The sequence below is a fragment of the Pseudarthrobacter sp. NPDC092419 genome, assembly GCF_044755045.1.
Classification (GTDB): Bacteria; Actinomycetota; Actinomycetes; order Actinomycetales; family Micrococcaceae; genus Arthrobacter.
Genome location: NZ_JBIVQF010000011.1, coordinates 1 through 56,689, shown reverse-complemented (window position 1 = coordinate 56,689; position 56,689 = coordinate 1). Strand labels below are relative to the sequence as shown.

The 56,689-nt window shown below is 66.3% G+C and carries 55 protein-coding genes, 1 tRNA gene and 1 riboswitch (1 of these 57 cut by a window edge); of the genes, 25 read left to right on the top strand and 31 right to left on the bottom strand.

Annotated features, from left to right (window positions below):
• From atpA to ACIQC0_RS15370, 8 genes are all read right to left on the bottom strand, one after another.
• Positions 1-9, bottom strand: the 5' end (the start) of a protein-coding gene (gene atpA, locus ACIQC0_RS15405) for a F0F1 ATP synthase subunit alpha (protein ID WP_377216929.1). It extends 1,629 nt beyond the left edge of the window; the window shows 9 of its 1,638 coding nt (coding positions 1-9); its start codon is at positions 7-9; the stop codon falls past the left edge of the window.
• A gap of 82 nt (positions 10-91) precedes the next feature.
• Positions 92-919, bottom strand: a complete 828-nt coding sequence (locus ACIQC0_RS15400) for a F0F1 ATP synthase subunit delta (RefSeq protein ID WP_377216930.1) — start codon at positions 917-919, stop codon at positions 92-94.
• Positions 919-1,470, bottom strand: a complete 552-nt coding sequence (locus ACIQC0_RS15395) for a F0F1 ATP synthase subunit B (RefSeq protein WP_377216931.1) — start codon at positions 1,468-1,470, stop codon at positions 919-921. Before ACIQC0_RS15395 ends, ACIQC0_RS15400 begins: the two co-directional genes overlap by 1 nt.
• Before the next feature lie 52 nt (positions 1,471-1,522).
• Positions 1,523-1,726 carry an ATP synthase F0 subunit C gene (gene atpE, locus ACIQC0_RS15390; RefSeq protein ID WP_009356484.1) on the bottom strand — a complete coding sequence of 68 codons (204 nt, stop codon included), beginning with the start codon at positions 1,724-1,726 and terminating at the stop codon, positions 1,523-1,525.
• 79 nt (positions 1,727-1,805) lie between these two features.
• Positions 1,806-2,606: a F0F1 ATP synthase subunit A gene (gene atpB, locus ACIQC0_RS15385; RefSeq protein ID WP_377216932.1), complete on the bottom strand. Its 801-nt coding sequence runs from the start codon at positions 2,604-2,606 to the stop codon at positions 1,806-1,808.
• A gap of 81 nt (positions 2,607-2,687) precedes the next feature.
• Positions 2,688-3,026: a hypothetical protein gene (locus ACIQC0_RS15380; RefSeq protein ID WP_377216933.1), complete on the bottom strand. Its 339-nt coding sequence runs from the start codon at positions 3,024-3,026 to the stop codon at positions 2,688-2,690.
• Complete coding sequence (locus tag ACIQC0_RS15375; RefSeq protein WP_377216934.1) at positions 3,019-3,501, bottom strand: hypothetical protein; 483 nt, start codon at positions 3,499-3,501, stop codon at positions 3,019-3,021. The genes ACIQC0_RS15380 and ACIQC0_RS15375 overlap by 8 nt, the downstream gene beginning before the upstream one ends.
• A gap of 112 nt (positions 3,502-3,613) precedes the next feature.
• Entirely contained in the window at positions 3,614-4,726 is a 1,113-nt protein-coding gene (locus ACIQC0_RS15370) for an MraY family glycosyltransferase (RefSeq protein WP_377216935.1), read from the bottom strand.
• 290 nt (positions 4,727-5,016) lie between these two features.
• Between ACIQC0_RS15370 and ACIQC0_RS15365 the strand changes: the two genes are divergently transcribed.
• A complete protein-coding gene (locus tag ACIQC0_RS15365) occupies positions 5,017-5,913 on the top strand; it encodes a glycosyltransferase (RefSeq protein WP_377216936.1) in 897 nt (298 codons plus the stop codon).
• Between the two features lie 39 nt (positions 5,914-5,952).
• On the opposite strand, the gene ACIQC0_RS15360 is transcribed toward ACIQC0_RS15365, so the two are convergent.
• The 10 genes from ACIQC0_RS15360 to argS form a co-directional block, all read right to left on the bottom strand.
• Positions 5,953-6,708, bottom strand: coding sequence for a WecB/TagA/CpsF family glycosyltransferase (locus tag ACIQC0_RS15360; protein ID WP_400536210.1), 756 nt, complete (start codon positions 6,706-6,708; stop codon positions 5,953-5,955).
• Positions 6,708-7,535, bottom strand: coding sequence for an L-threonylcarbamoyladenylate synthase (locus tag ACIQC0_RS15355; RefSeq protein ID WP_377216938.1), 828 nt, complete (start codon positions 7,533-7,535; stop codon positions 6,708-6,710). The genes ACIQC0_RS15360 and ACIQC0_RS15355 overlap by 1 nt, the downstream gene beginning before the upstream one ends.
• Before the next feature lie 12 nt (positions 7,536-7,547).
• Positions 7,548-8,429: a peptide chain release factor N(5)-glutamine methyltransferase gene (prmC, locus tag ACIQC0_RS15350; RefSeq protein ID WP_400536207.1), complete on the bottom strand. Its 882-nt coding sequence runs from the start codon at positions 8,427-8,429 to the stop codon at positions 7,548-7,550.
• A gap of 10 nt (positions 8,430-8,439) precedes the next feature.
• Positions 8,440-9,513, bottom strand: coding sequence for a peptide chain release factor 1 (gene prfA / locus ACIQC0_RS15345; protein ID WP_377216940.1), 1,074 nt, complete (start codon positions 9,511-9,513; stop codon positions 8,440-8,442).
• A 111-nt stretch (positions 9,514-9,624) separates the two neighbouring features.
• Positions 9,625-11,715, bottom strand: a complete 2,091-nt coding sequence (gene rho, locus ACIQC0_RS15340) for a transcription termination factor Rho (protein WP_377216941.1) — start codon at positions 11,713-11,715, stop codon at positions 9,625-9,627.
• Between the two features lie 293 nt (positions 11,716-12,008).
• A complete protein-coding gene (thrB, locus tag ACIQC0_RS15335) occupies positions 12,009-12,983 on the bottom strand; it encodes a homoserine kinase (protein WP_400536204.1) in 975 nt (324 codons plus the stop codon).
• A 2-nt stretch (positions 12,984-12,985) separates the two neighbouring features.
• A complete protein-coding gene (gene thrC / locus ACIQC0_RS15330; protein ID WP_377216943.1) occupies positions 12,986-14,092 on the bottom strand; it encodes a threonine synthase in 1,107 nt (368 codons plus the stop codon).
• Positions 14,093-15,409, bottom strand: coding sequence for a homoserine dehydrogenase (locus tag ACIQC0_RS15325; protein ID WP_377216944.1), 1,317 nt, complete (start codon positions 15,407-15,409; stop codon positions 14,093-14,095).
• Positions 15,410-16,885, bottom strand: a complete 1,476-nt coding sequence (gene lysA / locus ACIQC0_RS15320; protein ID WP_377216945.1) for a diaminopimelate decarboxylase — start codon at positions 16,883-16,885, stop codon at positions 15,410-15,412.
• Between the two features lie 5 nt (positions 16,886-16,890).
• Positions 16,891-18,555: an arginine--tRNA ligase gene (gene argS, locus ACIQC0_RS15315; protein WP_377216946.1), complete on the bottom strand. Its 1,665-nt coding sequence runs from the start codon at positions 18,553-18,555 to the stop codon at positions 16,891-16,893.
• Positions 18,556-18,710: 155 nt separating this feature from the next.
• On the opposite strand from argS, the gene ACIQC0_RS15310 reads away from it, so the two are divergent.
• The 4 genes from ACIQC0_RS15310 to ACIQC0_RS15295 all read left to right on the top strand — a co-directional run bounded on the left by ACIQC0_RS15310 (position 18,711) and on the right by ACIQC0_RS15295 (position 21,887).
• Positions 18,711-19,166: an FMN-binding protein gene (locus ACIQC0_RS15310; protein ID WP_400536198.1), complete on the top strand. Its 456-nt coding sequence runs from the start codon at positions 18,711-18,713 to the stop codon at positions 19,164-19,166.
• A gap of 22 nt (positions 19,167-19,188) precedes the next feature.
• Positions 19,189-20,064, top strand: a complete 876-nt coding sequence (locus ACIQC0_RS15305; RefSeq protein ID WP_400536195.1) for an FAD:protein FMN transferase — start codon at positions 19,189-19,191, stop codon at positions 20,062-20,064.
• Between the two features lie 68 nt (positions 20,065-20,132).
• Positions 20,133-21,713 (top strand): FAD-dependent oxidoreductase, encoded by a 1,581-nt coding sequence (locus ACIQC0_RS15300; protein ID WP_400536325.1) that lies wholly within the window; start codon positions 20,133-20,135, stop codon positions 21,711-21,713.
• Between the two features lie 98 nt (positions 21,714-21,811).
• A tRNA-Arg gene (locus tag ACIQC0_RS15295) sits at positions 21,812-21,887 on the top strand.
• Between the two features lie 92 nt (positions 21,888-21,979).
• On the opposite strand, the gene ACIQC0_RS15290 is transcribed toward ACIQC0_RS15295, so the two are convergent.
• The gene (locus ACIQC0_RS15290) at positions 21,980-23,830 is read right to left on the bottom strand and encodes a DUF222 domain-containing protein (RefSeq protein WP_400536192.1); all 1,851 of its coding nucleotides are present in this window, start codon (positions 23,828-23,830) and stop codon (positions 21,980-21,982) included.
• A 182-nt stretch (positions 23,831-24,012) separates the two neighbouring features.
• Here ACIQC0_RS15290 and ACIQC0_RS15285 point away from each other — a divergent pair, with 182 nt between their 5' ends.
• Both ACIQC0_RS15285 and ACIQC0_RS15280 read left to right on the top strand, forming a co-directional pair.
• Positions 24,013-25,068 carry a M4 family metallopeptidase gene (locus ACIQC0_RS15285; protein ID WP_400536189.1) on the top strand — a complete coding sequence of 352 codons (1,056 nt, stop codon included), beginning with the start codon at positions 24,013-24,015 and terminating at the stop codon, positions 25,066-25,068.
• A 72-nt stretch (positions 25,069-25,140) separates the two neighbouring features.
• Complete coding sequence (locus tag ACIQC0_RS15280) at positions 25,141-25,521, top strand: protealysin inhibitor emfourin (protein ID WP_400536187.1); 381 nt, start codon at positions 25,141-25,143, stop codon at positions 25,519-25,521.
• A 27-nt stretch (positions 25,522-25,548) separates the two neighbouring features.
• Here the strand turns inward: ACIQC0_RS15280 and ACIQC0_RS15275 are convergent, their stop codons facing one another.
• On the bottom strand, positions 25,549-26,514 hold the full coding sequence (locus ACIQC0_RS15275) for a GlxA family transcriptional regulator (RefSeq protein ID WP_377216952.1): 966 nt from the start codon (positions 26,512-26,514) through the stop codon (positions 25,549-25,551).
• Between the two features lie 81 nt (positions 26,515-26,595).
• Here ACIQC0_RS15275 and ACIQC0_RS15270 point away from each other — a divergent pair, with 81 nt between their 5' ends.
• Complete coding sequence (locus ACIQC0_RS15270; protein ID WP_377216953.1) at positions 26,596-26,763, top strand: hypothetical protein; 168 nt, start codon at positions 26,596-26,598, stop codon at positions 26,761-26,763.
• Positions 26,764-26,855: 92 nt separating this feature from the next.
• Entirely contained in the window at positions 26,856-30,854 is a 3,999-nt protein-coding gene (gene hrpA, locus ACIQC0_RS15265) for an ATP-dependent RNA helicase HrpA (protein WP_400536183.1), read from the top strand.
• Between the two features lie 65 nt (positions 30,855-30,919).
• Here hrpA and ACIQC0_RS15260 read toward each other — a convergent pair whose 3' ends face one another.
• From ACIQC0_RS15260 to ACIQC0_RS15245, 4 genes are read right to left on the bottom strand one after another with little or no spacing between them, the layout of a single operon-like run.
• A complete protein-coding gene (locus ACIQC0_RS15260) occupies positions 30,920-31,348 on the bottom strand; it encodes an HIT family protein (RefSeq protein WP_377216955.1) in 429 nt (142 codons plus the stop codon).
• Positions 31,345-32,505, bottom strand: coding sequence for an NAD(P)-dependent alcohol dehydrogenase (locus ACIQC0_RS15255; protein WP_377216956.1), 1,161 nt, complete (start codon positions 32,503-32,505; stop codon positions 31,345-31,347). Before ACIQC0_RS15255 ends, ACIQC0_RS15260 begins: the two co-directional genes overlap by 4 nt.
• Entirely contained in the window at positions 32,502-33,395 is an 894-nt protein-coding gene (locus ACIQC0_RS15250) for a sulfurtransferase (protein ID WP_377216957.1), read from the bottom strand. Before ACIQC0_RS15250 ends, ACIQC0_RS15255 begins: the two co-directional genes overlap by 4 nt.
• Positions 33,395-34,051: an MBL fold metallo-hydrolase gene (locus ACIQC0_RS15245; RefSeq protein WP_377216958.1), complete on the bottom strand. Its 657-nt coding sequence runs from the start codon at positions 34,049-34,051 to the stop codon at positions 33,395-33,397. The genes ACIQC0_RS15250 and ACIQC0_RS15245 overlap by 1 nt, the downstream gene beginning before the upstream one ends.
• 95 nt (positions 34,052-34,146) lie before the next feature.
• Between ACIQC0_RS15245 and ACIQC0_RS15240 the strand changes: the two genes are divergently transcribed.
• Positions 34,147-34,617, top strand: a complete 471-nt coding sequence (locus ACIQC0_RS15240; protein WP_377216959.1) for a Fur family transcriptional regulator — start codon at positions 34,147-34,149, stop codon at positions 34,615-34,617.
• Positions 34,618-34,636: 19 nt separating this feature from the next.
• On the opposite strand, the gene ACIQC0_RS15235 is transcribed toward ACIQC0_RS15240, so the two are convergent.
• From ACIQC0_RS15235 to ACIQC0_RS15215, 5 genes are all read right to left on the bottom strand, one after another.
• Positions 34,637-35,512, bottom strand: coding sequence for a metal ABC transporter permease (locus ACIQC0_RS15235; protein WP_400536177.1), 876 nt, complete (start codon positions 35,510-35,512; stop codon positions 34,637-34,639).
• Positions 35,512-36,327 carry a metal ABC transporter ATP-binding protein gene (locus ACIQC0_RS15230; protein WP_377216961.1) on the bottom strand — a complete coding sequence of 272 codons (816 nt, stop codon included), beginning with the start codon at positions 36,325-36,327 and terminating at the stop codon, positions 35,512-35,514. The genes ACIQC0_RS15235 and ACIQC0_RS15230 overlap by 1 nt, the downstream gene beginning before the upstream one ends.
• A complete protein-coding gene (locus tag ACIQC0_RS15225; protein WP_377216962.1) occupies positions 36,328-37,323 on the bottom strand; it encodes a metal ABC transporter solute-binding protein, Zn/Mn family in 996 nt (331 codons plus the stop codon).
• A gap of 83 nt (positions 37,324-37,406) precedes the next feature.
• Positions 37,407-38,477, bottom strand: coding sequence for a hemolysin family protein (locus tag ACIQC0_RS15220; RefSeq protein WP_377216963.1), 1,071 nt, complete (start codon positions 38,475-38,477; stop codon positions 37,407-37,409).
• The gene (locus tag ACIQC0_RS15215) at positions 38,474-39,811 is read right to left on the bottom strand and encodes a hemolysin family protein (protein ID WP_377216964.1); all 1,338 of its coding nucleotides are present in this window, start codon (positions 39,809-39,811) and stop codon (positions 38,474-38,476) included. Before ACIQC0_RS15215 ends, ACIQC0_RS15220 begins: the two co-directional genes overlap by 4 nt.
• A 530-nt stretch (positions 39,812-40,341) precedes the next feature.
• On the opposite strand from ACIQC0_RS15215, the gene ACIQC0_RS15210 reads away from it, so the two are divergent.
• The 5 genes from ACIQC0_RS15210 to ACIQC0_RS15190 all read left to right on the top strand — a co-directional run bounded on the left by ACIQC0_RS15210 (position 40,342) and on the right by ACIQC0_RS15190 (position 46,553).
• On the top strand, positions 40,342-44,148 hold the full coding sequence (locus ACIQC0_RS15210) for a multifunctional oxoglutarate decarboxylase/oxoglutarate dehydrogenase thiamine pyrophosphate-binding subunit/dihydrolipoyllysine-residue succinyltransferase subunit (RefSeq protein ID WP_400536172.1): 3,807 nt from the start codon (positions 40,342-40,344) through the stop codon (positions 44,146-44,148).
• 102 nt (positions 44,149-44,250) lie between these two features.
• On the top strand, positions 44,251-44,850 hold the full coding sequence (locus ACIQC0_RS15205) for a GDSL-type esterase/lipase family protein (protein ID WP_377216966.1): 600 nt from the start codon (positions 44,251-44,253) through the stop codon (positions 44,848-44,850).
• 84 nt (positions 44,851-44,934) lie between these two features.
• The gene (locus ACIQC0_RS15200) at positions 44,935-45,762 is read left to right on the top strand and encodes a DUF4097 domain-containing protein (protein WP_377216967.1); all 828 of its coding nucleotides are present in this window, start codon (positions 44,935-44,937) and stop codon (positions 45,760-45,762) included.
• A complete protein-coding gene (locus ACIQC0_RS15195) occupies positions 45,762-46,388 on the top strand; it encodes a PadR family transcriptional regulator (RefSeq protein ID WP_377216968.1) in 627 nt (208 codons plus the stop codon). Before ACIQC0_RS15200 ends, ACIQC0_RS15195 begins: the two co-directional genes overlap by 1 nt.
• A 90-nt stretch (positions 46,389-46,478) precedes the next feature.
• Entirely contained in the window at positions 46,479-46,553 is a 75-nt protein-coding gene (locus ACIQC0_RS15190; protein ID WP_369299106.1) for a 50S ribosomal protein bL37, read from the top strand.
• A 112-nt stretch (positions 46,554-46,665) separates the two neighbouring features.
• Here ACIQC0_RS15190 and rsrA read toward each other — a convergent pair whose 3' ends face one another.
• Positions 46,666-46,926 (bottom strand): mycothiol system anti-sigma-R factor, encoded by a 261-nt coding sequence (gene rsrA / locus ACIQC0_RS15185; protein ID WP_377216969.1) that lies wholly within the window; start codon positions 46,924-46,926, stop codon positions 46,666-46,668.
• On the bottom strand, positions 46,923-47,651 hold the full coding sequence (locus ACIQC0_RS15180; protein ID WP_377216970.1) for a sigma-70 family RNA polymerase sigma factor: 729 nt from the start codon (positions 47,649-47,651) through the stop codon (positions 46,923-46,925). Before ACIQC0_RS15180 ends, rsrA begins: the two co-directional genes overlap by 4 nt.
• A gap of 349 nt (positions 47,652-48,000) precedes the next feature.
• Between ACIQC0_RS15180 and ACIQC0_RS15175 the strand changes: the two genes are divergently transcribed.
• From ACIQC0_RS15175 to ACIQC0_RS15130, 10 genes are all read left to right on the top strand, one after another.
• Positions 48,001-48,516 carry a DoxX family protein gene (locus tag ACIQC0_RS15175; RefSeq protein WP_400536166.1) on the top strand — a complete coding sequence of 172 codons (516 nt, stop codon included), beginning with the start codon at positions 48,001-48,003 and terminating at the stop codon, positions 48,514-48,516.
• Positions 48,517-48,522: 6 nt separating this feature from the next.
• Positions 48,523-49,890, top strand: a complete 1,368-nt coding sequence (gene aroA / locus ACIQC0_RS15170; RefSeq protein WP_400536164.1) for a 3-phosphoshikimate 1-carboxyvinyltransferase — start codon at positions 48,523-48,525, stop codon at positions 49,888-49,890.
• Positions 49,874-50,989: a ribosome small subunit-dependent GTPase A gene (gene rsgA, locus ACIQC0_RS15165; RefSeq protein WP_377216973.1), complete on the top strand. Its 1,116-nt coding sequence runs from the start codon at positions 49,874-49,876 to the stop codon at positions 50,987-50,989. Before aroA ends, rsgA begins: the two co-directional genes overlap by 17 nt.
• 46 nt (positions 50,990-51,035) lie before the next feature.
• Positions 51,036-51,848, top strand: coding sequence for a histidinol-phosphatase (gene hisN / locus ACIQC0_RS15160; protein ID WP_377216974.1), 813 nt, complete (start codon positions 51,036-51,038; stop codon positions 51,846-51,848).
• A gap of 168 nt (positions 51,849-52,016) precedes the next feature.
• A riboswitch (SAM riboswitch) is annotated at positions 52,017-52,130 on the top strand.
• Between the two features lie 35 nt (positions 52,131-52,165).
• The gene (locus tag ACIQC0_RS15155; RefSeq protein WP_400536160.1) at positions 52,166-53,575 is read left to right on the top strand and encodes an aminotransferase class V-fold PLP-dependent enzyme; all 1,410 of its coding nucleotides are present in this window, start codon (positions 52,166-52,168) and stop codon (positions 53,573-53,575) included.
• 86 nt (positions 53,576-53,661) lie between these two features.
• Complete coding sequence (locus tag ACIQC0_RS15150) at positions 53,662-54,420, top strand: class I SAM-dependent methyltransferase (protein WP_377216976.1); 759 nt, start codon at positions 53,662-53,664, stop codon at positions 54,418-54,420.
• A gap of 42 nt (positions 54,421-54,462) precedes the next feature.
• A complete protein-coding gene (locus ACIQC0_RS15145; protein WP_377216977.1) occupies positions 54,463-55,176 on the top strand; it encodes a metal-dependent transcriptional regulator in 714 nt (237 codons plus the stop codon).
• Entirely contained in the window at positions 55,166-55,576 is a 411-nt protein-coding gene (locus ACIQC0_RS15140; protein ID WP_377216978.1) for a fluoride efflux transporter FluC, read from the top strand. Before ACIQC0_RS15145 ends, ACIQC0_RS15140 begins: the two co-directional genes overlap by 11 nt.
• Positions 55,573-55,971 carry a fluoride efflux transporter FluC gene (locus ACIQC0_RS15135; RefSeq protein ID WP_400536156.1) on the top strand — a complete coding sequence of 133 codons (399 nt, stop codon included), beginning with the start codon at positions 55,573-55,575 and terminating at the stop codon, positions 55,969-55,971. The genes ACIQC0_RS15140 and ACIQC0_RS15135 overlap by 4 nt, the downstream gene beginning before the upstream one ends.
• Before the next feature lie 77 nt (positions 55,972-56,048).
• Complete coding sequence (locus ACIQC0_RS15130; protein ID WP_377216980.1) at positions 56,049-56,414, top strand: hypothetical protein; 366 nt, start codon at positions 56,049-56,051, stop codon at positions 56,412-56,414.
• Positions 56,415-56,689 lie beyond the last annotated feature (275 nt).

Genomic DNA, 56,689 nt, shown 5'->3' with positions numbered 1-56,689 from the left:
TTCGGCCATCTGCAGTCCCTGCTCTCCTGTTTTGTGATCATCGTTGTCCACGATGACCGGGGTTTCTATCAGTTAGGTTGTGCTTGTCCGGCTAGCCGGCCAGCTGGCGTTGCAGCTCGCCCAGGCGGTTCAGCACCGAAGCGTCGAGCACTTCGTCACCGACCTGGACGCGGATGCCGCCAATAAGTGACGGATCAACGTTCATGTTGACCTTCAGTTCCCGGCCGTACATCGCATTGAGGGCCGCCTGGAGACGTTCCAGCTGCACCGGCGTCAAGGGACGCGTCACGCTGACCGTCGCAATCCAGCGCTGCTGGCGCTTGGCTGCAAGCTCGGCGAACCGCTCCACAAGCCGCGTGGGTTTGATGCCGCGGGGCTGCGTCACAGCCTGGACGATGAGGACCTTGGCCTCTTCGCTGGCCCCGGGTACCAACTTCTCGGCGAGCGATGCCTTGGCTGCAGCACTTGCCTGCGGCTCGGACAGAGCACGTTGTACCTCGTGGCTGGAGGCAACTGCCTGGTTGAAGGAGAACAGATCGTTCTCCAGCTCTTCCAGGCCGGAGATTCCGGAGGCAGAAACGGCCGACTTGTTTTCAGCAACGGAAATGACCACCGTTGCGGCAAGAGTCTCGAGTGCATCGCCGATATCCCGCGCCGATGCCCAGCGTGAACTGGCCAGTCCGCCCGCGATCTCTGCAGCATCAGCGGAGACTTTCCCGCCCACCAGCTGCTTGACCAGTGCCGACTTCTCGTCACCGTTGCGGGACGGGTCAGTCAGGGCACGGCGCAAGCCAGCCGAGCTGTCCACCATTCCCAGAATTCCGAAGAGTTCCTTTGCCAGCTGCAGCGACGCCGTCGGAAGTTTTGCTTCCAGCGCGGCCAGGGCTGTTGCCAGCGATTCGCTCGATACGCCTGCCATTACTTAGCTGCACCTGCGTTCTGGGACTCCAGATCTGCCAGGAAGCGGTCCACTACCCGCGCTGCGCGCTCATCGTCGGTGAGTGCTTCGCCAACGATGCGGCCGGCCAGGGTGGTAGCCAGCGTGCCCACCTCGGAACGCAGCGAGACAACTGCTGCCTGGCGCTCCGATTCGATCTGCGCGTGGGCCTGTGCCGTGATGCGGGCAGACTCTGCGGCTGCCTTTTCCTTGAGATCCGCGAGGATCTGTGCACCTTCGGCGCGGGCTTCCTCACGGATGCGGTTGGCTTCGGTGCGGGCGTCGGTCAGCTGCTGCTTGTACTCTTCGAGTGCAGCAGACGCCTCAGCCTGGGCCTTTTCAGCCTTCGCGATGCCGCCTTCGATAGCCTCGGCGCGCTCTGCGAAGGTCTTCTCAAACATCGGGACAACGAACTTGACCACGATGAACATGAGGATGGCGAAGCCCACGAGGGTAACGCCCATTTCCCAGAGGTTGGGCATCAGGGGGTTAACTTCGCCCTCAGCGGCGGCTGAGATGATCAGCTGATTCATATTTCACCCGTCCTTTTCTACTCGGTTTTGAAAGTTCGCTTCGCTCTAAGGACTAGAGAACGAAAGCGAAGACCAGACCGAGGATGGCGAGTGCTTCGGTCAGTGCAAGGCCGAGGAATGCGATCGGCTGCAGGACACGCTGTGCCTCAGGCTGGCGGGCGACGCCGTTGATGTAGGCAGCGAATACCAGACCAACACCGATACCACCGCCGATTGCGGAGAGACCGTAACCTACGAGGTTGAGATTGCCTTCCATTTTTCTTCCTTTCAAGATGCCACCTGTGTGGCAGGTTGTTTGGGTTGCTCTATCCCCGTGAGGGGAAGCTTAGGGGTGCCTAGTGGCTGTCGGCGTGGAGTGCGCCTTCGATGTAGATCGCGGTCAGCAGCGTAAAGACGTAGGCCTGCAGGACCATGATCAGGGCTTCAAGCATGTACATGGCGATGGCACCGGCGAGGACCAGGAGCGAGGTGCCCTTGAGCAGGAGGTTCTCCTGCATGACAAGGAACTCGATACCGGAGCCGGCGATCATCACGATCAGGTGGCCGGCCAGCATGGTGGCGAACAGACGGAGGCTGTGCGTCACGGGCCGGACCAGGAAGTTGGAGATGATCTCGATCGGGATAACGATCGGCAGGATGAACCACGGGACACCGGAGGGAACGGTGGCCAGCTTGAAGTAGCGCAGGCCGTTCTTCTTGACGCCGATGGCGATCCAGGTGAAGTAGACCAGGCCGGCCAGGACGTACGCGCCGCCCACGTGGGAGAACGTGGGGAGCTGGAACAGCGGAATGGCGCCGTAGATGTTGTTCACCAGGATGAAGAAGAACAGGCTGAACAGCAGCGGGACGTACTTGATGAAGTCCCTTCCGCCGATGATGTCCTTGGCGATGCCGTTGCGGACGAAGCCGTAGGCGGCTTCGCCGGCGAACTGGAGCTTGCCGGGTACCAGCTGCTGCTTGCGTGCGGCGAGCACGAAGAAGACGGCGATAAAGACGACAGAAAGGAGGACCAGCAGCATCTGCTTGGAGAATCCCTCTGCGGCACCCCACGGCAGGATTGCCGGCAAATGCATTTCGTTAATACCAGGAGGAGTGAACTCTCCTGAATCTTGGGCCGGGAGCGCAAGCGCGATCAACGCGTTTCCTCTCTGCAGTGTCCATCATTGGGCGTTGGGCGGGGTCCGGCAGCCTGATGGCCTGCTGTTCCCCCTGTGAAATTATTTGGCATTAGTGTCGCCGTCCGTGGACGGCCCGCTGGCAGCAGGGCGTTCGCCAGCTTTTTGTCGAGAACTGGTGAGGCCATGCATGTGGGAAAGGTAAAAACCTCCGACGGCTCCAAGCAGAGCGCCTGCGAGCACAATCCAGCGCGTTCCCCACAGATAATCCAGCCCCCACCCTATCAAACTCCAGACGATGATTCCGCCAATGATGTAGCTGAAGACGGCCATTCCGGCGTTGTATCCGCCGTCGGAGCCATCGCCTGATACACCCGGGGCGGAGGGCCCGGTTCCACGGGCGGCGGGGCCGCCGTCGCGGTGGTTCTTTCGGTCACGCATCGGAGCTGTCCTTGGTCTGCGGGTCGTTGTAGATCTGGAGGCGGGCCTTGCTGAAACCGTACATCTCCGCCGTCTGCCACAACACGACGGCAGTGACGGCACCGGCGACAAACCAGGTGCTTTCCAGCCAGGCAGGCTGGCCGACGGTGAACAGCACCGCGGCGAAACCCACCACCTTGATGAAATACATGGCGACGAAGACGCCGATGGCACCGGACGGGTTGTTGCGTCCCACCACGTGGCCGGCCAGCAGGCTGATGCCGAAAAACACCATGACCAGGAGTCCGCCCGCCACCATGGACAGGATCGCCGCAGGTCCGGCCAGCAGCCAGGCAACAACGGCGCCCACCAGCAGTCCTGCGGCCGAGGCCACGGTACTGAGCTTGAGGAGGTGCAGCCAGAGCGAAGCCGTGGGGCCGGATGCGCCGACGCGTCCGCTGCCGGAGGCAGGTCCGGGGTCGGCGTTGGCGGTCATGAGATCCCAATCGTCGGCGTCTGGTGGCAGGAAGCCATCAGGCTGGTAAGGAGGGGGCAGCTTTGGGGCTGCCCCTAAATTCTACACGAGATAGAAATTATTGCGGAACCAGTCAGGTACGGGCGTCATCGGCCCGCCGCGCCACGTAGGGCCAGGCGGTCACGAGGCCCATGACAATGGTTGCCAAGATGTCCACCACCAGCACAACCTGCCAGGGGAAAACGGCGAACGCGAGGCCGCCGAAGGACAGGATCGCAGTCCACAGATACATGAGTACGACGGCGGTGCGGTGCGAGTAACCGATGTCCAGCAGCTTGTGGTGGAGGTGCCCGCGGTCCGCGGACCACGGGGACCGGCCGCGGGCCGTTCGCCGGACCACCGCGAGTCCAAGGTCCAGCAGTGGCAGGAACAGGACTGCGAACGGGAGCAGGATGGGAATGATGGTGGAGATACCGTTGGCCCGGTCATAGAGCCCGGAGGTGATTTGGCCGGTGGACACCACACCTGCGGAGGCCATCAGCAGGCCGATCAGCATGGCCCCGGAGTCCCCCATGAAGATCTTCGAAGGGAACCAGTTATGCGGCAGGAAGCCCAGGCAGGCGCCCACCAGGACGGCGGTCAGCAGAGTGGCGAGGTCCGAATAGTCCAGCAGGACAGCATTACGGTGGACCCAGTATGCGGTGAAGAAGAAGGCTGTACCGCCGATGATGGCCACCCCCGCCGCCAGCCCGTCCAGGCCGTCGATGAAGTTGAAGGCGTTCATGGTGACCACGATCAGGCCCGCCGTCAGCACCACCCGCAAGGTCTCGTTCTCGAGATAGATCGGCTCGGGCACCCAGGGGACGATGGTCATCTGGACGCCCCACAGCGCCACAGTGAAGCCCGCGATGCTTTGGCCGATGAGTTTCACCCACCAGCGGATGTCCAGGAGGTCGTCGGCAACACCGACCAGGACGATCACGGCTGCGCCGGCCAGGACGCCCCACGGCGAGAAATTGTTGCGGTAGATGTCCTTGACGAAAAACGACTGGCTGGCGACCACCAGCGCCACCATCACGCCCAGGAACATGGCCACCCCGCCCAGCCGGGATACCGGCGTGGAGTGCATGTCGCGGCTGCGGATGGGCAGGTGGAGCTCCATTCGCCGCCCCACCACGCGGGCACCCCAGGTAGCGGCATAGGACACGACCGCAGCGGTCAGCCCCATGAGGAGGTACATGATCATGGCGTGGAGACCGTTCCAGCCGGAGCTTCGCTGCGGAAAGGCTGCAGCCGGACGGTTAACCGGTCATCGACGGAGGGGCTCACTGGCAGGGAATCTGTTCTTTGGTAAATGAAACTTCTCCGTCGCCGAGCGCGCAGCAGGCCCGCGGTCTTTCCTATACGCGCGGCCTTACAGGGCTGTATTACAGTGGACTCTAGTCAAAGATACTAGCGCCAACGGCTCCATGGCTTCGCGCAACACGGGCGCACTCCCACCGGGGACATCCCTGACAGCCATGCTGAAAGGACCCCATGACACCCCGCGTAGCAGTCGCCGCCGTCACGTTCGACCGCCCCACCGAACTGGCAGTTCTGCTGCGCGGCATCAACGCCCAGACGGCGCCGGTGGAAACCATCTGCCTGGTGGACAGCGGCACCAACCCCGCCCGCGAGGTGGCCGGCCAGCATGCCAACGTCGACTACATCCGTTCGGAGGCAAACCTCGGGGGTGCCGGGGGCTTCGCCCTGGCGGCGCTGAAGGCGGTCGCCAGCGGGGCGCGCTGGATCTGGATGATGGACGACGACGCCGAACCGGGCGACGCCGAATGCCTCGCCACATTGATCCGCGAGGCCGAGGCGCGCGACCTGGAGGCGGTGGTCCCCCTGGTCACCGCGCCGGGGCGTCCGGACCGGCTTTCCTTCTTCTTCCGCCTCGACGGCAAGGTCACGCACAGCCGCGCGGACGTGGAGAAGCTCGGATTCCTCCCTGACAATGGACATTTCTTCAACGGCGCCCTGATTCGCTCGGACGTGTTCTTCAAAGTGGGATTGCCGGACATGCGGCTGTTCATCCGCGGCGACGAAGTGGACTTCACCATCCGGTTGCGGCGGGCCGGCATCCGGTTCGGCACGGTCACCACCACGGCCATCACCCATCCCCACGCCTTCACCGAAACCCAGCACGTCTACGGAGCGCGGTGGCACGTCATCGTGCCGGACTCGGCGTTCAAGCGCCACTACTACTACCGCAACCGCGGGTACCTGATCCGGCGTTACTTCCGGGTGAAGTCCTTCGTCGCGGACGTGGGAGGTTACCTGGGCTACTTCCTGCAGCGCCGCGACCTGGCCGGGCTCGCCGCGTGGGCCAAGTCCTTCAGCGCCGGCCTCCGCGGCAAGGGTTTCGGACCCCTCGAGGACCAGAAGTTCTAGAGGTTCCAGACGCCTCCGGATGCGCAGTCCTGCTTGGGATTACCCGCCGTTGAGCCGGCGGCGCGCCAGCAGCCAGAGCAGGACCCAAGGCTCACCAAAGACCCGGTAGGCCACACGGCGCGGGTGGAGCAGCAGCCGCCAGGCCCACTCCAGCCCCAGCCGGCCCAGCCAGCGCGGTGCCAGCTTCTGGACACCTGCGAGCTGTTCAATGGCTCCGCCCACGGCGCAATACACCGCTGGCGGCAACGAACCGAGCCTTCTCTGCAGCACCTCTTCCTGCAGCGGCATGCCCAGGCCCAGGAGCACGAGTTGGGGCTGTTCACGCTGGAGCCACTCCACCGCTTCCTCTTCCACGGCTGCGTTCCACCCTGCGCCCGGAAAGCCCGAAACGCGGGCACCGGGAACGGTGGCCCGCAGCCGCTGGACCGCACCGGCATTCGCTTCCGCCCCGGCGCCCACCACCGCGATCCGCTCCAGGCCGGCCACCTGTCCGAGGGCCGGCAGCCAGTCGTTGGTTCCCAGCCGGTAGTCCATCACCGGGCCTGCGGCGTTGCCCGTCCGGCCCCACAGCCAGAGCAGGGGCGCTCCATCCAAGAGGACCACATCGCTCCGGTCATAGAAACTGCGGAACGCCGGATTCGAATGTGCCAAGGTCACGCTGTGCAGGTTATGTCCCAGGACGGTGCGGGTGCCGCCTTCGCGGAGAAACCGGCCCAGTTCGGCCATCAGCTCCGGCACCCTGAGAGGAGTGGCGTCGACGTCCAGCAGCGGGACCTGCTGGCGCTGTGGGACCATCAGTCTTCTGTGGCCCTGGCGGAGTCTCCCCCGCCGACGGAACCGGCGTCCGAAACCGGCGTGCCGGCGTCGTGCGCGGGAAGCTCTTCGGCAGCCTCAACGGCGGGCTCCCCAGTGGCAGCCCTTCCAGGAGCAGCCTCTTCAGGAGCCGCCTCTTCAGCCGTAACCTCGCCCAGTCCGAGAACGCCGGGAACGTGCTCGCGCAACTGCTCCAGGCTGACTGCGCCCTGGCGTACTACGCGGAGCACGGGACCGGTGGCATCCACGATGGTGGACGGAACGGCGTCGCTGCCTTCAACCGGCCGGAAGCCGCCTTCCAGGTAAACCTCCACGGATTCGGCGAGCTGTTCGCGGGCCTCGGCGCCGGTCTGCGCCGCGGGCCGGCCTGTGCGGTTGGCTGACGAGACCGCCAGCGGGCCGGTCAGGGTGAGCAGTTCCTGGGCGATCTCGTCTGCGGGCATGCGCAGGGCAACCGTGCCCTTCGTTTCGCCGAGGTCCCAGTCCAGGGAGGGCTGCGCATGCAGGATCAGGGTCAGCCCGCCCGGCCAGAAGGCTTCGGCGAGCTTGCGGGCGTCAGCGGAGACGTCCGTCGCCAGGCCGTCGAGGGCGTTGATGCGCGGAATCAGGACGGGCGGCGGCATCGCGCGGCTGCGGCCCTTCGAGGCCAGGAGCAGGGTGACCGCCTGGGGCGAGAAGGCGTCGGCGGCGATCCCGTACACCGTATCCGTGGGGAACACGACGCATTTTTGTTCGCTGATGGCGCGCTGGGCGTGTTCCAGGCCCTCGGCGCGCTGTTCGGTGCTGGTGCAGTTATACGTTGTGGTCACTGGCCTATTCTTTCACTCCGTGCGGCCCGGCATGGCCAGCCGGGCGCTGGTGGCACGTTCCTTGCCGTTGAGGTCCAGATGTGTCGTGATGCCCTGCCATATCCCGGCGCTCTCCATCATTGCCGCGATCCAGCCGGCCTGGACTTCCGCGTGCTCCATCACGAAGTAGCCGCCGGGGCGGAGCAGCCTGGCCGCGGAGGCCGCTGCCGCCGTCGGAAGCTCCATGCCGTCCGCTCCCCCGCCGTACAACGCCTCGGCGGGATCGTGAAGCGCCACTTCCGGTTCGTTCGGAACCGCCTCGGCAGGGATGTAGGGAGGGTTGGAAACCACGACGTCGACAGTTCCGTTCAGTTCCTGCAGTGCGTCGCGCAGGTCCCCCAGCACCAGGTGGACGCCCAGCGGCGCCAGGTTCTTCTCAGCCCAGGCGTGTGCAAAAGCACTGAATTCCACTGCGTGGACCTTTGCGCCGGGCACTTCGGAGGCGATGGAGGCGGCAATCGCACCCGAGCCCGTGCCCAGGTCCACGACACAGGGCCCAACCGTTTCCCTGGGGCGGCTGGCCCTGAGGTGGTCGATGACCAACTGCACCACGGATTCGGTTTCCGGCCGCGGGATGAAGACCCCAGGACCCACCGCCAGTTCGAGGTAGCGGAAATGCGCCACTCCGGTGATGTGCTGCAGTGGCACCCGGCCGGCGCGTTCGGCAACCAGCTCCGCGTAACCCTCCGGCGCGGGGGTGTCCCCCAGCATCATGGCGCGGAGGCGGCCCAGCCCCACATTGAGGAGATGGTCCGCCAGCAGTTCAGCGTCGACGCGCGGGCTGGGGACGCCGGCGTCGCGCAGGACGGCTGTTGCTTCGGTGACCGCTTCCGCCAGGGTCTTGCCTGCACTCATACCTGCGGTACTAGTCGCCGAGGGCGTCCAGGCGGGCCTGTTCGTCCATTTCGATGGCCGACTGGATGACCGGTTCCAGGTCGCCGTTCATGACCTGGTCCAGGTTGTAGGCCTTGTAGCCGGTGCGGTGGTCCGCGATGCGGTTTTCCGGGTAGTTGTAGGTGCGGATGCGCTCCGAACGGTCCATAGTGCGGATCTGGGACTTCCGCTGCTCCGAGTTGGCGGCGTCGATCTGTTCCTGCTGGTGGGCCAGGATGCGTGCCCGGAGCACGCGCATGCCGGCTTCGCGGTTCTGCAGCTGCGACTTTTCGTTCTGCATGGCGACCACAATGCCTGTGGGCAGGTGGGTAATGCGGACCGCGGAGTCCGTGGTGTTCACCGACTGGCCGCCCGGACCGGAGGACCGGTAGACGTCGATCTTGAGGTCGTTCTGGTTGATTTCCAGCTCTTCAGGCTCATCGACCTCCGGGAGGACCAGCACGCCGGCCGCGGAGGTGTGGATACGGCCCTGCGATTCCGTGACGGGCACGCGCTGCACGCGGTGGACGCCGCCTTCGAACTTGAGCCGGGCATAGACACCTTCGGCGGGATCGTTGGAGCTGCCCTTGACGGCCATCTGAACGTCCTTGTAGCCGCCAAGGTCCGACTCGGTGGCCGAGATGATTTCGGTCTTCCAGCCGCGGGACTCCGCGTAGCGGGTGTACATGCGCAGCAGGTCGCCGGCGAAGAGGGCTGCTTCGTCGCCGCCTTCACCGCCCTTGACCTCGAGGATCACATTGCGGGCATCATCGGGGTCCCGCGGGATCAGCAGGCGGCGCAGCTTGGCGGCCGCAGCCTCCAGCTTCTCCTCAAGCTCGGGGACCTCGGCTGCGAACTCGGGATCCTCCGCAGCCATCTCCTTGGCAGCGGCCAGGTCGTCGCGCAGCCCCTCCCAGCGGTGGTAAGCCTCAACAATGCCGTTCAGCTGAGCCGACCGCCGGCCCAGCTTCCGGGCAAGCCGCTGGTCGGCATAAACAGCGGGATCCCCCAGCTGCGCCTGGATGGAGTCATGCTCATCAAGCAGGCCCTGTACGGACTCAAACATCAATAAACCTCTTTCGACTTGTACAAGTCTAGTTTCGCGGGGGCGGCAAAACCGAACGACGAAGGGGCGGGGCCGGCAAGAATATGCGACGGCCCCACCCCTGTAACTCAGCTACTTGTCGTTGTCCGACTTCGCGCCAAGCGTCGTCTTCTGGACCTGCATGAGGAACTCGACGTTGCTCTGGGTTTCCCGGATCTTGTTGGTCAGCAGTTCAAGGCTCTGCTGCGTTTCGAGCCCGGAGAGGACACGGCGCAGCTTCCACATGATCTTGACTTCCTCGGGGGAAAGCAGGTTCTCTTCGCGGCGGGTGCCGGATGCGTTGACATCGACTGCCGGGAAGATGCGCTTGTCGGCCAGCTGGCGGGACAGGCGGAGCTCCATGTTGCCGGTGCCCTTGAACTCTTCGAAGATGACCTCATCCATCTTGGAGCCGGTCTCAACGAGCGCGGTTGCCAGGATGGTGAGCGAGCCGCCGTTTTCGATGTTGCGGGCGGCACCGAAGAAGCGCTTGGGCGGGTACAGCGCGGCTGAGTCCACGCCACCGGACAGGATGCGGCCGGAGGCCGGTGCTGCCAGGTTGTAGGCGCGGCCCAGGCGGGTCATGGAGTCCAGCAGGACGACCACGTCCATGCCCATTTCCACCAGTCGCTTGGCGCGCTCGATGGACAGTTCGGCCACGGTGGTGTGGTCATCGGCGGGGCGGTCGAAGGTGGAGGCAATGACCTCGCCCTTGACGGTGCGCTGCATGTCCGTGACTTCTTCGGGACGTTCATCCACCAGGACCATCATGAGGTGGACCTCAGGGTTGTTGGTGGTGATGGCGTTCGCGATGGACTGCAGGATGAGCGTCTTGCCTGCCTTGGGCGGGGAGACGATCAGGCCGCGCTGGCCCTTGCCGATGGGGGCAACGAGGTCGATGACGCGGGGGCCGATCTTCTTGGGATCGGTCTCCAGGCGCAGGCGCTCGGACGGGTACAGGGGAACCAGCTTGGCGAATTCAACGCGGTCCTTGAGTTCCTCGGCGGTCTTGCCGTTCACGGAGGTGACGCGGACGAGGGCGTTGAACTTCTGGCGGTTGGACTGCTGGTTGCGGTCCTCGCCTTCGCGGGGCGCACGGATGGCGCCGACCACGGCGTCGCCCTTGCGCAGGTTGTACTTCTTGACCTGGGCCAGGGAGACGTAGACGTCGTTGGGGCCGGGGAGGTAGCCGGACGTACGGATGAAGGCGTAGTTCTCGAGGACGTCCAGGATGCCGGCCACCGGCAGCAGGACGTCATCCTCGGTGACCTCGACGTCGTCCACGTCCGGACCCTGGTTGCGGCCGCGGCGGCGGTCGTTGCGGTCACGGAAGCGGTCATTGCGCGAGTTCTCGCGGTCCTGGCCTCCCGAACGGTCGCTGCGGTCGCGGCGGTTACGGCGGTTGCGGCGGCTTCCGCCGTCGGAGTCGTCATTGTCGCGGCTGTCATCACGGCGGTTCTCGCGCTGGCCCGAGTCACGCTGGCCGGAGTCACGGCCGCCCTCGGAGCCCTCGCGCCCTGAGCCGTCGCGGCCGCCGCGGTTGCGGCCGCCGTCGCGGCGTTCGCGCTGGCCTTCGCCCTCGCCGGAACCTTCGGTGCGGGTTTCGGCGGGACGCTCGGCGCCGGTCTGCTCGGCCGGAGCCTCGCCTGCTTCAACGGCCTGCGGTGCTGCAGCGGCAGCCTCGCCGCGGCGGCGGTTGCGGGTACGGGGCTGGCGGCGCTCGGCACCACCTTCTGCGGCCTCGGGGGCGGCAGTCGCTTCGGCCGGCGCCGGTGCGGCTGCCTCGGCTGCAGGAGATTCGACAGCGGCAGGTGCCACGACGCCGTCGCTCACGGCACGACGGCTGCGGCCGCGTCCACGGGTGCGGGGAGCATCGGCGGCAGGAGCCTCTGCCGTTTCAGGCGCAGCAGCGGCAGCGGTAGTCGGAGCAGCCGCGCTCTCGACGGCCTTCTCGGTGCGGACCGGAGCCTTGGCGGGCGTACCGGCACGGTGGGCCGAGATCGCTGCGACCAGGTCCCCCTTGCGCATGCGGGAGCCGCCGGAGATCCCAAGCTGGCTGGCGAGGGCCTGCAGCTGGGCAAGCTTGAGGCCGGCCAGGCCGCTGCTCTTGGCGGATGCTGCCGGCGATTCGGCAGCAGAAGATGATAGTTCCACAGCTGGCGACAGCTCAGTGGTTTCGGTCACGAAGGATCCTTCCCCCTCGACGGCGTCCAGACCGGGAGCTGGACGCGATGATTTGATCTGGGCTGCAGTTCAGATCTGCAGCCGGGATTTCGGCCTTGCCGGATGGATTTCGGCCAGCAGGGCCGGATACTTCTCACCTTGCGTCCCGCCCGTGGCGGAACGCTTGACTGACGCTTGAGGGGCAGTTTGATGCTGCAGGTTCCTGCGACAGGCCAAGCAGGCGGCACCGGAATAGATTGCGCAGTAGAAGGCCGATGAGCAGCTAGGTGCAACAGCAGATCAGATAGGCGGAATTACCGCCGGTGCACGTCCACCTTAGCACCTTCAACGTCCACCGACAGCTTCAGCACGCGCCAGCCCACGTCCGGCGTGTTGGCGGCGGTGAAGTCGGCAATGAAGTCGAGTGCTTCGGCGGCGTTCGCTTCGCCGTTTGCCAGCACCAGCACCGTCGGTCCTGCACCGGAAACGACGGCTGCGTAGCCCTCGGCGCGGAGCGCCGCGATAAGTGCCGCGCTGGGCCGCATGGCCTCCGCGCGATAGCTCTGGTGAAGGTAGTCCTCTGTGCCGGCCAGCAGGAACTCCGGGCTGTGCGTCAGCGCGTGGATCAGCAGCGCGGCGCGACCGGCGTTCATGGCGGCTGCGTGGTGGCCCACCGACGCGGGCAGCAGGGCCCGCGCCGCCTCCGTCGAAAGCTCGAAGTCCGGGACGGCCACGATGGGAACCACCTGCTCCACGACGGTTGCCGTGGTGCTCCTGTACTGGTCACTGTCCTGCCAGGACAGCGCCAGCCCGCCAGAAATGGCGGGTGCCACGTTGTCCGGATGTCCTTCCATTTCGCTGGTCAGCTGCAGGATCCAGTCTCGTCCCCTGCGGCTCTCCGCCGGTACGAGCTCATTGGCGGCAGTCACCGCGGCCACCACGGCAGAGGCGGACGAACCCAGACCACGGCCGTGCGGGTTCACATTCTCGGCCGTGATCTTCAGTCCACCGTGCCGGAACCCAAGCCGGCGGAAGGCTGCCGCCATGGCGCGCACCACGAGGTGGCTTGCGTCCCGCGGCAGCGTTGCAGCGCCTTCGCCGCGCAGGTCGAAGAGCAGTTCATCCGTGTCCAGGGTCTCCACGGTCAGGGTGTCGTGGAGGCCAAGTGCCAGCCCCAGGCTGTCATAACCGGGTCCCAGGTTGGCCGTGGTGGCCGGCACGCGCACCGTGACGCGCTGGCCGGCTTCGATGAGCTGCAGTCCGACAGTGGCCTGCGAGGTGGTGTCCACGGCTATTTTTCTTCCAGTCCCAGTTCGGCTGCCACGGTCACCACGTCGTTGGGAACCTTGACCGGCTGCACATCGCTGCCGTCCTCGGTGCGCAGGGCCCACTGGGGGTCCTTCAGGCCGTGGCCCGTAACGGTGATGACGATCGTCTTGCCCGAAGGCACCTCGCCTGCGGCGTGCTTCTTCAGGAGGCCTGCCACGCCTGCGGCGGAACCCGGTTCCACGAAGACACCCTCCTTGGCGGACAGCCAGCGGTGGGCGTTCAGGATCTCCTCGTCGGTGACTGCGTCAATCAGTCCGCCGGATTCGTCACGGGCGCCAATGGCGCCGTCCCATGAAGCCGGGTTCCCGATGCGGATGGCCGTGGCGATGGTGTCCGGCTCGGTGATGGGGTGGCCGGCAACGAACGGCGCGGCACCGGCGGCCTGGAAGCCCCACATGGCAGGCGTTTTGGTGGCAACGGCGGGAAGCGTGCCCGCGGTTTTCGACTCGAACGGAGCCGAGTACTCCTTGTAGCCCTTCCAGTAGGCGGTGATGTTGCCGGCGTTGCCCACGGGAAGCACGTGGATGTCCGGGGCGTCGCCGAGCGCGTCCACGATCTCGAAGGCGCCGGTCTTTTGGCCTTGGATGCGGGCGGGGTTGACCGAGTTCACCAGGAACACCGGATAGGACTCCCCCAGTTTGCGGGCGATGTCGAGGCAGTTGTCGAAGTTGCCGTCCACCTGGAGCAGCGTGGCCCCGTGGGCAATGGCCTGGCTGAGCTTGCCCATGGAGATCTTGCCTTCGGGCACCAGCACGGCACACTTCAGGCCCGCTGCGGTGGCGTATGCGGCAGCGGAGGCAGAGGTGTTGCCCGTGGAGGCGCAGACAACAGCCTGGGCCCCGGCTTCGACGGCGGCCGTCATGGCCATGGTCATGCCGCGGTCCTTGAAGGAGCCGGTGGGGTTCATGCCCTCAACCTTCAGGTACACCTGCGAGCCCGTGAGTTCGGACAGCTTCTGCGCGTGCACCAGCGGGGTGCCGCCTTCGCCCAGCGTGATGACACGGGTGGCTTCGGTGACGGGCAGACGGTCAGCGTATTCGCGGATAACGCCGCGCCATTGGTGAGCCACTTAGACTCCTTCTACCCGCAGAACGGATGTAACTGAGTTAACAACGTCCAGGCCCTTCACGGCCTCGACGGTGGCCGCCAGGGCAGCCTCGGATGCGCGGTGGGTGACGATCCGCAGTTCGGCGGACTCCACGTTGGATTCCGTGTCGCGGTGGATGGTCTGCCGCATGATTTCGATGGACACGCCATGCTCGGCGAACAGCTGCGCGATCCGGGCCAGCACCCCGGGCTCATCTGCAACGTCCAGGCCGATGTAGTAGCTGGTGATGGCGGCGTCGATGGGCAACGCCGGGATGTGGCCGGTGGTGGTTTCGGTCCGCTGGGGCCCGCCCAGGACAAGCCGGCGTGCTGCCGACACGAGGTCGCCCAGGACTGCCGAGGCAGTCGGCGTGCCGCCGGCGCCCTGGCCGTAGAACATCAGCTCGCCGGCATTTTCGGCCTCCACGAACACCGCGTTGAAGGCACCGCGGACGGCGGCCAGCGGGTGTTCGCGCGGGAGCAGCGTGGGGTGGACCCGCACGGATACTCCCTCGCCGCCGTCGGAACCGGTGAGTTTCTCGGCGATTGCCAGCAGCTTGATGACGAAGCCGGCGTCCTTGGCAGCGGCAATGTCCGCGGCGGTGACGCCGGTGATGCCCTCGCAGTAGACGTCTTCCAGCGGGAAGCGGGTGTGGAAGGACAAGGTGGCCAGGATCGCGGCCTTGGCAGCGGCGTCGTGGCCTTCCACGTCTGCCGTGGGATCGGCCTCCGCGTAGCCCAGCCGCTGCGCCTCGGCCAAGGCGTCGGCGAACTGCGCACCCGTGGAATCCATCTGGTCCAGGATGAAGTTGGTGGTGCCGTTGACGATACCCAGCACTCGCGTGATCCGGTCGCCGGAGAGGCTGTCGCGGATGGGGCGGAGGATGGGGATGGCACCAGCGACCGCGGCCTCGTAGGAGAGCTGCACGCCAGCCTTGTCCGCTTCTTCGTAAAGCGTGGGACCGTCCTGCGCGAGGAGGGCCTTGTTGCCGGTGACCACGCAGGCGCCGTTGCTCAGCGCGGAGAGGATCAGGGTCCGCGCCGGCTCGATGCCGCCCATGAGTTCGATCACCAGGTCCGCGTCCTTGACCAGCGTGGCGGCGTCGGTAGTGAACAGCTCCTGCGGCAGTTCCACGTCCCGGGGGGCGTTGACGTTGCGCACCGCGATGCCGCTCAGCGCCAGCCGGGCTCCCGTGCGCGCTGCCAGGGCGTCGGCGTCCTCAATGAGAATCCGCGCAACCTGGGCCCCAACGTTGCCACAGCCCAGCAGGGCTACTTTCAGGGTTCGCATTTCCGTCATTCAGGCTCCCATGTCGCGGTTCAACAAATCTTCTTCGGTTTCCCCGCGGACAATGAGCCGGGCTCTTCCGTCGCGCACCGCGACAACGCCCGGCCGGGCCAGATAGTTGTAGTTGCTCGAGAGTGCCCAGCAGTAAGCGCCGGTACCCGGTACAGCAAGCAGATCACCGGCTGCCACGTCCCCGGGCAGATATACATCTCTAACAACTATGTCGCCGCTCTCGCAATGTTTGCCCACTACGCGGGACAGCTGCGGGGCGGCATCCGACGTGCGTGAAGCCAGGATTGCCGAGTAATCCGCGTCGTAGAGCACCGGCCGGGCGTTGTCGCTCATGCCGCCGTCCACCGAAACATACCGGCGCGGATACGTAACGTTGTTACCGCCGTCACCCTTCTCCGGAACCGCCGGAGCATCCACCCGGACGGTCTTCAGCGTGCCCACCTCATACAGCGTGAAAGTGGTGCTGCCCACGATGGCGCGGCCGGGCTCGATCGAAATGCGCGGCGAGGTGATGCCCAGTTCAGCGCAGGTGGAACGGACGACGGCGGCCATCGCCGTCGCGATTTCCGCTGCGGGGCGTGGGGTGTCCACCGGAGTGTAGGCGATGCCGTACCCGCCGCCGAGGTCCAGTTCCGGCATGGTGATGGAGTATTTTTCCTGCATGGCGGCCAGGAAGCGCAGCAGCTTCTCCGCGGCCAGGGCAAAGCCGTCCGGCTCGAAGATCTGGGAACCGATGTGGCAGTGCAATCCCAGGAGATCGATGCCGGGGTGCGCCGAGGCTGCGGCCACTGCCTCTTGCGCTGCGGAGACGCCGGCCTCATCCGTGGTGTCGGCGGCCATGGAGAGGCCGAACTTCTGGTCCTCGTGGGCCGTGGCGATGAATTCGTGGGTGTGTGCGTGGACGCCCGGGGTCAGGCGCAGCATCACTTTCGCCTGGACGCCGCGCACCTGGGCGATGTTGCCGACGCGGACCAGCTCGTCGAGGCTGTCCACCACGATGCGGCCCAGCTGCATGTCCAGGGCGCGGTTGATTTCGGCGTCGGACTTGTTGTTGCCGTGCAGGGCCACGCGCTCCCCCGGGATTCCTGCGCGGGCGGCGACGGCCAGTTCACCGCCGGATGCGGTGTCCAGGCGCAGGCCTTCTTCTTCCACCCACTTCACCACTGCGGTGCAGAGGAAGGACTTGCCGGCGTAGTAGACGTCCACGCCGCCGCAGATGTCGGCGAACGCGGCGTCGAAGGAGTCCTTGAACGCCCTCGCCCGGGAACGGAAGTCCGCCTCGTCCATGACGAACAGGGGCGTCCCGAACTGTTGCTTCAGCTCAGTGACGCCAAGGCCGCCCACCGTCAGGCCGCCGTCGTCACCCCGCGCAACGCTGCCCGCCCACATGGGTGCGTGCAGCGCGTTGAGGTCCGCCGGAACGTCAAGCCACTCCGGGGCCAGCGGCGATGCGGCCGTGCCTGGGAATACTGACATTGCGCTCACATCCGTTCCGGCGCCGAGACGCCCAGCAGGTCAAGTCCGTTGGCGAGCACCTGGCTGGTGGCGTCGTTGAGCCACAGGCGGGTGCGATTGAGGTCGGTGACAGGTTCATCGCCCATGGGTGCCACCCGGCAGGCGTCGTACCAGCGGTGGTAGGCGCCGGCGATGACTTCCAGGTGGCGGGCCACGCGGTGCGGCTCACGCAGTTCCGCCGCCTTGGCCACGATGGACGGGTAGCTGCCCAGGTGCGAGAGCAGTTCGTTCTCCGTGGCGTGGTCCAGCAGGGACGCGTCGAAGCTTTCCGCGCCGTCCACCTGGCGCTCCACGCCGGCGGCCACCGCGTTGCGTGCGGCGCCGCGGGACCGGGCATGGGCGTACTGGACGTAGAAGACAGGGTTTTCGTTGCTGTGTTTCTTCAGCAGCTCCGGGTCCAGGGTCAGCGGCGAGTCAGCCGGGAAGCGTGCCAGCGAGTAGCGGACGGCGTCCTTGCCGAGCCAGTCGATCAGGTCCTTGAGCTCGATGATGTTGCCGGCACGCTTGGACAGCTTGGCACCGTTGACGGAGACCAGCTGGCCGATCAGCACCTCGATGTTCTTCTCGGGGTCGTCGCCTGCTGCGGCGGCGATGGCCTTGAGCCGGTTGATGTAGCCGTGGTGGTCGGCGCCCAGCAGGTAGATCTTCTCGGTGAAGCCTCGGTCCTTCTTGGACAGGTAATACGCAGCGTCGGCGGCGAAGTACGTGGGCTCGCCGTTGGCGCGGATCATCACCCGGTCCTTGTCATCACCAAAGTCCGTGGTCCGCAGCCAGACCGCTCCGCCGTCGTCGAACACGTGGCCCTGCTCCCGAAGGCGCGCCACGGCACTCTCGATGGCACCGGCGTCGTGCAGTTCCTGCTCGGAGAAGAAGACGTCGAACTCGACGCCGAAGTCCGCGAGGGTGGACTTGATGTCCTTCATCTGCGCCTCGTAGGCGGCAGCGCGGATGACCGGGAGCGCGGCAACTTCGGTGAGCTCGCGGATATCCGGGTGTGCGGCGAGGACATCGTGGCCAAGGTCTTGGATGTACTGGCCGGGGTAGCCGCCCTCGGGCACGGAAAGGCCGTGCAGCCGGTTGTACACGGAGTGCGCAAAAGTGTTCATCTGCGATCCGGCGTCGTTGATGTAGTACTCGGCGGTGACGTCGGCCCCGGATGCCCGGAGCACCCGCGCGATCGCGTCGCCCAGGGCCGCCCAGCGGGTGTGGCCGATGTGGAGCGGCCCGGTGGGGTTGGCGGAGACGAACTCCATGTTGACGGTGTGGCCGGCCAGCGCAGAGTTGGTGCCGTATCGGACGCCCGCCTCGACGATGACCTTCGCCAGGGCGCCGGCGGCGGCGGCGTCAACGGTGATGTTGAGGAATCCGGGTCCGGCGATCTCCACGCCGGCGACTCCGTTAATATCCTTGAGCCGGCTGCTCAGGAGCGTGGCGAACTCGCGCGGGTTGGTGCCTGCCTGTTTAGCCAGCTGCAGGGCGATGTTCGTGGCCCAGTCGCCGTGATCGCGGTTCTTGGGCCGCTCTACGCGCACCTCGTCGGGCACAGCGGATGCCGAAAGGGCGATCTCGCCGGCGGCGACAGCGTCCTTCAGGCAGGCGGATATGGCGAGGGAGAGTTCTTCGGGAGTCACCCCTCTAGCCTACCGGGGGCCAGTCACAGCAAAGAATTTTCACCACCGCTTCGCCGATTGTTCCTCCCGCCGCAGCAGTCCGAACCAATTTCCCCGTTGCTGCGTTGACAATGATGAAAAGACCTAAGCATTTTCCTCTGACGAACGGCCACGCCATGAGACCTTCCGTACGCAAGACCCTCTTCGCCGGCGTCGCCGGCCTTTCCCTCGCAGGCACGGTGGCGGCGTGTGCACCCGCTGCCAATAACACCACCCCGCCGGACGCTGCGACGGGCAGCCCGGGGACGACTGCCGCGCCTTCGGCCGCATCTCCGGGCACGTACAAGGACGGCACCTACAGCGCAGACGGCAATTACGTCTCCCCCAACGGCACCGAAACAGTAGGGGTGCAGCTCACGCTTGCATCCGGCACGGTCACCGACGTTAAAATCACCGAACACCCCACCAGCCCGAACACACGGAAGTTCCAGGGTGAGTTCGCTGGCGGGATCGCTGACCAGGTGGTGGGCAAGAATGTAGATGATCTAAACATCTCCAAGGTGGCCGGATCATCACTGACCAGCGGCGGTTTCAACCAGGCGCTGGAGCGCATCAAGGCCCAGGCTCAGTAGCTGTGGCGACGGGACAGTAGCCATGGTGGAGCCGGCGGGGCAGCACTCCATCGCCTTCGAGGGGATCGGCACCCACTGGGAGATTTCCACACCGGCAGCCCTTTCGGCGGCGCTGCGGGCGGGTCTGCGTGAGAGGGTCGAAGCATTCGACGGCGACTGGTCGCGTTTTCGCCGCGACTCCCTGGTGGGGGCCATGGCGCGGGCCCCGGGCAGCTACCGCTTTCCGGCTGAAGCGGACGCTCTGGGCAGGCTCTACCGGCGGCTGTATGACACCAGCGGCGGCGCCATGACGCCACTCGTCGGGAGCAGCCTGGAGCAACTGGGCTATGACCCCGCTTACTCGTTGCAGCGCCGCGGTTCAGCTTCTCCAGCGCCTGCATGGGACGACGTTCTCGACTGGAGCGGCCGCTCCATCACCGCAAAGGCTCCGGTGGTGCTGGACATCGGGGCGGCAGGAAAAGGAATGCTGGTGGACCTGCTGGCTGCTGAGCTGGAGTCCGCCGGCGTGGAATCCTACTGCCTTGACGCCAGCGGCGACCTCCTGGTCCGCGGGGCTGAACCACTCGCCGTCGGGCTGGAGCACCCTTACAACCGGGCGCAGGCTATCGGGGTTGTCCCCGTGCACAACCAGGCTCTATGCGCTTCGGCAGCCAACCGCCGCGCCTGGGGCGACGGACTGCATCACGTGCTGGACGGAACCACAGGACAGCCGGTCCGGACGGTGGTGGCCACCTGGGCCCTGGCCGACACCGCCATGCTGGCGGACGCGCTGGCAACTGCACTCTTCTTCATGCCCGGCAGCACCCTCGAGAAGGACTTCGATTTCTCTTGGCTCACTGTCTTTTCCGACGGCGGCGCGGCCTACTCCCCCGGGTTTGCAGGGACACTGTTCACATGAGCGCTTCACATCCGCCCACTGCCTCGCGCCCCGCTCCCCGGTCCGAACGCGGCACCGTCCGCGCCAGGATGGACACGGCCCTGGGCCGGATCACGATGTACCGGCTCACCCTGATGGTCCTGGCTGTGCTGGCCACCTACAGCCTCGTGCTGGAGCTGTTGGGCTGGCTGACGTTTGGCTTTCCGGAGATGGCAGCGCATCTGGTCATCTGCCTGGGTGCCACGTACGCCGCAAACAAGGTGATGGCCGCGTTGTTCCGTGTTCCGCCACATCCGGAATCGTCGCTGATCACCGGTTTGCTGCTCTACTTCCTCTTTTGGCCGTCGTTCAGGCCCCTGGATCTCGCCGGCACGCTCCTGGCCTGTGTGCTGGCTTCGCTGTCCAAGTACGTCCTCGCCTGGCGGGGTCGGCATATTTTCAACCCCGCCGCCGCCGGCGCCTTTCTTGCAGGACTGACAGGACTCAATATCGCCACGTGGTGGGCTGCCACCCCGGCCATGCTCATCGTGGTGGTCCCCGGTGTCCTGCTGGTCCTATACCGGATGGGCAAGCTGCGCATGGCAGGGGTCTTCCTGGCGGTGGCTGCCGGCATCATTACGGTGGAACTCCTTGGTGCCGGGATGTCGGCCGGACAGGCATTGTGGCAGGCCCTGGCCCAACGGCCACTCCTGTTCTTTGTGGGCTTCATGCTGACGGAACCGCTCACGCTGCCGCCGCGGCGGTGGCAGCAACTGGCGCTTGCTGCTGTGGTGGGCGCCATTTTCGCAGTGCCCTACAACCTGGGGTTCGTCGCAAACTCCCCGGAACTCGCGCTGCTGGTCGGCAACATCGTGGCGTTCCTTGTCGGGCAGCGCGGCTCCGTGGATTTGGCGTTTGTTGGAGCGGAGTCCCTGACGGCGACCACGCGCGAATTTTCGTTCCGGCCGTCCCGTCCCGTCCGTTTTCAGCCAGGGCAGTATCTGGAGGTGGACTTGCCGCACGCCCGCTCGGACGGGAAAGGACGACGGCGGGTCTTCAGCCTGGCGGGAAGCCCGCGTGAGCCCTTGATCCGGTTCGCAGTCCGCACCTCTGAGCCGGTTTCTGCCGCCAAGGGCGTACTCCTTGCGCTGAAGCCGGGCGATCGGCTGAGGGCCACCACCGTGGGAGGCGATTTCCTGCTGCCCCGCGACACCGCAAAACCGGTCCTGCTCATTGCGGCTGGCATAGGCATCACGCCGTTCATGTCCTATTTGCGGTCAGGGGAGCTCCAGCGGCGCGACGCCCTCCTGATCGTTCTGGCCAGGAACCAACATGAGGTGCCTTTCGCCGACGAGTTGCGCAGAGCACACAATGCAGGAGTCCGAACCATCATCCGGGCGCCTGGCGGTCTCCGGGCGGACAGTTCCATTGACAACAGTGCTGGAGACGACGTTGCCGGAAACGACGCTGCGAGAGACGCCGTCGACCAGTCACGGGCGGCCGTCTCTACGCCGTCCGGGCAGGGCTCCCCCGGCTGGCTGGATGCGGCCGGACTGGCGGACCTGGTTCCGGACATCAACGACCGGGAGGTCTACATCTCCGGGTCACCGTCCTCTGTCGCATCCCTGCGGGCAGCGGCACGGCAGGCCGGCGCCCGCAGGGTGCACACAGATTCATTTGCTGGTTACTAATCAGAAAGGGGCACTGAACCGGCGGCCGATTTTCCTTTGCGGGGCACCTTCCTGCTAAGCTCTAGGACGTCCCGCCAGCAACGGCAGGAATCCGGATTGCCCTCGTAGCTCAGGGGATAGAGCGTCTGCCTCCGGAGCAGAAGGCCGTAGGTTCGAATCCTACCGAGGGCACCAAAACAAGAAGCACCCTGTCACTGACAGGGTGCTTCTTGTTTAACCTCCGCACACGTCGTTGCTCCCCCTGTATTGGGGCTCGTACGACCACCCTAGGTTGGCAGCAGTCCGGTGGTGTTGATGGTTTCAAGGAATGATTCCCAGACGTCGGGCATCGGGTCCGGTGGGAGTGTGTCGGGGTAGGGGTAGGTGTCCCAGGCGGGGTGTGCCGGGTGGAGGTCGTGGTCGTCGATGAAGCCAGCGTTGATGGGCACGGTGTTGGTGGGTGCGGCGTTGATGGGCACCGCGGTGGTGGGTAGGTTGGTGGGTAGGTGGGGTCGGTGCCAGGGGTGGGGTTCGTTGTTGTAGTGGCGTCCGGTCGGTGAGGTCCAGCCTGGTGGTGTGGTTCTGGTCGCCGGGGTGGGGGTCCAGGTGCTGGCGTGTTTGAGCCGGTGGTGTTTGGGGCAGGGCTGGGCCAGGTTGCTGATGCCGGTGGTGCCGCCGTGGTGCCAGGCGGTGAGGTGGTCGGCGTCGTTGTCGAGGGAGTGGTTGGTGCAGCCCGGGAACGGGCATTTGGTGTCGCGGAGCCGGAGCCAGTTCCGCATGGCCTGGGGGATGCGGTAGCTGCTGCGGCCGATCTCCAGCGGCGCCCCGTCGCGGGGATCGATGAGGACCCGGTAGAACGAGTCCGCCCCGTCGGCCAGGATTTCCCTTGCCATGGAGGCGGGGACGGGCCCGTACCCGTCCAGCTCTGCCGGTTCGTCCGTGAGCCCGAGGAGCGCGAACACCGGCACGGTGACCAGGACCTGCGCCCGCGGGACCGGCACCCGCGCCAACGCACCGCCATCAGCCAACCCCTCACCGGCCGGCCCGGCTAGGTCAGCACCGGTATCAGCGGCAGCACGGGCATCGGCATCATTCTCGGTCTTGGCGTCATGGCCCTTGGCTGAGGCGGCGGCCCCCGTTTTGACCTCGGTGGTGTTGGTGAGGAGGGCTGTGGCGAAGATGTCGGCGCGGAGCTGGGTGAGGGTCCGGGATTCGGTGGGGCCTTGGAGGGCGCGGGCGATCGCGGTGGTCCGGTTCCAGATCGCTTCGGCCTGGTGCGCCGGCAGGTAGGCGCTGAACCAGGACATCCCGTCCCGGTCCGGCGAACACTCGACCCGGCGGTCCGCGACACCCTTCACATGCCGCTGCTCCAGCGTCTCCGGATGATGGCGCTCACGCCAGGCCCGCACCCGGGACCGGAACCTCCCCGGCGTCAGATCCCCCGCAACACACCCCCACACCCCACCAGGACCAACATCAAGGCCGGCAGGATCAGCAGAATCATCGGCGCCGGCGGCCTCAGCGGGGCCAGCGGCCTCAGCGGGGCCAGCGGCCTCGTCGGGAAGGGACGGTTGTGGGGTGAGGAAGTGGGTTTCGAGGGCTGTGGTCCCGGCAGGGGTGAGGCCGGTGGTTTCATCGCACGCGATGACCGCGTGGCGCCAGGAGATCGCCCCCGCCTGCAGCGCACCCAACACCAGCGGCAGATCCGTGCACAGGGCCCGGGCCTGGGCCAGAAACAGGGCCGCGGCGCCGTCACTGATCCGCAACAGACACCCGATCTCGGCCCGGATCGACACCTCAAGCATCCCGGCAGCCTTCACCGCCGGCGGGGAGAGAGCCGTTTCGAGCTCCGCGAACCGGGCAGCAGCCCGGGCCTTCAACGCCACCGCCTTCGCCTCAAGCCGCGCCGCCTCGGCCATCACCTCCAACAGGGCGTCGGCCTCAACCCGCATCGGATCAGCCCACCAATCCCGCACCCCACCGGCAGTATTCGCTTCGCCGGTAGAAGGAGCCGCGTCATCCGGGCCGGCGGGACCGGGTTCCGCGTGTTCGGCGGCCTGCCGGACCAGGGCATCCAGGCGCGCGGCGGAGCCCCCAACAGCCTCCACCGCCAACCCGATACCCCCACCAAAACCCATACCCACATCATCTAACGAGGGTCCGACAATTTGAGCCGGGCACCTCAACGAACCTGTCCCCAGGATCACAACCTTGCGAGGGGGTCCCGGGACATAGGCCGCAGTAACCCCAACAGGTGTGCCGTCGCGTAATTGTCACAGGCCGCTCGTACGCTGAGTTGACCACGTTGAGGGGGTACGCCATGCATGTTCCATTTTGTTCAATCGTTCCGCCATACCTGCTGAAGCGCCTGGCCCGGCTGGACGCACCACGGTTTTCAGCAGCTTCCCGGGCGGCCAAGGAGGCGCTGGGGCATGTCCGGTCCGTCCAGGCTGCCCGCCGCCAGGCTGCCGGGCTGGAACCGCCGGGAACTGCCCGCGCAGCGACTCCCGGCCTGCCGCAGCGATCCATCTTCGACGCCGGCGGCGGCGAAATCCTTCCCGGCAAGCTGGTCCGGAAAGAAGGAGAAAAACCAACAGGCGACGCCTCCGCAGACGAGGCGTACGACGGCCTCGGTCACACCCACCGGCTTTACACCGACGTTTTCGGCCGGGACTCCATCGATGGCAAAGGACTCCCGCTTAACGCCATCGTTCATTTCGGCAGGCTCTATGACAACGCTTTCTGGGATGGCACCCAGATGGTATTCGGCGACGGGGACGGTGAGGTCTTCGACCGCTTCACCAAATCGCTCAGCGTCATCGGCCACGAATTGGCCCACGGTGTCACCCAGCATTCGGCGGCGCTTGCTTACCGCAACCAGGCCGGCGCACTGAACGAGTCGATGTCGGACGTCTTCGGCGCCCTTGTTGAGCAGCATGTGCTGAACCAGTCGGCCGCGGAAGCATCATGGCTCATCGGCGAGGGCCTTTTCACGCCTGAGGTGGAGGGCCGCGCCCTCCGCTCCATGAAGGCTCCCGGGACAGCGTACGACGACGATGTGCTGGGTAAGGATCCCCAGCCGGATTCAATGGACTCATACGTGCGGACCAGCGCAGACAATGGCGGTGTGCATATCAATTCCGGGATCCCCAACCGGGCCTTCTACCTTGTGGCCGACCAGCTTGGCGGATACGCCTGGGAGGCGCCCGGCAGAATCTGGTACCAGGCGCTGACATCGGGTTCCTTGCCGGCGACCGCCACTTTCACCGTTTTTGCCCGCGCAACGGCAGGCGCCGCCGTCGAGCTGTACGGGGACGGTTCACCAGAGCATGACGCGGTGCGCCAGGCGTGGGAAACTGTGAAGGTCAGACTATAGACCGCTTGCCAGGCGGGGCACACCGGCCACTGCCCGGCGGAAGCCAGGTACGCGGAACTCCAGGGGCCAGGCATGAAGATCAGTGTGGAACGGTCAGGCGGCATTGCAGCGCTGACACGTGTCTGGACCGTGAACGCCCAGTCGTCGTCAGCCCGCGACCAGTGGAAACCCATCATCGAAGCCTGCCCTTGGGACGCCGTGCCCCGCACAGCACGCGCTGCCGCCCGGGAGTTCGCGGGCGCCGGGCAGCCGGACCGCTTCATGTATTCCATTCGCGCCGGGCAGCGACGGGCTACACTGCCGGAACGGGCCGTCACCGGTCCGTGGCGGACCCTGGTGGACAGCGCCAGGGCTGCCGCCGAAGCGCCGGACAGCGCATTGGCCCCGGACCAGTTACCAGATCCTGGTGTCTCCGGAAAGCCGGATCAGTCTGCTGATTCCGGCACAGAATAAATCCTGCTTGCAGCTCCGCAGAACCGGTCAGCCCGCCGCCGCCAGATTCCCCCGGAAGGCCCGGCGGTATGACTGCGGGCTGGTATCGAGCACTTTGGCAAAATGGTGGCGCAGCAGGACGGGGTGGCCAAAACCTGATTCCCTGGCAATCTCTTCGATGTTCAAGTCCGTGGTTTCGAGCAGCTCCTGGGCCCGCAGGACACGCTGGGAATTGAGCCAGGCGGCCGGCGTGGCTCCGGTTTCGGCACGGAACCGCCGGGCGAACGTCCGGGCCGACATGTGCACCCGGGCCGCAAGTTCGTTGACGGGGTGTTCCTGTTCCAGATTCTCCACCATCCAGCGCAGCAACTCTTCCATCGGCGCCGACCCGCAGGCGGGGATAGGCCTTTCGATGAACTGGGCCTGTCCCCCGTCGCGGTGTGGCGGCACCACCATGTCCCGCGCAATTGCGGCGGCCACCTGCGCGCCTAGCTCCACCCGGACCAGATGCAGGCAGGCATCGATCCCGGCGGCGGTTCCCGCGGACGTGATGATGTTGCCGTCCTGTACATAGAGGACGTTCTCATCAACCTGGACGCCGGGGTATTTCGCGAGCTCACCGGAAAAGTGCCAATGGGTGGTGCAGCGGCGCCCTGCAAGCAGGCCCGCCTCAGCCAACGCGAAGGCCCCGGAACAGATCGACATAACCCAGGCGCCCCGGGCTTCCGCAGCGCGCAAGGCCTCGAGGACAGACTCCGGCAGGCCGTCCCCCCGCCCAAACGGGGTCATGACCACCAGGTCGGCGTCAGCAGCGGCGTCGAGTCCCAGCCCCACCTCCATGGCCACTCCTGACTGCGCAGCCACCCTTCCGGGCGTGGGCGTGCAGACCCGGAAGTCGAAGGCCGGCACGCCGCTTCCCCGCCCGGAGCGGTCCGTCCCAAAGACTTCCACAACCGTCCCGAACTCGAACATCGAGAAGCCCGGAGCCACGATCACTGCAACGCTTTTAAGCATGGCTCCATTGTGGCAGAAATATGATCATTTCGGTCGTTTCTGCCACTGTTTTTCGAAGGCAACCAAGAGAACCATGGAGATATGGAAGTCATCACAACCCTCCTCGTCGTCATTATCATCATGTCCGCTGCCTCCACGGTCGCGGCGCTGCTCAGGGATGGCCGCGGCCACACGCCGCCGGTAGCCTCCCACGAGGCGTGGTCCGCCTTGGACCTTCCCAGCAGCAGCTACTCGTTCCGCATCTTCTAGCCGACGGCGAAAGCCACGCGCCTTCGGCCGGCGGGCGGAGTTCCCGCCGGCCACAGAAGCCGGAGCCGGGCCGCAGTAGACTGTCTGCAGCCATGACTCTTCATATCTCCTATCCCGCCGAGCTGCCGGTCTCCGAGCGCCGCGAGGACCTGATGGCCGCCATCGCCGCCAACCAGGTGACCATCATCGCCGGCGAGACCGGCTCCGGGAAGACAACCCAGATTCCCAAAATGTGCCTGGAGCTGGGCCTCGGTGAGAACGGACTGATCGGCCACACGCAGCCCCGCCGCCTGGCAGCGCGCACGGTGGCCGAACGCATTGCCGAAGAACTGGGCGTCGAAATGGGCCAGGAAGTGGGCTTCCAGGTCCGCTTCACCGGAGAGATCAGCAAGGCCACCAAGGTCAAGCTGATGACCGACGGCATCCTGCTGGCCGAAATCCAGCGGGACAAGCTCCTGCGCAAGTACAACGCGATCATCATCGACGAAGCCCACGAGCGCAGCCTCAACATCGATTTCATCCTGGGCTACCTCAAGCGGATCCTCCCGCAGCGTCCGGACCTGAAGGTCATCATCACCTCCGCCACCATCGATCCGGAGCGCTTCGCCAACCACTTCGGCACCCCGGAAAAACCTGCACCCATCATCGAGGTCTCCGGCAGGACCTATCCGGTGGAGATCCGCTACCGCCCGCTGTCCCAGCCCAAGTCCGACGACGACGATCCCTCCGACGATGAGCTCGAGGAGGACCGGGACCCCCTCGACGCCGTCTGCGACGCCGTGGACGAACTCGCCGCCGAAGCACCCGGAGATATCCTGGTTTTCTTCTCCGGCGAGCGCGAAATCCGCGACGCGGCGGAAGCCCTGCAGGCCCGGATCCAAACGAACCGCAGGCTGGCCGGCACGGAAGTTCTTCCCCTCTTCGCCCGCCTCAGCCTGCAGGAGCAGCACAAGGTCTTCCACCCGGGAAACAAACGGCGGATCGTGCTGGCCACCAATGTGGCAGAAACGTCGCTGACAGTCCCGGGCATCAAGTACGTCATCGACACCGGCACGGCGCGTATTTCGCGTTATTCGCACCGCACCAAGGTCCAGCGGCTGCCCATCGAGCGCGTGTCGCAGGCGTCCGCCAACCAGCGCTCCGGCCGCTGCGGCCGCGTCTCGGACGGCATCGCCATCCGCCTCTACTCCGAGGAGGACTTCGAATCCCGGCCACTGTTCACGGATCCGGAAATCCTCCGCACCAACCTCGCCGCCGTCATCCTGCAAATGACCGCCATGGGCGTAGCCAGGGGACCCAAGGACGTGGAGGCGTTCCCCTTCGTGGAGCCGCCGGAGACCCGCGCAATTAACGACGGCGTCACCCTCCTCCGCGAGCTTGGCGCCCTGGCTGCCCCGAAGCCGCAGAACGCGGAAGGTAACGGCAGGAGCGGCAGCGGGCTCACCGCCGTCGGACAAAAGCTTGCGCAGCTGCCGGTGGACCCGCGCCTGGGCCGGATGATTGTGGAGGCGGGAAAGCGCAACTGCGTGCGGGAAGTCATGATCCTGGCTGCGGCGCTCACCATCCAGGATCCGCGCGAGCGCCCGACGGACAAGCAGCAGCTCGCAGCCGAAAAGCACAACCGGTTCAAAGATGAGAACTCGGACTTCACCGGCTACCTGAACCTCTGGAACTACCTGCAGGAAAAGCAACAGGAGCTCTCGTCGTCGGCATTCCGCCGGCTGTGCCGGGCCGAATTCATCAACTACCTGCGCGTGCGCGAATGGCAGGACCTCTTCGCCCAGCTGCGCCAGCTTGCGCGGCCCCTGGGCATCAACCTGGACAACAAGCGCCTGGCGGATCCGGTGGGCAACCATGACGGCGTGCACATCAGCCTCCTGTCCGGCCTTCTGAGCCACATCGGCATCCTCGACGAGCGCAAGCGTGAGTACGCCGGCGCCCGCGGCAGCCGGTTCGCCATTTTCCCGGGATCCGCACTGTTCAAAAAGTCGCCCACGTTCGTGATGGCTGCGGAGCTGGTGGAGACCAGCCGGCTGTGGGCGCGCGTTGCTGCAAAGTTCGACCCGCTGTGGGCGGAGCAGGTGGCTCCGGACCTGGTCAAGCGCAGCTACAGCGAGCCACACTGGTCCACGCGGCAGGGCGCCGTCATGGCATACGAGAAGGTCACCCTCTATGGGGTGCCGATCATCGCCCAGCGGCGCATCAATTACGGCCGGGTGGATCCAGCCGTGGCGAGGGAACTCTTCATCAGGCACGCCCTGGTGGAGGGCGATTGGAAGACCCACCACAAGTTCTTCCACCGCAACCGTGCGCTCCTGCACGAAGTGGAGGAACTTGAGAACCGCATGCGCCGCCGCGGCCTACTGGTGGATGACGAGACGCTGTTCGAGTTCTATGACGCGCGCGTGGGCCCCGACGTCGTCTCCGAGCGGCATTTCGACAAGTGGTGGAAGGAGGCCCGGCAGAAGAACCCGGACCTCCTCGACTACGACAAGTCGCTCCTGCTCAGCGACCACGCGGAGGACCTCGACGAGTCCGCCTACCCCAGGACGTGGCGCCACAAGGGTTTCGACCTGCCGCTGACCTACGAGTTCCACCCGGTCGCGCCCGGCTCGCCGCCCAATCCGTCCGACGGCGTCACCGCCGAAGTGCCGGTCCTGTTCCTCAACCAGCTCGATGACGCCCCGTTCCGCTGGCTCATCCCGGGCCAGCGCGTGGAGCTGGTGACGGCACTGATCAAGTCCCTGCCCAAGAACATCCGCAAGAACTTCGTGCCGGCCCCGGACGTCGCGCGCCAGGCGGTGGCAGCATTGGAAGCGGACTTCGATCCTGCCACCGATGACCTCGAGCCTTCGCTGGAGCTCGCGCTGCGCCGCATCCGCGGGGCCGTCATCCCGCCCGGTTCCTGGAACTGGGATGCCGTTCCGCCACACCTGCGCTTTAGCTTCAAGGTGGTAGACAGCAAGGGCAAGGTCCTCGACGAGGGCAAGGACCTCGCAGCCCTGCAGGAGAAACTGGCCCCCGCCACGCGCCGCGCGATCGCCGAGTCCCTGGGCGCCACACCGGCGTCCACAAAACCGGGCACCGGGAACACGGGCGCCGGCGGAAACGGCAGCGGCATCGTCACCAGGACGCAGCGCGGCAAAGACGCGTACGACGGCGGCGCGCACGGGAGCGCGCAGGCCGCCGAAGTACCCGGGGCCTCAGCCCCTGCCGGGTTCGTGGAGCAGGACGGGCTGGTCGTGTGGAGCTTCGGCACCCTGCCGCGTGAAGTCAGCAGCATGGTGAAGGGCCACACCGTGACCGGCTATCCGGCACTCGTGGACCACGGCACTTCCGTCTCCTTGCGGGTGTTTCAAACGTCCGCGGAACAGCTGGACGCCATGCGCGGCGGCGTCATCCGGCTGCTGGCGCTGCGGGTTCCGGCGCCGGACCGGTACGTGCTGGAGCACCTGAACAACACGGAGAAACTGACGTTCAGCCAGAACCCGCACGGCTCGGTCTCTGCCCTGATCGCCGACTGCGCGCTGGCTGCCATCGACAAGCTCACGCCGGAGGAACTCCCCTGGGACCGGGAGTCCTTCGATGCGTTGTACGAGGTGGTCCGTGCGGAACTGATCGATACCGTCTTCAGCGTCACCGCCGTCGTCGAACGCATCCTTGCCAGTACCCGGAGGATCGAGAAGCAGCTGAAGGGAACCACCAGCCTTGCCCTGATCAGCGCGCTCAACGACATCAAGAGCCAGCTGGAGCAGCTGGTCTACCCGGGTTTCGTGGCACGCACGGGCTACGCCCAGCTCAGCCAGCTGCCCCGGTACCTGACGGCCATCGAACGGCGCCTGGAACGCCTGCCGGGCAACGTACAGCGCGATGCCTTGAACATGGCCGCGGTCCAGCGGCTGGAGGACGACTACGACGACGCCGTGGCCGCCCTCCTCCCCGGCCGGAAGGCCGGGCGGGAGTTAACCCAGGTGCGCTGGATGATCGAAGAGCTCCGGGTGAGCCTGTTCGCCGTCGAGCTCGGCACAGCCTATTCGGTGTCCGAGAAGCGGATCCGCACCGTGCTGAACAAGGCTCTGGCTCCCGCCTGACCGGAGAACTTTGCGTGACCTGGGAACTTTCCTGACGGGCAGCCGGCCTGACCGGCTGCCCCGGTTCAGGATTCCGGCACGAACTCCCCATACCCGGCGGCGCGGAGCCCCCCTCGGAGCTTCTCTGCATTGGCGTCCAGCACCGCCGGGTCCGGGTTCTGGTCCGCGGACGCAAAGTCGAAGTCCGCCATGCTCTGCGACGGCCACACGTGCACGTGGAGGTGGTTGACCTCGTAGCCCGCCACGATGAGGCCCGCCCGCCGGGCGTTGAAGAGGTCCACCTGGACGGCCCCGATGCGGCGGGCCACCTCCATGACCTTGGCCAGCGTCTCCGGCGAGGCATCCGTCCAGCGGTCCACCTCTTCGCGGGGCACCACCAGGGTGTGGCCGTCCGCCAGCGGCCCGGTGGTCAGGAAGGCGGCAACCTCCTCTTCGCGCCATACGAAACGGCCAGGGATCTCGCCGTCCAGGATCCGGGTAAAGAGCGTGCTCACGCGTCTGCCTCCCTGGCGGGTGCCTGCAGGGTGCTGGTGTCCAGCACGAACCGGTATTTCACATCGCCTGCCACCATACGGTCGTAGGCCTCGTTGAGCTGTTCCGCAGTCACCATTTCGATGTCCGACACCACCCCGTGCTCGGCGCAGAAGTCCAGCATCTCCTGGGTCTCCGCTATGCCGCCGATCAGTGAGCCGGCGTAAGCGATCCGGCGCCGGATAAGTGCGCCCGGATTCACTGGTGGCATTGCCTCTGAGGGCAGGCCCAGCTGGAACAGTGCACCGTCCACCCGCAGGGTGCGGAAGAACGGGTTCAGGTCGTGGGGCGCCGCAACAGTGTCAATAATGAGGTCGATGCTGCGGTTTGCCGCTGCCATCGCGTCCTCGTCGCGGGACAGCACCACCTGGTCCGCCCCGAGTTCCAATGCTGCGGCAACCTTGGATTCCGACGTCGTGAACACCACTACGGTGGCGCCCATCGCCTTGGCCAGCTTGACGGCCATGTGGCCCAGCCCGCCGAGCCCCACCACGCCCACCACGTCGCCTACTTCCACGTCGAAGTGGCGCAGGGGCGAATACGTGGTCACGCCCGCACAGAGCAGCGGCGCGGCGGCGGCCGGGTCCAGTGATTCAGGGACGCGGAGGACATAGCCGCGGTCCACCACAATGGACTGTGAGTAGCCGCCCTGGGTAATCGCGTCGCCGTTGCGGCGGTCCTTGGAGCCGTAGGTGCCGGTCATGCCCTTTTCGCAGTACTGCTCCAGGCCGTCCAGGCAGCTGTCGCACTCACGGCAGGAATCCACGATGCAGCCGACGCCCACGCGGTCGCCCACCGCGAAATCGGTGACGGCCGAACCCACGCGGCTAACCGTTCCCACGATTTCGTGGCCGGGTACCAGCGGGTACGTGTCGCCGCCCCATTCGCCGCGGGTTGCGTGCACGTCGGAATGGCACAGGCCACAGTACTCGACGGCGATCTCGACGTCGTCCGCTTTCGGGGCGCGCCGGGCAACGGTCAGGGGCACCAACCCGCTGTCTCCGGAGACGGCACCGTAGGCGGCGGCCAAGGTGCCGGCACCCGTGGGGGCGGTACCGGCATCGTCAACGGGAGCAACCGGGCGGGCAAGGGGCGGGGGTACGGGACGTCCAGGGGTCATAAGGCGACCGTACCCCCGCGGCCGGGGGCGATGCCACTTGGCGGCCCGTCGCCCCGGGGCGAGGCACCGGCGGCAACGGGAAGCTCCGGGTTGTTCGACCACTCCGAGAAGGATCCCGGGTACAGGGCCGCCCGGAAGCCCGCGATTTCCAGTGCCGCCACTTCGTGTGCGGCCGTGACGCCGGAGCCGCAGTACACAGCCACGGGAACGCCGGCCCTGACACCCAGTCCAGTGAAACGAGTGTGCAGGTCGGCGGCGGGCAGGAAGCGGCCGTCGCCGTCGAGATTGTCCGACGTCGGCGCGCTCAGTGCGCCGGGGATGTGGCCGGCCCGCGGGTCCACGGGTTCCACCTCGCCCCGGTAGCGCTCCACCGCCCTTGCATCAAGCAGGAGGCCGGCATCCGCCCAGGTGGCGGCAGCGCCGGCGTCGAGCACCGGCATGTTCCCCGCGCCGAGGGTGACGTTTCCTTCGGAGGGAGCCACGGTGCCGGACTCCACCGGTAACCCGGCAGCGCGCCAGGCCGCAAGCCCGCCGTCCAGCAGGTAGACCTCCCCGAGCCCGGCGTCCCGCAACATCCACCAGAGCCTGGCCGCTGCGAGGTTGCCGGAATCGTCGTAGGCCACCACTGTGTCGCCGTCTTTGATGCCCCAGCTGCGGGCGGCCGCCTGGAAGTTGGCAGCCGCGGGCAGCGGATGGCGCCCGCGCGCAGGCTCGGCCGGGGCGGCGAGTTCACTCGGCAAGTCCACATACACCGCGCCCGGAAGGTGCCCGTCGAGATAGTGTGCGCGCCCGTGCGGGTCCCCCAAAGCCCAGCGGACATCCAGCAGGACCGTCCTGCGGCCCTGCTCCAGACGCTCCGCCAGGTCCGCGACGCTGATCAGCGTGCCCATCAGACCTCCACAGATTCACGCGGAGCGAGGTGCGCGTACTCTGTGCCGTACTTGGCGCCGATCCTGCGGACATGGGCTTCCACGACGCTCAGGCCGTTGTCATTCAGAAGGCCGTCGTGGACCTGGAAAGCGCGGGGTGCCCGCACGGCGATCACGAAATCCACCACCTCGCCGATCTTGCTCCACGGCGCATGCAGCGGCACCAGCAGCGTGCGGACGTCCACGCCGTCCGGGACCGTGAACGAGTCGCCCGGGTGGAACACGTTCTCGTCCACCAGGTAGCCGATGTTGGCCACCACGGGAATCTGCGGATGGATCAGCGCGTGCTGGCTGCCAAAGGTGCGGATCCCGAAGCCCGCGGCTTCGAACGCGGATCCGGGTTCCGCGGTATGGATCTGTCCGGCGGCCGCAGGTGCCTCGGCCCGCATACCGGCTGCCACGCCCTCCGGGGCGAACAGATTGAGTCCGGCGTTGGCGCCCAGGGCCGCGGCCACGGCGGGCGTGTCGATGTGGTCCGGATGTTCATGCGTGACCAGGACAGCCTCCGCGCCGTCCAGCGCCTCGGCGCACTCGGAGAAGTTGCCCGGGTCAAGGACCAGGACCCGCCCGTCCTTTTCGAGCCGGACGCAGGCATGCGTGTATTTGGTCAGCTTCATAGCGCCAGCCTAGGGTCGGGCCGCGAACCCTGTCCACGGCAGCCCGGCTGGTAATCTGGATCTTTGCCACCACCCCTACGGAAGCGAGTTCCTCCATGCCGCTCGGCGCCCAGGCTGATGCCACCAAGCCCGCCCGGACCGGCACGGCAGCCGGCGGGAAGGAGCAGCGAGTCACCAAACAGCGCCGGGCCGTCAGCGCCGCCCTGGACGAACTGGATGACTTCGTCAGCACGCAGGAGCTGTACCGGATCCTTCAGAACCAGGGCGTTTCCGTGTCCCTGGCCACGGCGTACCGGATCCTTCAGTCCCTGGCGGACGAAGGCCTGGTGGATGTGCTCCGCAACGGCGAGGGCGAAGCCGTTTACCGCCGCTGTGCCGTGACCGGGCACCACCATCACCTCTTGTGCCGCAGCTGCGGCAAGGCCGTGGAGGTGGAAGCGCCCGCCGTTGAAACCTGGGCGGCCCGCACTGCGGCGGAGCACGGCTACACCGAGGTGGCGCACACGGTAGAAATTTTCGGCCTCTGCCCCGACTGCACGGCCCGGAAGGCAGCCGGCACAGACTGAGGACGGGCCGCTGGTCCGCTTAGGCCGGCTGCAGCAGCCTGCCGTTGAGGCCCCTGCGCGCCCGGACGGATCCGGTGACCCGGCATGCCACGTAGATGAGGAATGAGAGCGTCGTGACGTAGGGGCTGATAGGGATCCGTCCGCCAAGGGCCAGCAGGATTCCACCCACGGTCGCGGTCATGGCGAAAAGCACGCTGAGTGCCACCACGGCCACCGGGGACGAGGTCACCCGCAGCGCGGCCGCCGCCGGCGTAATCAGCAGTGCCAGGACCAGCAGGGCCCCCACCACCTGGATGGACAGCGCAACGCTCACGCCCAGCAGCACCATGAACCCGATGGCGAGAGTCCGCACCGGCACTCCCCGGGCCTCCGCGAGTTCCGGGTCCACGCTGGCGAAGTTCAGCGGCCGCCAGATCAGTGCCAGCGCCACCATGACCACCAGGGCCGTCCCGGCCAGCGCCTGGAGCTGCACCGTATCTACGGAAACAATCTGCCCCGTGAGGAGCCCGAACTTATTGGCCGCCCGGCCTTCGTAAAGGGACAGGAAGAGGATACCCAGTCCGAGGCCGAAGGGCATGATGACGCCGATGATGGAGTTCTTGTCGCGTGCCCTGACGCCCATGAGGCCCAGCAGCAGGGCTGCCGCCACGGAGCCGATGAGGGACCCGAAGACAATGTCCGCGCCGATCAGGAGGGCGAACGCCGCGCCGGCAAAGGAGAGCTCCGAAATGCCGTGCACGGCGAAGGCGAGGTCGCGTTTCATGACAAAGGTGCCCACCAGGCCACCCAGGAGGCCCAGCACGGCTCCGGCCCAGATGGAGTTCTGGACCAGGACCAGCAATTCGCCGTAGTTGTCGAAGTTGAAGATGGCGCCCAGGATGCTGTCGAAGTCCATCAGGCGGCCTCTCCGGCAAAGGCGTGCGGTTCGGCGTGGTGGTGCGTGGTGGCGTCGGGCAGGCCCACCACCACGATCCGGCCGTTGGCATGGATCACTTCCACGTGGCTGCCGTACAGGTCGGAGAGGACGTCGGTGGTCATGACTTCTTCCGGCGTACCGACCTTGAAACGTCCACCGGCGAGATACAGGACGCGGTCCACGTAGTCGATGATCGGGTTGATCTCGTGCGTGACGAAGACCACTGCGCTTTGGTGCTCGTGGCACTGGCGGTTGATCAGCGAACTGACCGCCTGCTGATGGTGCAGGTCCAGGGAGAGGAGCGGTTCATCGCAAAGCAGGACCTGTGGATCCGTGGCGAGGGCCTGTGCCACGCGCAGCCGCTGCTGCTCGCCGCCGGAAAGCTGGCCAACCGGGACCTTGGCGTAATCCGAGGCGCCCACGAGGTCAAGGAGTTCATCGATCCGGCGGTTCGCCTTGGCTGACGAGAGCCGGAACCCCCACCGGTGCCCGTCCACGCCCAGGCCCACCAGGTCGCGGGCACGCATCGGGGTGTCGGGGGCGAAGGACTTTTGCTGCGGGATATAGCCGATCATGCTGCTGCCGCGTTCCACCGGCCGGCCGCCGAGTTCCGCTTTCCCGTGGTGCAGGCCCTGAAGGCCCAGCAGCACCTTCAGGAAACTGGTCTTGCCACTGCCGTTGGGTCCGAGCACGGCGAAGAATTCACCGGGCCTGATCTGCAGGTCAAGGCCTTCCCACAGGACCCGTTGACCGAACCTGAGGGACGCCCCGGTGAGGCTGACCAGTGATTTCAACTATTTTTCTCCCAGAGCCTTGCCGATGTTCTCCACATTGTCCGTCATCCACTGCAGGTACGTCTTGCCTTCCGGCAGGGTTTCGCTGAAATCGACCACGGGGATGCCTGCCAGTTCGGCGGCCTTCTTGAGTGACTGCGTCTGGGGACCTTCAGTTTGGCTGTTGTAGGCCAGGATGCGGACGGACTTCGATTCTACGAGGTCGGTGGTTGCCTTGAGTACGGCGGGAGGGACATCGGAGCCCTCTTCGACGGCGGCCGTGTAGTCCTCGGGGGTGGCGTTGACCAGCCCGGCGTCCTCCAACAGGTAGTGGGGCACCGGCTCGGTTACGGCTACGCGTGCGCCGCCGGCGCTGGCCTTTAGCGTGTCGAGCTTGCCATGCAGGGCAGCCAGTTCCTTCTTGAACGCGTCGGCGTTGGCGGTGAACCCGTCAGCGGACTCCGGGTCCAGCTCGCCCAGCCTGGCGGCCACTTGGTCGGCGATTTTTTCCATGGCGGAAAGGCTGTACCAGACGTGTTCGTTAAACTCGCCGTGGCCGTGTTCATCCTCGGCATGCTCTTCTTCAGCTCCTGCTTCCTCAGTCGCTGCCCCGGCGGTTGCTTCCGCGCCGGCGTCGGCTTCCTCCAGGCCGGAAAGTTCGACGGCGTTCAGCACCTTCGCTTCGTCCACGTTGCTGTCCTCTGCGAGCGTGTGGATGAACCCGTCGTAGCCTCCGCCGTTCTCCACCACCAGATCGGCTTTGGAGACCACAAGGCGGTCCTGGGCCGTTGCTTCGTAGGAATGCGGGTCCTGGCTGGTCTTGGTGATCAGCGCCGTGACGTTGACCTTGTCGCCGCCGACGGTTTTGACAATGTCCCCGTACACGTTCGTCGAGGTGACCACATTCAGCCCGTCGGCAGCGGGGGCGGCCTCTGGCTGCTGGCTGCAGGCAGACAGCAAGAGGCCCGCCGCGGCAAGGGCGGCAAAGGTGGAGCGGGCAGCGGCGGATCGGCGCACGGAAACCTCAGTTCAGGTGGAGGGGCGGAACAACCCCTCCACCTTACACCTAAATGGGAATGATTCCTATTTAGAAAAAAGGGTCACACACCGTTTTCCTGCCCAAAGCGCCGGATTCCCCGGGCCTGGGTGGCGTCCCGGATCTCACCCACCAGTTGTTCGATGACGTCTTCCAGGAAGAGGACGCCCTGCGTTTTCCCGTCCGGACCGATAACGCGGGCCAGGTGGGACCCGGTGCGCTGCATAACCGACATGGCCTTCTCGATCTCGTCGTCCAGGGCCAGGTTGGCCAGCGAACGGACGCGGCTCTCCGCGATGGGGTAGCCGGAGGCGGATTCCGGTATGGAGAGGACATCCTTCACGTGAAGGTATCCGTACAGCATGTCGTCCTCGTCCAGCATGGGGAAGCGGGAAAAACCTGTCCGGCTGACGGCCTTTTCGAAGTCCACCGGCGTGGTGGGCGATTTAAGCATCACCAGCTTGTCCAGCGGAACCATGATGTCCGCCGCACTGTAGTCGGAGAACTCAAGCGCACCGGTGATCAGGCCGGCATCGTCATCCACCAGTCCGTGCCGCGTGGACTCCTGGACGATTGACTGGACTTCCTCCAGGGTGAACGAGGAGTTCACCTCGTCCTTGGGTTCGATGCGCAGCAGCTTGAGGATGTGGTTCGCCGACCAGTTCAGGGTCGCGATGACGGGGTTGACCAGCCGGGCCACGAACATCAGCGGCGGGGCAAGGAACAGCGCGGCCTTGTCCGCCATGGAGACGGAGATGTTCTTGGGAACCATCTCGCCGAACGTCACGTGCAGGAACGTCACCACCATGAGCGCCACTGCGAAAGCCGCCACATCAGCGAATTCCTTGGGGATGCCCAGCGCCTCGAGCGGCACGGCCAGGAGGTGGTGGATGGCAGGTTCGGCCACCAGCAGGATGAGCAGGGAACACACTGTGATACCCAGCTGGGCGCAGGCCAACATGAGCGAGACGTTTTCCATGGCCCGCAGCGTCGTCTGCGCCCGCTTCGAACCGGCCTCCGCCAGCGGTTCGATCTGGCTGCGCCGGGCAGACATGACCGCGAACTCAGCACCGACAAAGAAGGCGTTGCCCAACAGCAGCACAGCCAACCAAAAGATTCCGGCCCAGTCGCTCATTGTCCGCTCCCGCGGGTCTCGTGGTGACTTTCCGCTTCAGGTGACACAGGGTGGAAGCAGATCCGGTCGATCCGGCGTCCGTCCATCCGGGTAACGCTGAGGGTCCCGCCTTCGACCGGGACGGTGTCGCCCACGGCGGCGATCCTGCCGAGTTGGCTCATGACATAGCCGCCCACCGTTTCGTAGGCGGACTCGTCCGGGACCGTCAGGCCCGGGATCTGTTCAGACAGCTCGTCGGGACGGAGCAGTCCCGGGAAATACCAGTCCCCGGAGGCGCTCTGCAGCAGGCCCGGTCGGACCTTGTCGTGCTCGTCCGCCACCTCGCCCACAATTTCCTCCACCAGGTCCTCAAGCGTGGCGATGCCTGCCGTTCCGCCGTACTCATCCAGCACCACCGCCAGCTGGAGGTTGCCGTCGCGCAGTTCCGCCAGGAGTGCGTCCAGGTGAATGGTCTCCGGAACACGGAGCACTTCGGTCATGATGGCGCCGGCTTCAAGCTTCTGCCGGCGGTCCGCGGGGACGGCCACCGCCTTTTTGACGTGTACCAGTCCGCGGATGTCGTCCGCGGACTCGCCGATCACCGGGAACCGGGAGTATCCCGTGCGGCGTGCTGCGTCCAGGACATCCGACACCGGCTGGCCGGCATCGATGGTTTCCACCCGGATGCGGGGCGTCATAACGTCCGCTGCCGTCCGCGTGGAGAAATCAAGGGTGCGGGCCACGAAATTGGCGGTCCCGGCGTCGAGCGTTCCCATGGCAGCCGAGCGGCGCACCAGCGAGGCAAGCTCGGCGGGTGTGCGGGCACCGGAAATTTCTTCCTTGGCCTCCAGGCCGAAGGCGTTGAGGACCTTGTTGGAAAAGCCGTTCAGGACCACGATGGCGGGCTTGAAGACCGCGGTGAACATCAGCTGCGGACGTGCCAGCGCCTTGCCCACCTGGAAGGACAATGCGATCGCCATGTTCTTGGGAACGAGTTCGCCCAGGAGCATCGAGAGCAGGGTGGCGAGGACCATGGCCAGCACCAGCGAGATGGAGTACACGGCAGCGTCGGGAAGTCCGACGGCGGCCAGCGGGGCTTCCAGCAGCCGGCCTACCGAAGGTTCCATGACGTAGCCGGTGAGCAGCGTGGTGAGCGTGATGCCCAGCTGGCAGCTGGACAGCTGGGTGGACAGGGATTTGAGGCACTTCAGGAGCGGGACGGCACCGGCATCGCCGTCGTCGACCGCCCGCTGGACCGTGGGCTGGTCCAGGGCAATAAGGGAGAATTCAACCGCCACGAAGAATCCTGTGCCGGCGATGAGGAGCAGGCCGGCGGCCAGAAGGAGCCATTCCACTCAGCATCCCGCCTGACGGAAAGCGGCGGGACCTGCAGGAGGGGGCGTTTCGGGAATCGGGCCGGTTCGTCTGTAGGTGGCCCGTTCCGGCGGAGGGTGGTCGGCTGAGGCCGCCCCTCTTTCGGTACGGGGCGCGGCAGGGCCCGGCTCGGGCTGGTAATGGGCATTTGTTCGGGGTCTGCCGGCTCGGCGGGTGGACTGCGCAGCGGTCGTGGCAGACCTCCGCTTGCAGCCCCCAGGCCGGCACCTGGATTTACTGTCCATAAGGCTCACAGTTTACAGGAGCCCGTGGCCACGCCGGCCCTGCCGCGGCGGGGCCGTTAAATGGCCGCGGCGCCCTTATGGAGAGCACCGGTTCCGGGACACCGGACGTCACTTCATGATTTGGGTCACGCTTATTGGCAGTTAACGCGTGATGCTCACTAGACTTGCAAGGTCTGGGTTCAGAGGACGCAGAGACTGGTTCGAACGGAGTACTCAAGCACCGTGGGCCGGAGAGAAATCAAACTCATGGAAGAGGCGTATTTCAAGTGCCAGAGCAGCCTAGCCACCGTCTACCAGAGGAATTTGGCGGAAACGAGTGGCTCGTTGACGAACTGTACGAGCAGTACCAGAAGGACAAAAACGCAGTAGACGCCAAGTGGTGGCCGCTGTTTGAATCCTTTGACTCGGGCAGCCGTTCTTCTTCCAACGGAAATTCGGGGAACGCGGCCAACCCTCCCACCACGCAGATTCCGGTTGTCAAGGCAGCTCCTGCGGCTCCGGCAGCGTCGCCGGCCGCAGCTCCTGCCGCACCCGCCTCCGCACCTGTCCCGGCACCGGCGCCGGCAGCAGCCCCCGCGAAGAAGGCACCGGCCACCGTCGCCCGCGACGGCTCCAAGAAGACGGAAGCAGGCGGCGGCACTCCCCCGATTCCGGCGCAGCTGCCCAAGAACGTCAAGGCCCCCACGGCGCCCGAAGAGGACGTCGTCTCCGTCCTCCGCGGTCCCGCCAAGGCCATTGCCAGCAACATGGTGACCAGCCTCGAAGTACCCACGGCCACCAGCGTCCGGGCCATTCCCGCGAAGCTGCTGATCGACAACCGCGTGGTCATCAACTCCAACCTGGCCCGTGCACGCGGCGGCAAGGTCTCCTTCACCCACCTGATCGGCTATGCCGTGATCCGGGCACTCTCCCAGTTCCCGTCCATGAACGTCTACTACAACGAAGTGGACGGCAAGCCCGTCGCCGTTCAGCCGGCACACGTCAACTTCGGCATCGCGATCGACATGCCCAAGCCCGACGGCACCCGCCTCCTCATGGTTCCGAACATCAAGAAGGCCGAAACCCTGAACTTCTCGGAGTTCTGGCACACCTACGAGGACCTGATCAAGCGCGCCCGCAACGGCAAGCTCACAGCGGAAGACCATCAGGGCACCACCGTGTCGCTGACCAACCCGGGCGGCATCGGCACGGTGCACTCGGTGCCCCGCCTTTCCAAGGGCCAGGCCGCCATCATCGGCGTGGGCGCACTCGACTACCCGGCAGAATTCCAAGGCGCCAGCGAGAAGATCATTGCGCAGAACGCCATCAGCAAGGTCCTCACGCTCACGTCCACCTACGACCACCGCGTCATTCAGGGCGCCGGCAGCGGCGAGTTCCTGAAGCTGGTCCACTCGCTGCTGCTCGGCGCGCAGAACTTCTACGACGAGATCTTCGAGTCCCTCCGGATTCCGTACGAGCCCGTACGCTGGAGCGCCGACAAGCAGGTTGACCCGGCAGACGAGATCAACAAGGTTGCCCGGATCCAGCAGCTCATCCACTCCTACCGCGTCCGCGGCCACCTCATGGCGGACACGGACCCCCTGGAGTACGTCCAGCGCAAGCACCCGGACCTCGATGTCCTCACCTATGGCCTGACGCTCTGGGACCTGGACCGCGAATGGCCCACGGGCGGCTTCGGCGGCAAACCGAGCCTGAAGTTCCGCGACATCCTGGGCGTTCTCCGCGACGCCTACTGCCGTACCACCGGCATCGAGTACATGCACATCCAGGAGCCCGCCGAACGCAAGTGGTTCCAGGACCAGCTTGAGCACCCCTACTCCAAGCCCAGCCGCGAAGAGCAGCTCAGGATCGTCTCCAAGCTGAACGCCGCGGAGGCCTTCGAGACCTTCCTGCAGACCAAGTTCGTGGGCCAGAAGCGTTTCTCCCTCGAGGGCGGCGAGTCGCTGATCCCGCTGCTGGACGCAATCATGTCCGATGCCGCCGACGACGGCCTCGACGAGGTTGCCATCGGCATGGCACACCGCGGCCGCCTCAACGTGCTGACCAACATCGCCGGCAAAACCTACGCCCAGGTCTTCCGCGAATTTGAGGGCACGCAGGATCCGCGCTCGGTCCAAGGCTCCGGTGACGTCAAGTACCACCTGGGCACCGAAGGCACCTTCACCTCGGACAACGGCAAGGAGACCAAGGTCTACCTCGCCGCCAACCCGTCCCACCTTGAAGCCGTGGACCCGGTCCTCGAAGGCATCGTCCGCGCCAAGCAAGACCGCCTGGACCAGGGCGAGACCTTCCCCGTGCTGCCCATCATGGTGCACGGCGACGCAGCTTTCGCCGGCCAGGGCGTAGTTGCCGAAACACTGAACCTGTCCCAGCTGCGCGGCTACCGCACCGGCGGCACGATCCATATCGTGGTCAACAACCAGGTGGGCTTCACCACGGCTCCCTCCTCGTCGCGGTCCTCCACGTACTCCACCGACGTTGCGAAGATGATCCAGGCGCCGGTGTTCCACGTGAACGGTGACGATCCCGAGGCCGTGGTACGCATCGGCCAGCTCGCCTATGAGTTCCGCCAGCGGTTCCACAAGGACGTCGTCATCGACATGGTCTGCTACCGCCGCCGCGGCCACAACGAGGGCGACGACCCCTCGATGACCCAACCGCTGATGTACAACCTCATCGAGGCCAAGCGTTCGGTGCGCAAGCTGTACACCGAATCGCTGATCGGCCGCGGCGACATCACCGAGGAAGAAGCAGAGCAGCTGCTCCGCGACTACCAGGAGCGCTTGGAGCGGGTGTTCGCCGAAACCCACGCGGCACAGACATCTCCGATCCCGATCATCACGGCCGACTCCGCCGCGGTGTCGGACATCGAGCGCCCCATGGCACAGCAGTCCGATTCGAGCGTGAACGCCCCTGCCTCGACGGCCATCTCCGCGGAAACCCTTGCCCGGATCGGTAAGGCGCACGTCGAGGTCCCCGAAGGCTTCACCGTCCACGCCAAGCTCAAGCAATTGCTGGAGAAGCGCGAGCAGATGTCCCGCGAAGGCGGCATCGACTGGGGCTTCGGCGAAATCGCCGCATTCGGCTCGCTGATCATGGAAGGCGTCCCTGTCCGGCTCGCCGGCCAGGACTCCCGCCGCGGCACCTTCGTGCAGCGCCACGCCGTGTTCCACGATCGCGCGACCGGCAAGGAATGGCTGCCCTTGGGCAACCTCTCCGACGACCAGGCCAAGCTGTGGATCTACGACTCCCTGCTGTCCGAATACGCCGCCATGGGCTTCGAATACGGCTACTCCGTGGAGCGTCCCGACGCGCTGGTCCTCTGGGAGGCCCAGTTCGGCGACTTCGTCAACGGTGCACAGACCATCATCGATGAGTTCATCTCCTCCGCGGAACAGAAATGGGGTCAGCGTTCGTCGCTGGTACTCATGCTGCCCCACGGCTATGAGGGCCAGGGCCCGGACCACTCCTCAGCACGCATTGAGCGTTTCCTCCAGCTGTGCGCCGAGGAGAACATGATCGTGGCCAATCCCACGACGGCGGCCTCGCACTTCCACCTGCTGCGCCGCCAGGCCTACAGTCGCCCGCGAAAGCCGCTGATCATCTTCACGCCCAAGCAGCTTTTGCGTCTGAAGGCTGCAGCGTCCTCCGTGGAGGACTTCACCAGCGGCGCCTTCCGCCCCGTCATCGCTGAGCACGAGCAGCTGGCGGCGAACGCCGTCGAACGTGTCCTGCTGGTCTCCGGCCGCCTGTACTACGACCTGCTGTCCACCCGTCAGAAGACGGGCGACACCACCACGGCAATCATCCGCGTCGAGCAGCTCTACCCGCTGCCGCACGAGGAAATCGCCGCGGAACTGGCTAAGTACCCGAACGCCGAGGTCGTCTGGGCACAGGATGAGCCTGCCAACCAGGGCCCGTGGCCGTTCATCGGCCTCAACCTGCCGGACGCCCTCGACCGCAGGATCCGCCTGGTTTCGCGCCCCGCTTCGGCCTCCACGGCTGCCGGCTCGATGAAGCGGCACGCCGCTGAGCAGGACGTCCTGCTGAAGCAGGCATTCGCACGCAAGTAAGCACCAAGGCTGCCCGGCCGGACGTCGACCCATCAGACTCCGGCCGGGCAGTTGCCGTTTAATGGACAACACCGGTCAGGCCCCGGAAGTGAAGAGGTACGTGTGGAAGACAGGAAGCTGCGCATTGCAGCCGTAGGAGATGAACTGCTGGCCGGAATGGGAGACCCGCGCGCGCTCGGCTGGTTCGGGCGCGTGCTGGCCCGCACTCCCCAGGACGGCACAGCGGTGGAAAGCTACGCGCTGGCCTGCCCCGAGGAAGGCACCGAGGGCCTGGCCAGCCGCTGGCTTGACGAAGCGGGCCGGCGGTTCAGCGACCAGGCGGAGAACCGGTTGGTCATAGGCCTCTCCGGACGCGACATCGAGTTCGGTCTCTCCACCGCACGGAGCCGGCTCAACCTCGCCAATATCCTCGACTCAGCCTCGCAGAACCGCATAGAGGTCTTCGTCGTAGGCCCGCCGCCCACGCTCGACCCGGTGCGCAACCGGAGGCTGGATGAGCTTAATACGGCCTTCGCGGACGTCACCACCCGCCGGAAGCATCTCTACGTCGATACCTTCTCTCCCCTGCTGAACCATGAACAGTGGCGCCAGGACCTGGCAGCCAACGGCGGGGCGCCCGGCCAGGCGGGTTACGGGCTCATGGCCTGGCTGGTCCTGCACCGCGGCTGGTTCCAGTGGCTGGGCATGGACGCCCCGGAGTAGCACCCTTCGCGATATATCTTGATTGCCGGACCGCCCGGGGGTACCGTTGGAAGCCCAACACGATATATCGCCTTTGGAGGAGACGTGTCCGATCAGCAGTGGAGCATCACTAGCCCGCAGACCATCGATGTGGACGGTGTTTCGTCCCTGAAGCTGGGTATGGTCCGCGGCCGGTTTGATGTGGTCACACACGAGGACCCGGTGGCCCGGGTGGAGGTCTCGGACGTCCAGGGCGACCCCGTGGCTGTCTCTGTAACCGGTGGCCGGCTGGAAATCCGGCACCAGCTGCACGGTGCGCAGGGATGGCTTAAGAACCTGATGGGGGCGGTCGGCCACAACAGCGAGAACTCCGCCGTCATCAGCATTGCCCTCCCCGCCGGTGTGGACGTCGAGGCGGCCATCGTCAGCGGCGAGGGCCTGGTTTCCGGAACGACCGGCCACACCCGCCTGAACACGGTTTCCGGTTCGGTGGTGGCGGACGGCACCACGGGCCAGCTCGATGTCAACACCGTCAGCGGCGAGGTAGCGGCCCGCAACCATACCGGCGTACTGACCGCAAAGAACGTCTCCGGTGAAGTGACCGTTTCCGGGGAGCTGACGAATGTCAGGGCCAACACCGTCAGCGGCGGGCTCAGCTTCGATCTGTACGGCCACGCGCATGATTTCGGGGCGAACTCGGTTTCGGGAGACCTCACCATCCGGTTGCCGCACGACGTCGGCGTGGACGTTATCGCCAAATCGGCCAGCGGCGCGGTGGTCATCGACAACCAGCGCTTCCCGCACCTCGCGGGAACGGTGGAGACCATCGCGGGCCCGGACCGGCAGCTGATGCTGCTGCGGACCAACTCGGTTTCCGGTGCAACGTCCGTATTTCATCGACCCGCGCCGGAAGACGCGGAAGCAGGCCGCTGATGCCTCCCGTGTTCGCGCACGGAGCACTCCGCCTTTATCTCCTGGCCCTGCTTGAGTCGGGTCCCAAACATGGATACGAGCTGATCAAGGCACTCAAGGAGCGTTTTGGCGGCACTTACTCCCCGAGTGCGGGGACCATCTACCCGCGCCTGGGCAAGCTGGAGGCAGAGGGCCTGGTGGCCACTGAAGCCGCGGGCCGCCGGACGAACTACCGCATAACCGCTGCCGGTCTGGCTGAACTGGAGCGCCGGCGCGACGAGCTGGCCGCCGTCGAAAACGACATCTCCGCGTCGGTGCGGCGGTTGGCCGACACCCTGCGCGAAGACATCCGCAGCAACATGCGCGGCCTGCGGGCGGACCTCGTGGCCACGGCCGAGGCGGCCAGGCTTGCAGCCCACTCCGCCGCCCAGTCGGCTGATATGCGCATGCCCGGTGGCCGCATGCCCCCGCAGGCTGCTCGGCCACTGAAGGATGCCGAGGCCCTGCTGCAGGACTTCCGCGACGGAATCCGCGCTGAACTGCGGCTTCGCTCCCGGGACCGGCCCCTCAGCCCGGCCGCCCTTGAAACGCTGCGGACGGTCCTGGACCAGGCCGGCGCCGCCATCCGCACCGCACTGGATGCGTAGCCGTACCTGCGGTTCCGGTTCGCGGGCACCCTGCGGATGTGGGAGACTTGAGGGCAGCTCTTTTGAGTACCAACATTAAGGAGGCCAGCTATGAGCAAGCGTGCACGCAAGCGTCGTGACCGTAAGCGTGGCGGCGCGAACCACGGGAAGCGCCCCAACACCTAGGCACACGCCAGGTAACTTGGTTACAGCAAAGGACCCCGGAAACCTCTCGGTTTCCGGGGTCCTTTCTGTGTCCGGGGCTTGTGCACCCGGGGACGGGCAGCCGCCCCGGCAGCTATGCGCCGACCGACCGGATGGAGTGGATCCGGTCAAGGATCGCGTTCTTCAGGTTCTCCGGTGCGGCCTCCGTGCAGGAACGCTTGACCACTTTGCGGATGACGCATTCGAGGTCGTACTGCTCACTGCACTCCGGGCACTCGTCGAGGTGCGTCTTGATCTCCGTGAGGTCCTCCCGGGTGAGTGCGCCGTCGAGGTACTCGTAGATCCGCTGCATCCTGGTGTCGTCGCAATCGCCCAATCCCTGGCAGTCGCTCATTTTCCGCTCTCCTGTTGTGTGCTTCCTGCCGCGTCCTTTGGATCGGCGGCGGCCGTAAATCCGCGCTCGGCGGCGTATTCCGCGAGCATGTCCCGCAACATTTTCCGGCCGCGGTGGAGCCGGGACATCACCGTACCGATGGGGGTGTTCATGATGTCGGAAATTTCCTTGTACGCAAATCCCTCGACATCCGCGAAGTACACGGCAAGCCGGAACTCCTCCGGAATCTCCTGCAGCGCACGCTTCACGTCCGAATCCGGAAGGTGGTCCAGAGCCTCGGCTTCCGCGGACCTGAGGCCGCTGGAGGTGTGGGACTCCGCCCGCGCCAGCTGCCAGTCCTCGATGGTGTCCGAGTTCGACTGCAGCGGCTCGCGCTGGCGCTTCCGGTAAAGATTGATGTAGGTGTTCGTGAGGATCCGGTACAGCCAGGCCTTGAGGTTTGTCCCGGGCTTGTACTGGTGGAACGCCGAAAATGCCTTGGTATAAGCCTCCTGCACCAGGTCCTCGGCGTCCGACGGGTTCCGGGCCATCCGCATGGCGGCTGAGTACAGCTGGTCCACGTACTGCATGGCATCCCGCTCGAACCGGGCCCGCCGTTCTTCAGCTGACTCCGCGGCGACGTCCACCAGCTCTTCCGTGGCGGCCACAGCTGGCCCCGCCGCGGCGCTGGCCGGGACGGAGGATTCCTCGTAGGTGGCCGGAACGGCCGGATCCAGGGTGCTCATTGCCCTCAAGTCTACTGTCAGGGCGCGCCCCGCCGGCGTGCCATACTCCGGCGGATCGGACAGCAATGCGTCCGTCTCCACCGGACCTGGCGCGGAGACGAAATCCGTTACGCTTCCCAAGGCCACCCCGTTCCTGTCTTCCACCGCAGGCTGCGGCCGCCAGCGCGTGCGCGCGAACGCGTGCGGGCGCCGGCAGTTGCTGCCTGGAATGTGTCCGTGCTTTTGTGCGGCCCTGCGGATGCGGACCTGCTTTACGTAACCCCGCGCCTTGGGCAAATATTCCCCAAAAGTGCAAGACTAGAACGGACTCCCCCGCTCCGATGCGGCTCGTCCATCCAGGAGGAAATCCATGTCCGTTATCCGCACGCTTGCACGGCCCATGCTGGCCTCCAGTTTTGTCCTGGCCGGAATGGACAAGCTCAAGAATTCCGACGACACCGCCCAGCAGCTCTCTCCGCTGCTCCGCAAGGCCGCCGCTGCCCTGCCCTTCCAGGCTGATGAGAAGGCCCTGGCCCGCGTCATTGGCGGCACCCAGGTTGGCGCGGGCATCCTGTTTGGGCTGGGGAAGTTCTCCCGCCTCTCCGCCGGCGTGCTGACGGTGGTATCGCTCCTGAACACCTTCGTGGAATGGCGCAGCGCCGACATCAGCAGCAAGGAGGGCCGCGAGCACCGGCGCACCCAGCTCCTGAAGAATCTCTCGCTCAGCGGCGGCGCGCTGCTGGCTTCAGTGGACACCGCGGGCAAGCCCGGGCTGGCATGGCGCGCGGAGCACCTCGCCGCGGATGCACGCAGGACAACCAACAAAAAGATCCACAAGGCCGACAAAGCCGTTCGCCGTGCCGTCGGGCACGCCACGGGGGCATAAAGCCGAATGACCGCAGCACCCGCAGCACCGGCCGGCACCGGAGCACTCCCCCACTGGCCCGCACCGTTCGCATCGCGGCCTGTCAACGCCACCGTCCAGGTCCCTGGCTCCAAGTCGCTGACCAACCGGTATCTGGTGCTTGCCGCACTGGCTGACGGCCCGTCCCGCCTGCGCGCACCCCTGCATTCCAGGGATTCGGCCCTGATGATCGACGCCCTGCGCCAGCTGGGGGCCACCATCACCGAGGTTCCGGGTGATGGGGCATTCGGGCCGGACCTCGAGGTCATTCCGGCCCGTGCCGGCGCGCCGGCTGCGGACGCGGCCATCGACTGCGGCCTGGCCGGCACGGTGATGCGGTTCGTCCCGCCGCTCGCAGCGCTCCGGAACGGCACCAGCGTGTTTGACGGCGATCCCCACGCGCGCAAGCGGCCCATGGGAACGATCATCGAGGCCCTGTTGGGGCTGGGCGTGGCGGTTACCGCAGAAGGCGGGGGCACGCCGTCGTCCCTTCCGTTCGTGGTGGAAGGCACCGGGGAAGTCCGCGGCGGGCACCTCGTGATCGACGCCAGCGCGTCCTCCCAGTTTGTTTCCGCCCTGCTGCTGGTGGGCGCCCGTTTCACCGAGGGACTGCATCTGGAACACGCCGGCGCCACGGTTCCGAGCCTGGACCACATCAACATGACCGTCGCCGTTCTCCGCGGCGCCGGAGTGCAGGTGGATGATTCCAAGCCCAACCACTGGGTGGTGCAACCCGGGCCCATCCGCGCCTTCGACCAGCGGATCGAGCAGGACCTTTCCAACGCGGGGCCGTTCCTGGCCGCGGCCCTGGCCACGGGCGGAACCGTGCGGATCCCGGACTGGCCCGAACAGACGCAACAGGTGGGCGACCTGTGGCGCAGCATCCTCGCTGAGCTGGGGGCGGACGTCACCCTCCGCGACGGCACGCTGACGGTCACCGGCGGTCCGGAGATCAAGGGCGGCGATTTTGCCGACACCAGCGAACTGGCCCCCACCGTGGCGGCGTTGTGCGCCCTTGCCTCCGGGCCATCCCGGCTGAGCGGTATCGCGCACCTGCGCGGCCACGAAACGGACCGGCTCGCCGCGCTCGTTACTGAAATCAACCGGCTGGGCGGCGACGCCGAGGAGACCAGCGACGGGCTGATGATCCGCCCCGCTCCGCTGCGCGCCGGCGTCGTGCACACTTATGCGGACCACCGGATGGCCACCGCGGGCGCCATCCTGGGCCTTGCCGTCCACGGAGTTGAGGTGGAGGATATCGCCACCACTGGCAAGACGATGCCGGACTTCCCCAGGCTCTGGTCCGAGATGCTCGCGCAAGGGGCGGAGGGTTCGGGCAGTGGCTCGGAGCACTGACTCCTGGGATGAGTCGGATGTCCGCATCCGGCCCAGCAAGAAAGGCTCCCGGCCGCGCACCAAGGACCGGCCCAGCCACGACGACGCTGTCACGGGGCGCATCATCACGGTGGACCGGGGTCGCTATACGGCCGTTGTGGACGAGGATTCCCCGTCCGAGCGCGTGGTCGTCGCGGCCCGGGCGCGTGAACTGCGGCGCTCCCCGGTGGTTGCCGGCGACTTCGTTTCGCTGGTGGGTGACGTTTCCGGCGAGCCCGATACGCTGGCGCGCCTGGTGAAGATCCAGGACCGCCGCACCCTGCTGCGCCGCAGCGCCGACGACACCGACCCTATTGAGCGCGCAGTGGTGGCCAACGCGGACCAGCTGGTCATCGTTGTCGCCGCGGCCAACCCGGAGCCGCGCACCGGGTTCATCGACCGCGCCCTGGTGGCAGCGTACGACGCCGGCATCGAGCCGATCCTGCTGGTTACCAAAGCGGACGTCAGGGATCCTGCGGAGCTCCTTTCGAACTACACGCACCTTGAGTTCCCCGTCATCATCAGCCGGACGGCCGACGACCGCGCCTCGGGAATCGACGCCCGCTCCGACGACGGCCTATCCGCCCGGCTGGACAGCGGCGCCGTCGCCCGGCTGCGGGCCCATCTGGACGGCAAGGTCACCGTGATGCTGGGCCATTCCGGCGTGGGCAAGTCCACCATGGTCAACGCCCTGACCGGGGCGGAACGCGCGACGGGCGGCGTCAATGCGGTCACGGGCCGCGGCCGCCACACCTCCTCGTCCGCGCTGGCCCTCCGGCTTGCAGAGGCTCCCCCTGGCAGCTGGATCATTGACACCCCCGGCATCCGCTCGTTCGGGCTCGCCCACGTGGACCCCGACCGGATCCTGCGTTCCTTTCCGGATCTCTCCCCCGGGATCGAGGACTGCGAGCGGGGCTGCAAGCACACCGCCGCCGCCGTGGACTGCGGGCTCGATGCGTGGGTCAACGACGGGCACGCAGGACCCACCGGGCCCGCCCGGCTGGCATCCCTGCGCCGTCTGCTCGGTGCGGATCCGCGCAACGAGGCGCAGGAAGCCAAGGAACTCGGAAGCGTCACCTGACACCCGATCTCCCAGCAGATCCGCGCGCAGACGGTAGTTTGGAACTATGATCCAACCCGCTTCGAGCTATAACGATGACCTGCGCCTGGCCCATGTCCTGGCCGACTCCGTGGATGACCAGACCATGAGCCGCTTCAAGGCCCTCGATCTCCATGTGGAGACCAAGCCGGACCTAACGCCGGTCACCGACGCGGACAAGGCCGCCGAGGAGGCCATCCGCGGCCAGCTCTCCCGTTCCCGGCCACGCGACGCCGTGCTCGGCGAGGAATTCGGCAGCACCGGCCATGGTTCGCGCCGGTGGATCATCGACCCCATCGACGGGACGAAGAACTTTGTCCGCGGCGTGCCGGTCTGGGCCACCCTCATCGCCCTCGTGGACGAGGGTGAACCGGTGGTTGGTGTGGTGAGCGCTCCCGCCCTGGGCAAGCGCTGGTGGGGTGCCAAGGGCATGGGTTCCTACACCGGCCGGTCCCTGGCGGCAGCAAGCCGGCTCCGGGTCTCCAACGTCTCCAATCTGGCGGACGCGTCGCTGTCCTACTCGAGCCTGGGCGGCTGGAAGGAGCGGGGCAACCTCGACGAGTTCCTGGGCCTGACCGAGGACGTCTGGCGCACCCGGGCCTTCGGGGACTTCTGGTCGTACTGCATGGTGGCGGAGGGTTCCGTGGACATTGCCTGCGAGCCGGAACTGAACCTTTATGACATGGCCGCGCTGGTGCCCATCGTGGTGGAAGCCGGTGGCCGCTTCACCTCACTGGAAGGCCAGGACGGGCCCTTCGGCGGGAATGCCCTGGCCACCAACTCCATCCTGCACACCGAAGTACTGCACCGGCTCAACCCCTACCTGGACGACCTCCTGTAGGCCGCCGGACTCTCCGGACCGAAGATTACGACGACGGGCGCCGCGAACGGAGTCGTCCGTCGTCGTAATCTTCGCCGAAACACGCCTTTGGCAGCTGGGCGTAACAAAGGCCTTAACATTTCGCTCCGCTTCAGCCTTGCCCGCTGGAATGTCCTACGCTCTTAATCAGGTCACGAGTGCCAGCGCTAAACCCCGGTTTGCTGGCCGGCAACCCTCCATTCGCGGTGGGGTGCCCCGGGTGACGACCAGGCCGGTCCGGAGCGGATGCGGCAAGCGCGGATTCCCTGTTTGTGGAGTCCTTTCCCAGTGAGGTCTCTGTGACAACTGCCACTGTCGCCCCCGCCGTTGCGGCCCCGCCTGCCGATTCCATTGCCGCCGCCGCAGCCCGTCCGCTGGCTGCCGTCACCGGCGCGGAAATCCAGGCGCCCCTGATCACCGGCGGTCACGTCCGCTATGCCAACCTGGACTATGGCGCCTCCGCCCCCGCGCTTTCGGTGGTGTCGGCCTACCTGAACGAAATCCTGCCGTATTACGCCAGCGTGCACCGCGGCGCCGGCTACGCGTCCCAGATCAGTACGTCCGTGTACGAAAACGCCCGGGACATCGTCCGCGACTTCGTGGGCGGACGGCCGGACGATTCCGTCATTTTCACCCGCAACACCACGGATTCGCTCAACCTGCTGGCCGGCTGCCTGCCCGTAGCCGACGGCCGCCCGGCCGGCGATGTCCTGTACCTGGATATCGAGCACCACGCCAACCTGCTGCCGTGGCAGGGCGTCCCGCACCGAAGCATCGTGGCAGCGGACACCATCGCCGACACCCTGGACGCAGTCCGCGCCGAGCTGGAGCAAGGTGGCGTTATCCTGCTGGCAGTCACCGGAGCGTCCAATGTCACCGGGGAAATCCTGCCGGTGCGCGCCCTTGCGGCACTCGCCCACCAGTATGGCGCCAGGATCGTGGTTGATGCCGCCCAGCTCGCACCGCACCGTCGGATTGACATCACAGCAGACGACGTCGACTACCTCGCCTTCTCGGGGCACAAGCTCTACGCGCCCTTCGGCGCTGGGGTGCTGGTAGGCCGTCCCGATTGGCTGGACGCGGGCGTCCCGCACCTTGCCGGCGGCGGCGCCGTCAAGGAAGCACGGCTCGACGGCGTCCGCTGGGCCACCGGACCGGCCCGCCATGAGGGTGGCTCGCCTAACGTCCTCGGAGCCGCCACCCTCGCGCGCGCCACCCAGGTCATCGCCGGGCTGGACCAGGAGCGCTGGCACGCCCATGAGTCAGCCGTCCGGTCTTTCCTGGTGGAGGGCCTCCAGCAGATCAGCGGCGTGACGGTGCACCAGATCTTCAAGGACACCAACCCGGAAACGGACACCATCGGCGTGGTGAACTTCTCGGTGGAGGGCTACGACGCCGGACTCGTGGCGGCCTACCTGTCCGCCGAGCACGGCGTGGGCCTGCGCGACGGCCGGTTCTGCGCCCACCCGCTGCTCAAGCGGCTGGGACTGCCGTCGGGGTCGCTGCGGGCCAGCTTCGGCGTGGGTTCCCGGCTGGAGGACGCGCAGCGCCTGCTGGCGGGAATCGAAGCACTCAAGACCACCGGGCTGGGCTGGGACTACGTGGTGGACGCCGGCCGCTGGGTGCCGGCGAACGACACCCGGACCTACCCGCACTGGGCGCCGAACACCCCCGGCACCGCCGGCGCGGCTCCCTGCACCGACAGCTGAGGGCACCGGCACCCAAGGCGCTGAGCCACCGGTCCATACTGTAAATTCGAAAGAACCCGCAAGGCATGGACTGAAGGAGGCCGCACGTGGTTCGGGGTGGCCCCAAGATGGATCACGGGCGGCGCCGGGAGCTGGGCAGCAGCTTCCGCTCCGGCGGCAGCCACTACCAGCGCGTGCGGCCCGGGTATCCGCAGGACTCCGCCGATTGGCTGGTCCCTCCCGGAGCAAGGGATGCGCTGGACGTAGGCGCAGGGACCGGAAAGTTCACCGCGCTGCTCCTGGACCGTGGCCTCAAGGTGACGGCCATCGATCCGTCCGCGGACATGCTGGCCCAACTGCAGCTCCACTGCCCTGCTGCCACGGCTGTGGCGGGGACTGCGGAGGCGACCGGCCTTCCTGAAGCGGCGTTCGACGTCGTCACTGTGGCCCAGGCATGGCACTGGTGCGATCCGCTCGCGGCAAGCACCGAACTGGCGCGCGTGCTGCGGCCCGGCGGCACCCTGGGACTCGTGTGGAACCAGTTGGACACGTCGGTGCCGTGGGTGCACCGCCTGTCCCGGATCATGCACGCCGGCGATGTCTACAAACCTGATTTCCGGCCGGTGGTTGGACCGGAATTCACAGGGCTCGAGGGGCATCTCACGCACTGGCAGGACACCGTAACCACCGAGGACCTGATGGAGCTGGCCAAATCACGCAGCTATTACCTTCGGGCAGGCGAGGCAACCCGCGCCAAGGTGCTGGCCAACCTGGACTGGTACCTGCATGACCATCTGGGCCACGCAACCGGGCTTGACCTGAAGCTGCCGTACCTGACGCTCTCATGGCGCGCAGCGAAGGCTTGAACCCACCATGCTGTGCCGCCCCGGACCCGGTAGGCTTGAGCTGTGAAGACCAGCGCGCCCTCCTCCTCCATCGAGGACTACGTTAAGGTCATCTACTCCTTCACGGAGTGGCAGGACAAGGCCATCACTTCCTCGCAGCTTGCGCAGCGTCTGGGTGTCGCAAATTCCTCGGTATCCGAGATGGTCCGCAAGCTCAAGGACCAGGGCCTGGTGGACCATAAGCCCTACAGCGCCATCACCCTGACTGATGCCGGGCTACGGCTCGCGCTGGCCATGGTGCGGCGGCACCGGCTGATCGAGACCTACCTCGTGCAGCAACTCGGCTACAGCTGGGACGAAGTCCACGACGAAGCTGAACTGCTGGAGCACGCAGTCTCCGACACATTCATCGAACGGGTCTCAGCGAAGCTGGGCCATCCCCTGCGGGACCCGCACGGTGACCCGATCCCCTCAGCCGACGGTCAGGTCTTGGTGCCGCGGGCCCACCTCATGGGCGAACTCGATGAGGGGCACACCGGCAGGATCACCAGGATCAGCGACGACAACCCGGACCTCCTTCGGTATCTGTCCGCGGAACATATCGACCTCGACGACGAAGTTGAAGTGGTGGGCCGTCGCCCGTTCGGCGGCGCCCTGGTGGTGCGCATCCGCAATGCAGGCCGGAGCAGGGACTACGACTTCGCCGAGGAGATCACCTCAGCACTCTGGGTCCACACGGACCACCCGCACCCCGGCTGCCTCCTGGGTGACGGCTGACGTGTGGCGCGCCTGGCTGGCCGTGGCTGCCGGCGGCTTCATCGGCACGGAACTCCGGTACGGCCTGGGACTGGCTTTTCCTGAAGGGCCGGGCGCCATTCCGTGGACGACACTCCTTATTAACGTTGCAGGAAGCTTTGTCCTCGCCTCGCTGACCACCATCTGGATTGCCCGGCCGCAGACCGCCTTCTGGCTGCGCGCAGGCTTGGGTCCCGGGCTGCTGGGCTCCTTCACCACGTTTTCCGCCGTCATGTTCTCCACCGACCAGCTGCTGCGGGCCGGTGAACACCGGGCGTGGCTGCTGTACCTGGCGCTGTCGCTGGCGTTCGGCCTCGCCGCCGCGGGCGCCGGCTGGCGCGTGGGCCGGATGATGGCGCGTCCTGCGGAAGTTGTGCCATGACGGCGCTGCTGGTGGGTCTTTTCGGGATGGCGGGCGCCCTGCTGCGGTTCGCTGTGGACAGCTGGTTTGCCCACCACAGCGCACGCCGCAGCGTCCGTGGGCCCGGCGGATCCGGGCGGCTTCACTGGCCGTGGGCTACCCTGCTGGTCAATGTGGCCGGGTGCTTCCTGATCGGACTGACGTATGCCGCCACGGAGGGCGCGGCCATGTCACCCGAGTGGCGAACCGCCGCCGCAACAGGCCTTGCCGGCGGGCTGACGACATTCAGCTCCTGGACCACCGCCACCGTGCGGCTGTTTAGCGAGGCCCGGTTTAGCGCGGGTGCGATGAACGTGGCCACCAACCTGGTGCTGGGATTTGCGGCGGCGGCTGCGGGAGCTGCACTGGTGACCTGACCGCTGTGCGCCTGCTGACTGCCACGATTCGACTGCGCCTGTAGGCGATTTGGTGCCCTCCCGTATGGTGGACAGTGATGATGAGCAGACGTGACGCGGCAATTGCCCTGGACATACCCCTCGAAATGGCGCAGCGCCACGGCCTGCCCAAGTGGATGGCCGAGGAAGAACTTGCTGCCCTGCTGGACAACCCGCCGCCATGGCTGGTTCAGTCGCGGGCCAACCGTACCGGCAAACGCCCCGTGTGGGTACACCTGGTGTGCGCCGTCTGCGGCTATGAGGAGGCAGCCCGGCCAAAGAAATGGTGGCCGGATTTCAGCTTCGTTGCCTGCGAACACCACACCAAGCAGGAAGTGCCGCCACGCCCCGCGGGTGCCGTCCGGAGCGAGTTCGAAGGTGTTGGCACGCGCTTCATCGGTGTCGTCGATGTTCTGACGCCGTAACCGGTGGGGTTCCGACGCGCAAAACCGCTGTCGACGCGGATGTGCGGATTCGCACCCCATATACGGGGTACGTCAGCGCACCCCCGTGTCGACGACCAATATGCGCGTCGAAAGCGGAGCGTGGCCGGGGCACACAAAAGCCCCGGTCCGAAGACCGGGGCTTTTCACAAAAGTGGAGATGGGGGTGTCTAGTTTCACGACATAGTTCTCACATGAGTCGGGACATCGTTCCCAGTTGATGCTTCACCGGTGAGTCGGGACATCGTTCACACCCT

Bases quoted from the DNA above. Each gene is read 5' to 3' on its own strand.
- ACIQC0_RS15400 (WP_377216930.1), bottom strand. From the start codon at position 919: ATGGCAGGCGTATCGAGCGAATCGCTGGCAACAGCCCTGGCCGCGCTG.
- ACIQC0_RS15395 (WP_377216931.1), bottom strand. From the start codon at position 1,470: ATGAATCAGCTGATCATCTCAGCCGCCGCTGAGGGCGAAGTTAACCCC.
- atpE (WP_009356484.1), bottom strand. From the start codon at position 1,726: ATGGAAGGCAATCTCAACCTCGTAGGTTACGGTCTCTCCGCAATCGGC.
- ACIQC0_RS15380 (WP_377216933.1), bottom strand. From the start codon at position 3,026: ATGCGTGACCGAAAGAACCACCGCGACGGCGGCCCCGCCGCCCGTGGA.
- ACIQC0_RS15375 (WP_377216934.1), bottom strand. From the start codon at position 3,501: ATGACCGCCAACGCCGACCCCGGACCTGCCTCCGGCAGCGGACGCGTC.
- ACIQC0_RS15370 (WP_377216935.1), bottom strand. From the start codon at position 4,726: ATGATCATGTACCTCCTCATGGGGCTGACCGCTGCGGTCGTGTCCTAT.
- ACIQC0_RS15365 (WP_377216936.1), top strand. From the start codon at position 5,017: ATGACACCCCGCGTAGCAGTCGCCGCCGTCACGTTCGACCGCCCCACC.
- ACIQC0_RS15360 (WP_400536210.1), bottom strand. From the start codon at position 6,708: ATGGTCCCACAGCGCCAGCAGGTCCCGCTGCTGGACGTCGACGCCACT.
- prmC (WP_400536207.1), bottom strand. From the start codon at position 8,429: ATGAGTGCAGGCAAGACCCTGGCGGAAGCGGTCACCGAAGCAACAGCC.
- prfA (WP_377216940.1), bottom strand. From the start codon at position 9,513: ATGTTTGAGTCCGTACAGGGCCTGCTTGATGAGCATGACTCCATCCAG.
- ACIQC0_RS15325 (WP_377216944.1), bottom strand. From the start codon at position 15,409: ATGACGGAAATGCGAACCCTGAAAGTAGCCCTGCTGGGCTGTGGCAAC.
- lysA (WP_377216945.1), bottom strand. From the start codon at position 16,885: ATGTCAGTATTCCCAGGCACGGCCGCATCGCCGCTGGCCCCGGAGTGG.
- ACIQC0_RS15310 (WP_400536198.1), top strand. From the start codon at position 18,711: ATGAGACCTTCCGTACGCAAGACCCTCTTCGCCGGCGTCGCCGGCCTT.
- ACIQC0_RS15305 (WP_400536195.1), top strand. From the start codon at position 19,189: ATGGTGGAGCCGGCGGGGCAGCACTCCATCGCCTTCGAGGGGATCGGC.
- ACIQC0_RS15300 (WP_400536325.1), top strand. From the start codon at position 20,133: ATGGACACGGCCCTGGGCCGGATCACGATGTACCGGCTCACCCTGATG.
- ACIQC0_RS15290 (WP_400536192.1), bottom strand. From the start codon at position 23,830: ATGGGTTTTGGTGGGGGTATCGGGTTGGCGGTGGAGGCTGTTGGGGGC.
- ACIQC0_RS15285 (WP_400536189.1), top strand. From the start codon at position 24,013: ATGCATGTTCCATTTTGTTCAATCGTTCCGCCATACCTGCTGAAGCGC.
- ACIQC0_RS15280 (WP_400536187.1), top strand. From the start codon at position 25,141: ATGAAGATCAGTGTGGAACGGTCAGGCGGCATTGCAGCGCTGACACGT.
- ACIQC0_RS15275 (WP_377216952.1), bottom strand. From the start codon at position 26,514: ATGCTTAAAAGCGTTGCAGTGATCGTGGCTCCGGGCTTCTCGATGTTC.
- ACIQC0_RS15270 (WP_377216953.1), top strand. From the start codon at position 26,596: ATGGAAGTCATCACAACCCTCCTCGTCGTCATTATCATCATGTCCGCT.
- hrpA (WP_400536183.1), top strand. From the start codon at position 26,856: ATGACTCTTCATATCTCCTATCCCGCCGAGCTGCCGGTCTCCGAGCGC.
- ACIQC0_RS15255 (WP_377216956.1), bottom strand. From the start codon at position 32,505: ATGACCCCTGGACGTCCCGTACCCCCGCCCCTTGCCCGCCCGGTTGCT.
- ACIQC0_RS15250 (WP_377216957.1), bottom strand. From the start codon at position 33,395: ATGGGCACGCTGATCAGCGTCGCGGACCTGGCGGAGCGTCTGGAGCAG.
- ACIQC0_RS15245 (WP_377216958.1), bottom strand. From the start codon at position 34,051: ATGAAGCTGACCAAATACACGCATGCCTGCGTCCGGCTCGAAAAGGAC.
- ACIQC0_RS15240 (WP_377216959.1), top strand. From the start codon at position 34,147: ATGCCGCTCGGCGCCCAGGCTGATGCCACCAAGCCCGCCCGGACCGGC.
- ACIQC0_RS15235 (WP_400536177.1), bottom strand. From the start codon at position 35,512: ATGGACTTCGACAGCATCCTGGGCGCCATCTTCAACTTCGACAACTAC.
- ACIQC0_RS15220 (WP_377216963.1), bottom strand. From the start codon at position 38,477: ATGAGCGACTGGGCCGGAATCTTTTGGTTGGCTGTGCTGCTGTTGGGC.
- ACIQC0_RS15195 (WP_377216968.1), top strand. From the start codon at position 45,762: ATGCCTCCCGTGTTCGCGCACGGAGCACTCCGCCTTTATCTCCTGGCC.
- rsrA (WP_377216969.1), bottom strand. From the start codon at position 46,926: ATGAGCGACTGCCAGGGATTGGGCGATTGCGACGACACCAGGATGCAG.
- ACIQC0_RS15180 (WP_377216970.1), bottom strand. From the start codon at position 47,651: ATGAGCACCCTGGATCCGGCCGTTCCGGCCACCTACGAGGAATCCTCC.
- ACIQC0_RS15175 (WP_400536166.1), top strand. From the start codon at position 48,001: ATGTCCGTTATCCGCACGCTTGCACGGCCCATGCTGGCCTCCAGTTTT.
- aroA (WP_400536164.1), top strand. From the start codon at position 48,523: ATGACCGCAGCACCCGCAGCACCGGCCGGCACCGGAGCACTCCCCCAC.
- hisN (WP_377216974.1), top strand. From the start codon at position 51,036: ATGATCCAACCCGCTTCGAGCTATAACGATGACCTGCGCCTGGCCCAT.
- ACIQC0_RS15135 (WP_400536156.1), top strand. From the start codon at position 55,573: ATGACGGCGCTGCTGGTGGGTCTTTTCGGGATGGCGGGCGCCCTGCTG.
- ACIQC0_RS15130 (WP_377216980.1), top strand. From the start codon at position 56,049: ATGATGAGCAGACGTGACGCGGCAATTGCCCTGGACATACCCCTCGAA.